At 61.1% G+C, this 56641-nt stretch carries 53 protein-coding genes and 2 pseudogenes (1 of these 55 running past the window's edge); 25 read left to right on the forward strand and 30 right to left on the reverse strand.

Annotated elements, in window-relative coordinates:
- The first annotated feature begins 172 nt into the window (after positions 1-172).
- Positions 173-454, forward strand: a complete 282-nt coding sequence (locus BUA94_RS16015) for a PilZ domain-containing protein (protein ID WP_073014307.1) — start codon at positions 173-175, stop codon at positions 452-454.
- A 177-nt stretch (positions 455-631) separates the two neighbouring features.
- Here the strand turns inward: BUA94_RS16015 and BUA94_RS16020 are convergent, their stop codons facing one another.
- The 6 genes from BUA94_RS16020 to BUA94_RS16045 form a co-directional block, all read right to left on the reverse strand.
- On the reverse strand, positions 632-1765 hold the full coding sequence (locus BUA94_RS16020) for a Gfo/Idh/MocA family protein (RefSeq protein ID WP_073014308.1): 1134 nt from the start codon (positions 1763-1765) through the stop codon (positions 632-634).
- 12 nt (positions 1766-1777) lie between these two features.
- A complete protein-coding gene (locus BUA94_RS16025) occupies positions 1778-2524 on the reverse strand; it encodes a sugar phosphate isomerase/epimerase family protein (RefSeq protein ID WP_073014309.1) in 747 nt (248 codons plus the stop codon).
- A 125-nt stretch (positions 2525-2649) separates the two neighbouring features.
- Entirely contained in the window at positions 2650-3738 is a 1089-nt protein-coding gene (locus tag BUA94_RS16030) for an ABC transporter ATP-binding protein (RefSeq protein ID WP_073014310.1), read from the reverse strand.
- Positions 3739-3742: 4 nt separating this feature from the next.
- A complete protein-coding gene (locus BUA94_RS16035; RefSeq protein WP_073014424.1) occupies positions 3743-4669 on the reverse strand; it encodes a carbohydrate ABC transporter permease in 927 nt (308 codons plus the stop codon).
- 58 nt (positions 4670-4727) lie between these two features.
- Positions 4728-5624 carry a carbohydrate ABC transporter permease gene (locus BUA94_RS16040; protein ID WP_073014311.1) on the reverse strand — a complete coding sequence of 299 codons (897 nt, stop codon included), beginning with the start codon at positions 5622-5624 and terminating at the stop codon, positions 4728-4730.
- 166 nt (positions 5625-5790) lie between these two features.
- Positions 5791-6999: an ABC transporter substrate-binding protein gene (locus tag BUA94_RS16045; RefSeq protein ID WP_408011959.1), complete on the reverse strand. Its 1209-nt coding sequence runs from the start codon at positions 6997-6999 to the stop codon at positions 5791-5793.
- 491 nt (positions 7000-7490) lie between these two features.
- On the opposite strand from BUA94_RS16045, the gene BUA94_RS16050 reads away from it, so the two are divergent.
- From BUA94_RS16050 to BUA94_RS16065, 4 genes are all read left to right on the forward strand, one after another.
- Positions 7491-8624, forward strand: a complete 1134-nt coding sequence (locus tag BUA94_RS16050) for a LacI family transcriptional regulator (protein WP_408011952.1) — start codon at positions 7491-7493, stop codon at positions 8622-8624.
- Positions 8625-8669: 45 nt separating this feature from the next.
- Positions 8670-9725 (forward strand): sugar phosphate isomerase/epimerase family protein, encoded by a 1056-nt coding sequence (locus BUA94_RS16055; RefSeq protein ID WP_073014313.1) that lies wholly within the window; start codon positions 8670-8672, stop codon positions 9723-9725.
- A gap of 50 nt (positions 9726-9775) precedes the next feature.
- Entirely contained in the window at positions 9776-10933 is a 1158-nt protein-coding gene (locus BUA94_RS16060; protein ID WP_073014314.1) for a Gfo/Idh/MocA family protein, read from the forward strand.
- Positions 10934-11097: 164 nt separating this feature from the next.
- Complete coding sequence (locus tag BUA94_RS16065; RefSeq protein WP_073014315.1) at positions 11098-11679, forward strand: glutathione peroxidase; 582 nt, start codon at positions 11098-11100, stop codon at positions 11677-11679.
- Between the two features lie 5 nt (positions 11680-11684).
- Here the strand turns inward: BUA94_RS16065 and BUA94_RS16070 are convergent, their stop codons facing one another.
- The 3 genes from BUA94_RS16070 to znuC are packed head-to-tail and all read right to left on the reverse strand — an operon-like array spanning position 11685 to position 13901.
- Positions 11685-12110 (reverse strand): Fur family transcriptional regulator, encoded by a 426-nt coding sequence (locus tag BUA94_RS16070; protein WP_073014316.1) that lies wholly within the window; start codon positions 12108-12110, stop codon positions 11685-11687.
- Entirely contained in the window at positions 12107-12877 is a 771-nt protein-coding gene (locus BUA94_RS16075; RefSeq protein ID WP_408011954.1) for a metal ABC transporter permease, read from the reverse strand. The genes BUA94_RS16070 and BUA94_RS16075 overlap by 4 nt, the downstream gene beginning before the upstream one ends.
- Positions 12878-12920: 43 nt before the next feature.
- Entirely contained in the window at positions 12921-13901 is a 981-nt protein-coding gene (gene znuC / locus BUA94_RS16080) for a zinc ABC transporter ATP-binding protein ZnuC (protein ID WP_073014426.1), read from the reverse strand.
- 240 nt (positions 13902-14141) lie between these two features.
- Between znuC and BUA94_RS16085 the strand changes: the two genes are divergently transcribed.
- Positions 14142-15527 carry a mannose-1-phosphate guanylyltransferase/mannose-6-phosphate isomerase gene (locus tag BUA94_RS16085; RefSeq protein WP_073014427.1) on the forward strand — a complete coding sequence of 462 codons (1386 nt, stop codon included), beginning with the start codon at positions 14142-14144 and terminating at the stop codon, positions 15525-15527.
- Positions 15528-15790: 263 nt separating this feature from the next.
- Here the strand turns inward: BUA94_RS16085 and cysN are convergent, their stop codons facing one another.
- The 3 genes from cysN to pcaQ all read right to left on the reverse strand — a co-directional run bounded on the left by cysN (position 15791) and on the right by pcaQ (position 19900).
- Positions 15791-17740 carry a sulfate adenylyltransferase subunit CysN gene (cysN, locus tag BUA94_RS16090; RefSeq protein WP_073014318.1) on the reverse strand — a complete coding sequence of 650 codons (1950 nt, stop codon included), beginning with the start codon at positions 17738-17740 and terminating at the stop codon, positions 15791-15793.
- Positions 17740-18663, reverse strand: coding sequence for a sulfate adenylyltransferase subunit CysD (gene cysD / locus BUA94_RS16095; RefSeq protein WP_073014428.1), 924 nt, complete (start codon positions 18661-18663; stop codon positions 17740-17742). Before cysD ends, cysN begins: the two co-directional genes overlap by 1 nt.
- 310 nt (positions 18664-18973) lie before the next feature.
- On the reverse strand, positions 18974-19900 hold the full coding sequence (gene pcaQ / locus BUA94_RS16100; protein ID WP_073014429.1) for a pca operon transcription factor PcaQ: 927 nt from the start codon (positions 19898-19900) through the stop codon (positions 18974-18976).
- 100 nt (positions 19901-20000) lie between these two features.
- Between pcaQ and pcaD the strand changes: the two genes are divergently transcribed.
- The 6 genes from pcaD (at position 20001) to pobA (ending at position 25883) form a co-directional block, all read left to right on the forward strand.
- Complete coding sequence (gene pcaD / locus BUA94_RS16105) at positions 20001-20795, forward strand: 3-oxoadipate enol-lactonase (RefSeq protein WP_073014319.1); 795 nt, start codon at positions 20001-20003, stop codon at positions 20793-20795.
- Entirely contained in the window at positions 20788-21177 is a 390-nt protein-coding gene (gene pcaC / locus BUA94_RS16110) for a 4-carboxymuconolactone decarboxylase (RefSeq protein WP_408011955.1), read from the forward strand. The genes pcaD and pcaC overlap by 8 nt, the downstream gene beginning before the upstream one ends.
- 90 nt (positions 21178-21267) lie before the next feature.
- Positions 21268-22026: a protocatechuate 3,4-dioxygenase subunit beta gene (gene pcaH, locus BUA94_RS16115; protein WP_073014321.1), complete on the forward strand. Its 759-nt coding sequence runs from the start codon at positions 21268-21270 to the stop codon at positions 22024-22026.
- Between the two features lie 3 nt (positions 22027-22029).
- Positions 22030-22656, forward strand: a complete 627-nt coding sequence (gene pcaG, locus BUA94_RS16120; RefSeq protein ID WP_073014322.1) for a protocatechuate 3,4-dioxygenase subunit alpha — start codon at positions 22030-22032, stop codon at positions 22654-22656.
- Positions 22657-23028: 372 nt separating this feature from the next.
- Complete coding sequence (gene pcaB / locus BUA94_RS16125; protein WP_073014323.1) at positions 23029-24363, forward strand: 3-carboxy-cis,cis-muconate cycloisomerase; 1335 nt, start codon at positions 23029-23031, stop codon at positions 24361-24363.
- A gap of 347 nt (positions 24364-24710) precedes the next feature.
- A complete protein-coding gene (gene pobA / locus BUA94_RS16130) occupies positions 24711-25883 on the forward strand; it encodes a 4-hydroxybenzoate 3-monooxygenase (protein ID WP_073014324.1) in 1173 nt (390 codons plus the stop codon).
- 277 nt (positions 25884-26160) lie between these two features.
- On the opposite strand, the gene BUA94_RS16135 is transcribed toward pobA, so the two are convergent.
- The 3 genes and pseudogenes from BUA94_RS16135 to puuE all read right to left on the reverse strand — a co-directional run.
- Complete coding sequence (locus tag BUA94_RS16135) at positions 26161-26448, reverse strand: hypothetical protein (RefSeq protein WP_073014325.1); 288 nt, start codon at positions 26446-26448, stop codon at positions 26161-26163.
- 198 nt (positions 26449-26646) lie between these two features.
- A complete protein-coding gene (locus BUA94_RS16140) occupies positions 26647-27522 on the reverse strand; it encodes a helix-turn-helix domain-containing protein (protein WP_073014326.1) in 876 nt (291 codons plus the stop codon).
- A 44-nt stretch (positions 27523-27566) separates the two neighbouring features.
- Positions 27567-28466: pseudogene (gene puuE / locus BUA94_RS16145) on the reverse strand (allantoinase PuuE); the annotation flags it as partial.
- Between the two features lie 192 nt (positions 28467-28658).
- On the opposite strand from puuE, the gene BUA94_RS23900 reads away from it, so the two are divergent.
- Positions 28659-28787 (forward strand): hypothetical protein, encoded by a 129-nt coding sequence (locus BUA94_RS23900; RefSeq protein WP_268877525.1) that lies wholly within the window; start codon positions 28659-28661, stop codon positions 28785-28787.
- Between the two features lie 19 nt (positions 28788-28806).
- Here BUA94_RS23900 and BUA94_RS16150 read toward each other — a convergent pair whose 3' ends face one another.
- A complete protein-coding gene (locus BUA94_RS16150; RefSeq protein WP_073014328.1) occupies positions 28807-29178 on the reverse strand; it encodes a hypothetical protein in 372 nt (123 codons plus the stop codon).
- Between the two features lie 321 nt (positions 29179-29499).
- Here BUA94_RS16150 and BUA94_RS16155 point away from each other — a divergent pair, with 321 nt between their 5' ends.
- From BUA94_RS16155 to BUA94_RS23850, 3 genes are read left to right on the forward strand one after another with little or no spacing between them, the layout of a single operon-like run.
- The gene (locus tag BUA94_RS16155; protein ID WP_073014329.1) at positions 29500-30090 is read left to right on the forward strand and encodes a PadR family transcriptional regulator; all 591 of its coding nucleotides are present in this window, start codon (positions 29500-29502) and stop codon (positions 30088-30090) included.
- 23 nt (positions 30091-30113) lie between these two features.
- Positions 30114-31217, forward strand: a complete 1104-nt coding sequence (locus BUA94_RS16160; protein ID WP_073014330.1) for an efflux RND transporter periplasmic adaptor subunit — start codon at positions 30114-30116, stop codon at positions 31215-31217.
- The gene (locus BUA94_RS23850) at positions 31214-34741 is read left to right on the forward strand and encodes an efflux RND transporter permease subunit (RefSeq protein ID WP_073014331.1); all 3528 of its coding nucleotides are present in this window, start codon (positions 31214-31216) and stop codon (positions 34739-34741) included. The genes BUA94_RS16160 and BUA94_RS23850 overlap by 4 nt, the downstream gene beginning before the upstream one ends.
- A gap of 326 nt (positions 34742-35067) precedes the next feature.
- Here the strand turns inward: BUA94_RS23850 and BUA94_RS16175 are convergent, their stop codons facing one another.
- From BUA94_RS16175 to BUA94_RS16185, 3 genes are all read right to left on the reverse strand, one after another.
- Positions 35068-35964, reverse strand: a complete 897-nt coding sequence (locus BUA94_RS16175) for a CDP-alcohol phosphatidyltransferase family protein (RefSeq protein WP_084082066.1) — start codon at positions 35962-35964, stop codon at positions 35068-35070.
- 9 nt (positions 35965-35973) lie between these two features.
- The gene (locus tag BUA94_RS16180) at positions 35974-36678 is read right to left on the reverse strand and encodes a phosphatidylserine decarboxylase (RefSeq protein ID WP_073014333.1); all 705 of its coding nucleotides are present in this window, start codon (positions 36676-36678) and stop codon (positions 35974-35976) included.
- 183 nt (positions 36679-36861) lie between these two features.
- Positions 36862-37779, reverse strand: coding sequence for a LysR family transcriptional regulator (locus tag BUA94_RS16185; RefSeq protein ID WP_073014334.1), 918 nt, complete (start codon positions 37777-37779; stop codon positions 36862-36864).
- Between the two features lie 95 nt (positions 37780-37874).
- Between BUA94_RS16185 and BUA94_RS23375 the strand changes: the two genes are divergently transcribed.
- The gene (locus tag BUA94_RS23375) at positions 37875-38072 is read left to right on the forward strand and encodes a hypothetical protein (protein WP_139251168.1); all 198 of its coding nucleotides are present in this window, start codon (positions 37875-37877) and stop codon (positions 38070-38072) included.
- Between the two features lie 126 nt (positions 38073-38198).
- Here BUA94_RS23375 and BUA94_RS16190 read toward each other — a convergent pair whose 3' ends face one another.
- Together BUA94_RS16190 and BUA94_RS16195 are read right to left on the reverse strand one after the other, a co-directional pair.
- A complete protein-coding gene (locus BUA94_RS16190; RefSeq protein WP_073014335.1) occupies positions 38199-40124 on the reverse strand; it encodes an ABCB family ABC transporter ATP-binding protein/permease in 1926 nt (641 codons plus the stop codon).
- Positions 40117-40566: an ArsR/SmtB family transcription factor gene (locus tag BUA94_RS16195; protein WP_073014336.1), complete on the reverse strand. Its 450-nt coding sequence runs from the start codon at positions 40564-40566 to the stop codon at positions 40117-40119. The genes BUA94_RS16190 and BUA94_RS16195 overlap by 8 nt, the downstream gene beginning before the upstream one ends.
- 195 nt (positions 40567-40761) lie before the next feature.
- Here BUA94_RS16195 and BUA94_RS16200 point away from each other — a divergent pair, with 195 nt between their 5' ends.
- Both BUA94_RS16200 and BUA94_RS16205 read left to right on the forward strand, forming a co-directional pair.
- Positions 40762-41037: a type II toxin-antitoxin system ParD family antitoxin gene (locus tag BUA94_RS16200; RefSeq protein WP_073014337.1), complete on the forward strand. Its 276-nt coding sequence runs from the start codon at positions 40762-40764 to the stop codon at positions 41035-41037.
- A complete protein-coding gene (locus BUA94_RS16205) occupies positions 41030-41317 on the forward strand; it encodes a type II toxin-antitoxin system RelE/ParE family toxin (protein ID WP_073014338.1) in 288 nt (95 codons plus the stop codon). The genes BUA94_RS16200 and BUA94_RS16205 overlap by 8 nt, the downstream gene beginning before the upstream one ends.
- A 77-nt stretch (positions 41318-41394) precedes the next feature.
- Here BUA94_RS16205 and BUA94_RS16210 read toward each other — a convergent pair whose 3' ends face one another.
- Positions 41395-43026, reverse strand: a complete 1632-nt coding sequence (locus BUA94_RS16210; protein WP_073014339.1) for a LysM peptidoglycan-binding domain-containing protein — start codon at positions 43024-43026, stop codon at positions 41395-41397.
- 261 nt (positions 43027-43287) lie between these two features.
- On the opposite strand from BUA94_RS16210, the gene BUA94_RS16215 reads away from it, so the two are divergent.
- Entirely contained in the window at positions 43288-43893 is a 606-nt protein-coding gene (locus tag BUA94_RS16215; RefSeq protein ID WP_073014340.1) for an LOG family protein, read from the forward strand.
- 346 nt (positions 43894-44239) lie between these two features.
- Here the strand turns inward: BUA94_RS16215 and rarD are convergent, their stop codons facing one another.
- The 6 genes from rarD to cysS all read right to left on the reverse strand — a co-directional run bounded on the left by rarD (position 44240) and on the right by cysS (position 50252).
- Entirely contained in the window at positions 44240-45166 is a 927-nt protein-coding gene (gene rarD, locus BUA94_RS16220) for an EamA family transporter RarD (RefSeq protein ID WP_073014341.1), read from the reverse strand.
- Positions 45167-45192: 26 nt separating this feature from the next.
- Entirely contained in the window at positions 45193-46788 is a 1596-nt protein-coding gene (gene cimA / locus BUA94_RS16225; protein ID WP_073014342.1) for a citramalate synthase, read from the reverse strand.
- Between the two features lie 67 nt (positions 46789-46855).
- On the reverse strand, positions 46856-47812 hold the full coding sequence (pip, locus tag BUA94_RS16230; RefSeq protein ID WP_073014343.1) for a prolyl aminopeptidase: 957 nt from the start codon (positions 47810-47812) through the stop codon (positions 46856-46858).
- Complete coding sequence (locus BUA94_RS16235; protein WP_073014344.1) at positions 47809-48291, reverse strand: GFA family protein; 483 nt, start codon at positions 48289-48291, stop codon at positions 47809-47811. The genes pip and BUA94_RS16235 overlap by 4 nt, the downstream gene beginning before the upstream one ends.
- The gene (locus tag BUA94_RS16240) at positions 48288-48776 is read right to left on the reverse strand and encodes a GFA family protein (protein WP_073014345.1); all 489 of its coding nucleotides are present in this window, start codon (positions 48774-48776) and stop codon (positions 48288-48290) included. The genes BUA94_RS16235 and BUA94_RS16240 overlap by 4 nt, the downstream gene beginning before the upstream one ends.
- Before the next feature lie 72 nt (positions 48777-48848).
- Positions 48849-50252 carry a cysteine--tRNA ligase gene (gene cysS / locus BUA94_RS16245; RefSeq protein WP_073014346.1) on the reverse strand — a complete coding sequence of 468 codons (1404 nt, stop codon included), beginning with the start codon at positions 50250-50252 and terminating at the stop codon, positions 48849-48851.
- A 320-nt stretch (positions 50253-50572) separates the two neighbouring features.
- On the opposite strand from cysS, the gene BUA94_RS16250 reads away from it, so the two are divergent.
- The 3 genes from BUA94_RS16250 to BUA94_RS16260 all read left to right on the forward strand — a co-directional run bounded on the left by BUA94_RS16250 (position 50573) and on the right by BUA94_RS16260 (position 53114).
- Positions 50573-52339, forward strand: coding sequence for a L,D-transpeptidase family protein (locus BUA94_RS16250; RefSeq protein ID WP_084082068.1), 1767 nt, complete (start codon positions 50573-50575; stop codon positions 52337-52339).
- Between the two features lie 173 nt (positions 52340-52512).
- Positions 52513-52701 carry a hypothetical protein gene (locus BUA94_RS16255; protein WP_073014347.1) on the forward strand — a complete coding sequence of 63 codons (189 nt, stop codon included), beginning with the start codon at positions 52513-52515 and terminating at the stop codon, positions 52699-52701.
- 32 nt (positions 52702-52733) lie between these two features.
- Positions 52734-53114: a metalloregulator ArsR/SmtB family transcription factor gene (locus tag BUA94_RS16260; protein WP_328586302.1), complete on the forward strand. Its 381-nt coding sequence runs from the start codon at positions 52734-52736 to the stop codon at positions 53112-53114.
- A 202-nt stretch (positions 53115-53316) separates the two neighbouring features.
- Here BUA94_RS16260 and BUA94_RS16265 read toward each other — a convergent pair whose 3' ends face one another.
- Both BUA94_RS16265 and BUA94_RS16270 read right to left on the reverse strand, forming a co-directional pair.
- Positions 53317-53850 carry a CreA family protein gene (locus BUA94_RS16265; protein WP_073014348.1) on the reverse strand — a complete coding sequence of 178 codons (534 nt, stop codon included), beginning with the start codon at positions 53848-53850 and terminating at the stop codon, positions 53317-53319.
- A gap of 423 nt (positions 53851-54273) precedes the next feature.
- Positions 54274-55215: pseudogene (locus BUA94_RS16270) on the reverse strand (MBL fold metallo-hydrolase); the annotation flags it as partial.
- A 394-nt stretch (positions 55216-55609) separates the two neighbouring features.
- On the opposite strand from BUA94_RS16270, the gene BUA94_RS16275 reads away from it, so the two are divergent.
- On the forward strand, positions 55610-56131 hold the full coding sequence (locus BUA94_RS16275; protein ID WP_235860616.1) for a MarR family winged helix-turn-helix transcriptional regulator: 522 nt from the start codon (positions 55610-55612) through the stop codon (positions 56129-56131).
- Positions 56132-56243: 112 nt separating this feature from the next.
- On the forward strand, positions 56244-56641 hold the beginning of the coding sequence (locus BUA94_RS16280; protein WP_084082069.1) for a DUF2865 domain-containing protein. It continues 1024 nt past the right edge of the window; 398 of the gene's 1422 nt are visible here — the first part of the coding sequence; the start codon lies at positions 56244-56246; its stop codon lies off the right edge, out of view.

Genomic DNA, 56641 nt, shown 5'->3' on the forward strand with positions numbered 1-56641 from the left:
CTTGGGGGCTGCCCGGGAATAGCGACAGCCATTTGGTCAAGAGTTTGTATTGTCTGACTTTTCTGAGCTATACAGACAACGGCCAGTTGTAGCGGAATAAGGAAGAGTGTGCTGGGCATGCACGCCTCCCCGCCGCCAGAAGGCACATGTGGGCAGAGGAACAGTGGTTACAATGGAAGAAGAACGCAGAGACAGTGAGCGGCGCAGAACCCTGAAGGCCGGGCGGATTGTCTTCGGCGGCCTGTCTCAGGTCTTCAATTGCACGGTCAAGAACACCAGTGATGGCGGCGCTCTTTTGTCCGTGCCCAGCACTGTCGGAGTCCCGGGCGCATTCCTGCTCTATATCGACAACGAATCCACCCGCCGCCCCGTAGAAGTCGTCTGGCGCACGGAAGACAAGCTTGGGATCCGATACATCGGACCGGCCGAAAGCACCCTGCGGCGCAGTTTCTGAGGCAGATTAGGCCCAGCCCTCCACCAGACCTCATGGTCCGGCCTTTCCCAAGATTGGGAGACGTTAAGGCAGAACTCGCCGAAACGCCTTCACACACCCCACAAATTCGTGCGTGCCCCCTCACCTCCCCCGGAGACCGGGAGAGGCCGGCGCAAGGCGCCGGATGAGGGTCGGTTTTTAGCGCAGCATGGCCTGCGCATCTTCCTTGGACAGCGCCGCCGGACGCTCGCAAGGCGTTTCGATCTCGACGAAAGAGCCGGTCTCACCGGACTTCAGGATCGAGCACATCACGTCAACAGCATGAAGCGCCCGGTCGAGCGAGCAGCGGTAGTCGCTGCCGGTCGAGATGGACTGGACCATGTCCGCCAGACCCGCGGCCCGGTAATTGGCAAACTTCCGGCCATTGTGCTCCTGATTGATGATGCCAAAGGGATGGCCATCATCGGCCAGGGTTTCGGCCACACCATCACGGCCCGTCAGGATCACGTCCCCGCCGAAGAAGTTCGGATCCGGCACATAGAGTGAGCCTTCCGTGCCATAGAGCTCCATGTTCTGGTGCTTGTGCGCCCAGACATCCCAACTCGCCGACAGGGTGATGGTCGCGCCGTTCACAAACTCAAGCAGCGCATGAATGTTGGTCGGAGTCTTGACCGGAATTTCCTCGCCCGCTCTCGGCTGGCTGGAAATGGTCCGCGTCGGTGTCGCCATGGAGGTCAGGGCTGCCACCCGCTTCACCGGCCCGACCAGATTGACCAGATTAGCGATGTAATAGGGCCCGAGATCCAGGATCGGACCGCCGCCCGGCAGGAAGAAGAAATCCGGGTTTGGATGCCAATGTTCCATGCCGTGGCTCATGACATGGCAGGTGCCCGCCGTGATCTTGCCGATCCGGCCCTCGTCAATGGCCTTGCGGGCGCGCTGATGCGCCCCGCCCATGAACGTGTCCGGGGCAGACCCGACCTTCAGGCCCTTTTCGGCTGCCAGGGCCTGCATGGCCCTGCCCTCTTCCAGATTGAGGACCAGCGGCTTTTCCGAATAGACGTGCTTGCCAGCAGACAGGATCTCTTTGGAGACCGGCCAATGGGCATCCGGAATGGTCAGGTTGACCACCACATCAATGTCATCGGCCAGAAGAAGGTCGTGGACGGTCATCGCCCGAACACCGAACTCTTCGCCTCTGGCCTGTGCCGCCCCCCGATTGAGATCCGCGCAGCCGCGGATCTCAACGCCCTTGAACAGGGGAGCGAACTTGAAATAGGTCGTCGAGATATTGCCGCATCCGATGATGCCGACGCCAAGTGTTTCACTCATCTTGCTTAAACCTTACCAGGCCTTGGTTGCGCTGATGGAGCGAGCCGCAAAGCGGTCGCAATCATTCGGCTTGTCGTGTTCCATGACAAAGATCGACGCCTTGGTGCCCTTCAGTGCATCCATGATGCCCTTCCAGTCCATGGTGCCGTGACCGACGTCCGCCCAGCCGTCCTCATCCGTATTTTCGCCGCTCGGAGCGATGTCCTTGACGTGGACTGCCGTGATCCGCGAGCCGTAGCGCTTGATCCAGGCGATCGGATCCGCACCGCCGCGCACGACCCAGGCGATATCCGCCTCCCAGCTGATGGAGGGAGCCGTTTCAAGGATGATCTCCATGGGCAGCTTGCCATCGGCCAGAGCGACAAATTCGAAATCGTGGTTGTGCCAGCCGAAGTCGTAGCCATGGGCGCTGTAGCGGGCATGAAGCGCTTCCAGGCGCTTGGCAAAGGCTTCCCAGCCCGCGCTGTCCGACGGACGGTCCGCCGGCATGATATAGGGGCAATAGATCGCCTTCATGCCAAGCGTCTTGGCAATGTCGAGCACCTTCTCCTCGTTGTTTTCCAGAAGGTCGAGCGAGAAATGGCCGGACGGCATGGTGAGACCGGCAGCGTCGATGGCAGCGCGGGTGGCCGCAGCATCTTCATAGACCGGACCATAGCCTTCAACCTGCGCATATCCCGCGTCGGCAACCTTCTTCAAGGTGCCTTCGAGGGGCGGAAACTCACGGGCGCTATAGAGCTGAAAAGAAAAGGCAGTCATGTGTTTTCTCCCAAGGTGACCGGCTCACCGGCCGTCAGTTATCGTGTGAGATCCGTCCGGGACCACCGGACGGACAGATGAGGAAGCCCAGCGCCGCAAAGGGTGGGCATACCGAGGAAAGCGGCTCAGATCCGCTCCTCGGTCGAGGCATCGAAAAGGGATGCGTGGTGGAGGTCGAAGGTGACGTTGACCGCGTCGCCCGGCAGCAGCTTGACGGTGCTTTCCGTCCGCACCGACATGGCGTGGGGGCCAAGGCGCAGCCAGACCAGACTGTCTGCCCCCATGGGTTCGACCAACTCGACCACGGCGGGAAGGCTAGGGCCCGAGGTGGGTTCGCGGGTAACGGTCAGATGTTCCGGACGCACGCCAAAGACAACGTCCAGCCCGTCGCCAACCGGCCCGCCTGCCTCATAACCCGCCAGAGGCACGCTCAGTCCCTGCCCCAGATCCACCCGGGCCTGATCCCCCGTGCCAATGATGCGCCCCGGCAGGAAGTTCATCGACGGCGAGCCGATGAAGCCGGCCACGAACAGATTGACCGGGCGGTTGTAGATGGTCAGCGGCTCGTCGAGTTGCTGAATGATGCCGCCCTTCATGACCGCAATCCGGTCCGCCAGGGTCAAGGCCTCGATCTGATCGTGGGTCACATAGATCATGGTGTTCTTGAGGTTCTGGTGCAGACGCTTGAGTTCCACACGCAGTTCCGCCCGGAGCTTCGCATCCAGGTTCGACAAGGGTTCGTCGAACAGGAACACATCCACGTCCCGCACCAGGGCCCGGCCGATGGCGACACGCTGGCGCTGGCCACCGGACAGCTGCGACGGCTTGCGCTTCAGAAGAGGCTGGATCTGAAGTATCTCTGAGGCCCGGGCAATGCGGCGGGCAATCTCGTCCTTGGGAACACCGGCGATCTGCAGACCGAAGGACAGGTTCTTTTCGACCGTCATCTGCGGATAGAGCGCATAGGACTGGAACACCATGCCGATGCCCCGGTCCTTGGGTTCTTCCCAGGTGACATTCTTGCCCGAGATGAAGATCTGGCCATCGGAAATATCCAGCAGGCCGGCAATGCAATTGAGCAGCGTGGACTTGCCACAGCCGGACGGCCCCAGCAGCACGAGAAACTCGCCTTCGCTGATGTCGAGGTTCAGCGTGCGCAAAACCTCAAGGGAGCCAAACTTCAAGGTGAGGTCGCGGACGGATACGCTTGTCATGGCTTTACCCTTTCACCGCGCCGGCCGCGATGCCGCGCACGAACAGTTTTCCGGAGACGAAATAGACGGAGAGTGGAACCAGGCCGGTCAGGATCGTGGCCGCCATGTTGACGTTGTATTCAATGACGCCCTGGGTCGAGTTGACGATGTTGTTGAGCTGGACCGTCATCGGATAGAGGTCCGGCTTGGTGAAGATCACGCCGAAGAGGAAGTCGTTCCAGATGCCGGTGACCTGCAGGATGATCGCAACCACGAAGATTGGCAGGCTCATGGGCAGCATGATGCGGAAGTAGATCTGCCAGAACCCTGCCCCATCCACCCGGGCCGCCTTGAACAGCTCCTCCGGCATGGAGGCGAAGTAGTTGCGGAACAGCAATGTCAGGATCGGCATGCCGAAGATCGTATGGACGATGACCAGACCAGTCAGGCTGCCATAGAGACCGATCTCGCGCAGCATGATCACGATCGGATAGATCATCACCTGATAGGGAATGAAGGCCCCGACGATCAGGATCGTGAAGAACAGCTCCCCGCCCTTGAACTTCCAGTTGGCCAGCGCATAGCCGTTCACCGAGGCGATGATGATGGACAGGATCACGGAAGGCACGAGGATCTGCACGGAGTTCAGGAACCCGCGGGACAGGCCGTCGCAATTGAGCCCCGTACAGGCTTCGCTCCAGGCCTTCACCCAGGGCTCGAACGTTACCTCCATAGGCGGCGCGAAGATGTTGCCGAGCCGGATTTCCGGCATGCCCTTCATGGAAGTGACCACCATGACGTAGAGCGGCAGCAGGTAATAGAGAGCGACGACGATCAGCGTGCCATAGAGAATGATGTTGCGCCGGGACAGGGTTTTCTCCGGCTTGCTGCCGCTTGGCCCCTCGCTGACGCGGGAGCCTTTCTCTCCGGCAGGCGTTGCTGTGCCGGACATGTCCCGTGCGGCTTGGGCGGCGGAATAGGTCAGCGGCTTTTCCTTGATGATGATGGTGTCAGACACGGCGCGCCTTGCCTCCGAATTCGAGATAGGCCCAGGGCACGACAACGATGATCACCGACAGAAGCATCATGGTGGAGGCGGCAAAGCCCTGACCAAGGTTCTGCGACAGGAACATCGCGTCATAGACGTATTTCGCGGGAACCTCCGAGGAGATGCCGGGCCCGCCGCCGGTCTGGGCGACGATCAGGTCATAGACCTTGATGATGCCCGAGGCGATCAGCACCACGGCGGTCACGAAGATGCCGCGCATCATCGGAATGACGATGAAAAGATAGGTCTTCCAGACAGGAATGCCGTCGACGCGGGCCGCCTTCCAGATGTCCTCATCAATTCCGCGCAGGCCCGCCAGCATGAGACACATGATCAAGCCGGTTTCATGCCAGAGACCGGCAATCAGCACCCCATAGATGACGATATCGGGATTGTAGAGCGGGTCGAAGGTGAAGCTTTCAAACCCCATGCCGCGCACAACAGCCTGTACGCCGAAATCCGGATTGAGGATCCACTGCCAGGCAAGGCCGGTCACGATGAAGCTGAGCGCGAAGGGATAAAGGAAGATCGTGCGGAACGTGTCTTCAAAGCGGATCTTCTGGTCCAGAAGTGCCGCCAGCAGGAAGCCGACCACAAGGGCAAAGACTAGGGAAAAGGCCCCGTAAATTGCCAGGTTCTGGATGGAGATGATCCACTTGGCACTGCCCCAGAGCCGTTCGTACTGGTCCAGTCCGACGAATTTCTGCCGCGGCAGCAGTTTGGAGTTGGTGAAGGAGTAGAGAACCGTCCACGCCGTTCCGCCAACAAAGACCACCAAGGCTGTCGCAATCATCGGGATTGCTGCAATCTTGGCACTGAGATTCCGATGCCACCTTGCGGGGCGCGCCGTCACCGCCATGCTTTTGAGACCCTATTCAATCCGGCCTGCCGCCGGGTCCGCAGACAGGGATCCGAAAGCCCCCTTCCGGGCGGAGCGCAGGACACTCCGGCCAGAAGGGGAACTTCCCGCCGCACCCGGAAACACGAAGGGCGGCGGGAGCTGATCCCGGTTCCTGTGGGGAGGCTTATTCAGCGTCCGCCACAATGGCGGCAAAGCGGGTCTGAACGTCCTTTGCCGTGATCGACGGATCGTTGAAGAACTCAACGAAGAGATCGTTGATCTGCGTGACGCTGTCGGCAGACATCAACTGATCCGGAGTGGCGATGACATTGCCCTTGGCCAGGATGTCGAGCCCCTTGCGCATGCAGTCATTTGCCGCCGTCAGATCGACGTCACCACGCACCGGCAGCGAGCCCTTCTTGAGATTGAAGGCAACCTGGGTATCCGGCGCCATCATCACATTGGCCAGAACGCCCTGCGCTTCGGTGATGGCAGCGTCATCCACCTTCGGGAAATAGAAGGCGTCCCCGCCCGTCTGGATCACTTCGTTCATGCCAAGACCCGGAAGGCACGAATATTCCTTGCCAGCCGTCTGACCGGCCATCTGGAATTCGCCCTGCGCCCAGTCGCCCATGATCTGTCCCGCAGCCTTGCCGGTGATCACCATGTTAGTGGCATCGTTCCAGCTCTGGACGTTGGACTTCTTGGACATGTCGCGGGCACGGGCCGCGGCCTCAAAGACCGGAGCCAGGGCATCACTGCCAGCAAGCTCTGCATCCTTGTCTCCATAGACCTTGTTATAGATGTCGGGACCGGCGACCGCGACCAGAAGCACCTGGAACGCCAGCGACGTCTGCCAGGGCTGCTGCCCCATGGCGAGCGGAACGATGCCTGCCTCCTCCAGCTTGGGAGCGGCTGCCACGAACTCGTTCCAGTCCTTCGGAACCTCGAGACCAGCCTTCTTGAAGACGTCATTGTTCAGCCACAGCCACTGCTGGGAGTGGATGTTGACCGGCACGCAATAGATCTTGCCGTCAAGGGTGCAGCTGTCGAGCAGGCTCGGCGGATTCACCACCTCGCGCCACTTTCCGGCCTCCGCAATGTCGGTCAGGTCACGCATCAGACCAGCCTCAACCAGTTCCTCGGCCTGACGGCCATGGTTGAACTGGGTCGCACCCATCGGGTCACCGCCGGTGATACGGGAAATCATGATCGGACGCGCTGTGCCGCCGGATCCTGCAATGGCACCATCCACCCAGTGGTTGCCGGTTGCGTCGAAAGCCTTGGCGAATTCAGCCACGGCAGCCGCCTCGCCGCCAGAGGTCCACCAGTGGGTAACCTCGAGATCGGTGGCCTGCGCACTCATGCAGAACGGCATCGCCGCTGCGCTCATCAGGACAGTCAGAATGCTCTTGCGTACCATTGCACTTCCTCCCAGTACTGCAACGTTATAGTTGAAGCGTATCGACCCTCAATCAAAATTTCAATGCCCAAAATAAATCTGACTGTGCGCCTGCGAAGACCACCACCCCCACCACCAGTCAAAACAGCCGAATTATCGCTAATATCCGCCAATAAATAGACGTAACTACCTGTAGTTTCTGGCTGTTTCAGTGCTTGGAATATATACTTTTCCGAGTATTTCCATTCTTCGCACGTGCAAAATCAGGACATCGAAACCCGTCTCTCAGACGCATCTTTTCAACAGGGCTTGCGAAATTTCTGTAACGTTTTAGTATTTAGGGATCGGCACCTGCTTTTTCCGCAGCCCGTGCCGTCTCCATCCTGAAACAGCCGCATATTTTGCCGGCATCTTTTCCGCAGCGCAGGGCCGCACTAGAAAGCCGCATTGAACCCATGAAGCATTCCGGCGAGGACAGCCCCGTGAAGGACACGCAAGCAGAAGCCAAGCCCGGCACCGAGCCGGAGGCTGGCCAGCCAGCACAGCCACGCAAAGCGGCAGCCCTGGCGGAGCAGCGCCCGACCCTGAAGACCATCGCCTTCATGACGGGCCTCGGCATCACCACGGTCTCGAAGGCGCTCAAGGATGCACCGGACATCGGCCAGGCGACCAAGCAGCGGGTCAAGCTGGTGGCCAAGCAGATCGGCTACCGGCCCAACCGGGCTGGCGTGCGTCTGCGCACGGGCCGGACCAATGTGATCAGCCTCATTCTGGATACGGAAGAAGAAATCCTCGGCCTGACCAGCCAGATGATCCAGGGCATTTCCGAAACCCTGGCAGGCACGCCCTATCATCTCGTGGTCACGCCCTACACCAAGCATCAGGACCCGATGGACCCGGTGCGCTATGTGGTGGAGACAGGTTCTGCCGACGGGGTGATCCTGTCCAAGACCGAACCGGACGATCCGCGCGTGCGCTATCTGGATGAGCATGGCCTGCCATTCGCTACCCATGGGCGCACGCAGATGGGCATCACCCACGCCTTTCACGACTATGACAATGCGGCCTTCGCACAAGATGCCGTGTCCCTGCTGGCCGGGCTTGGCCGCAAGCGGCTGGCGCTCATCGCGCCGCCCTCCGGTCTGACCTATACGCTGCACATGCAGGAAGGCTTCCTCAACGGCCTCAACGCCCATGACCTTCGGGCCGTGCCATTGACCACGGTCTCGCTGGAAAACAGCATTCAGGAGATCGCGGAAGCCATCCGCAAGCTCATGTCCGGCCCCAATCCGCCGGACGGCATTGTCGCGGGCAGCGCAGGCGCTGGCATCGGTGCATGCTTTGGCGCGGAACAGGCCGGGCTTTGCCTTGGCAAGCAGCTCGACATCGTCTCCAAGCAGTCATCCTTCGACCTGCTTACCTGGTTCCGTCCTGGTCTCAACGCCATCACCGAGAATTTCCGGGATGCCGGCAAGGACCTCGCCGCCAAGGTTGTCGCCCTGATCGAGGGCACACCGGCGAAAGACCTGCAGACCATCATCTACTCCGGCAAGGCCATTGCCGGAACCCAGTCGGACCACCTGCCCCAGCCGGATCAGGTGTCTCAGCCAATCTAGAACCAGCCAGCACAGATCTGGCGGACATTACGGGAGCGAAACCGCATGAAAACCATGAAGGGGCCAGGTCTGTTTCTGGCTCAGTTCGCAGGCGATGCAGCGCCGTTCAACTCTCTGGAAGCCATCGCCGGATGGACGGCGGATCTCGGCTACAAGGGCCTTCAGATCCCGACCTTCGACAGCCGCCTGTTCGATCTGGAAAAGGCCGCCGGTTCAAAAACCTACTGCGACGACCTGAAGGGCATGCTGGCAGACAAGGGACTGGAGGTGACCGAGCTTTCAACCCACCTGCAGGGCCAGCTCGTTGCCGTCCACCCCGCCTTCAACGAGGTATTCGACGGCTTTGCGCCGGAGGCCGTTCACGGCAATCCGGCTGCGCGCACCGAATGGGCCATCGACCAGATGAAGAAGGCCGCCGTTGCCAGCCGCAACCTCGGCCTGAATGTCAGCGTCAGCTTCCCCGGCGCTCTCGCCTGGCCCTATGTCTATCCCTGGCCCCAGCGCCCGGCCGGTCTGGTCGACACGGCCTTTGCGGAACTCGCCAAACGCTGGAAGCCGATCCTGGACGTCTATGACGAACACGGCGTGGACGTTGCCTACGAGATCCATCCGGGCGAGGACGTCTTCGACGGAGCAACCTTCGAGATGTTCCTCGACGCCCTGAACGGGCATTCCCGCTGCTGCATCAATTACGATCCATCCCACTTCGTCCTGCAGCAGCTGGACTATCTCGCCTTCATCGACATCTATCACGACCGGATCAAGGCCTTCCACGTCAAGGATGCGGAGTTCAATCCGGATGGCCGCCAGGGCGTCTATTCGGGCTATCAGCCCTGGGTCAACCGGGCCGGGCGCTTCCGCTCGCTGGGCGATGGACAGGTGGACTTCGCGGGCATCTTTTCCAAGCTTGCCGCCTATGACTATGACAGCTGGGCGGTTCTGGAATGGGAATGCGCCCTCAAGCATCCGGAGGATGGAGCTGCGGAAGGCGCGCCCTTCATCACCGACCACATCATCCGCGTCACGGAGCATGCATTTGACGATTTCGCAGGCGCAGAGAGCGACGACGCGAAGAACCGCCGCATGCTGGGCCTGAACTGAAGGCTTGAGTTACAGCTTGGGGCTGAAGCCCAGATCAGAAGGACTATCTGATGAGTGTTGATTTGAATGGACCCGTCCGCCTCGGCATGGTCGGTGGCGGTCAGGGCGCCTTCATCGGAGCCGTGCACCGCATTGCGGCCCGGATCGATGGCGCCTTCCAGCTTGTGGCGGGCGCCCTCTCTTCCGATCCGGAACGGGCAAAGGCCTCTGGCGCGGATCTGGGCCTGGACCCGGAGCGTTGCTATGCCAGCTTTCAGGAGATGGCCGCCGCTGAGGCAGCGAGAGCGGACGGGATCGAGGCCGTCGCCATCGTCACGCCCAATCACATGCATGCCCCGGTGGCACGCGCCTTTCTGGCAGCCGGCATTCATGTGATCTGCGACAAGCCCCTGACGTCCACGCTGGAAGCGGCAGAAGACCTGGCGAAGCTGGCGGAAGGCTCAGGCAAGCTCTTCGTTCTGACCCACAATTACTCCGGCTATCCGATGATCCGGCAGGCCCGCGAGATGGTGGCGGCAGGCACCCTCGGCACCTTGCGTCTGGTGCAGATGGAATATGCCCAGGACTGGCTGACGGAAGATCTGGAAGACAGCGGCAACAAGCAGGCCGAATGGCGCACGGATCCGACCAGATCCGGTGCGGGCGGCTGCATCGGTGACATCGGCACCCATGCCTATCAGCTTGGCTGTTTCGTCTCCGGCCTGACGGCAGATACGGTTCTGGCGGATCTGACCAGTTTCGTTCCGGGCCGAAGGGTGGATGACAATGTCTCCGTGCTCCTGCGCTTTGACAGCGGGGCGAAGGGCATGCTCTGGGCGTCCCAGGTGGCTCCCGGCAATGAAAACGCCCTCACCTTGCGCGTCTATGGCGACAAGGGCGGGTTGGAATGGCATCAGGAAAACCCGAACCAGCTCTGGTACACGCCTTTTGGCGAGCCGAAGCGCCTGCTGACGCGGGGCGGTGCCGGCAGCACACCGGCAGCCGAAAGGGTGACCCGCGTTCCGGCCGGGCATCCGGAAGGCTATCTGGAAGGCTTTGCCACCATCTACCGGGAGGCCGCCGACGCCATCCGCGCCAAGCGCGCAGGCAAGGACATTCCGGACGGCGTCACCTTCCCGGGAATTGCGGATGGTCTTTCCGGCATGCGCTTCATCTCGGCCTGCATCCGTTCATCCTCGGATGGCGGCGTGTGGACACGGGTGCGGTAGAACCCATTTCAAACCAGGCCTCGCTGCACCTTCTGTCTTCCTGACGGAAGGTGCAGTAAACTCTCTCGTGCCGGATCTGAACCGGAGTGCCCTTTTGTGCGTACCCAGTTCAAGCAACGCTTCCTTGCGTCCCGCAGATCCTCCGGCAAGACAGGACCGACACCATGCGCCTGAATGTCTCTTATCTCCTCGCCTGCCTCTCCTGGCTGATCATCCCGCTGCTTCCGGCCTCGGCCGCTGAAAGCACGGGAAAATCCGCCTATGACTTTTCCTTCGAGACCGCCCATGGCGAGGACATGCCCCTGTCGGCCTACAAGGGCAAGCTGCTGATGGTGGTGAACACGGCGACGGAATGCGGCTTCAAGGAACAGATCGGCGATCTGCAGACCCTTTGGGAGCAATACAAGGACCGGGGGCTGGTGGTGCTCGGCGTTCCCTCCAATGACTTCGGAGGCCAGGAGCCCCGATCCAACGAGGAGCTAGCAGGCTTCTGCGAGGTGCGGTTCGGCGCGAAATTTCCGATGACTGCCAAGGTCCACGTCAAAGGAGACGAGGCCCATCCGTTCTATCAATGGGCCGCCAGCGAGATGGGCATCGCCGCCCGCCCCTACTGGAACTTCCACAAGTACCTGATCGGCCCGGATGGCCGGATCATCGCCTGGTTCGCAACGCCGACAAGGCCGACGTCGAGCACGGTCACCTCGGAAATCGACACCGCCCTCGCAACTCTGCCGGTCACGCAGTAGCGCCTTCAGGCCGCTGCGCAGTCCTTGCAGCGGCCGCGCAACTCGACGGTGGTCTTGCTGGCAGTGAAGCCCTTGGCATCGGCCCAGGCCTTCAGCACGCGCATGGCTTCTTCCGGCGAGAACTCCTGGACGCTGCCGCAATCCTCGCAGATGGCGAAGGCCGCACTCTCATGGGAGACGCAGCCTGGATGCCGGCAGGCAACAAAAGCGTTGAGGCTTTCCAGCCGGTGAACCATGCCGAATTCGACCAGCTTGTCGAGAGCCCGGTAGACCTGAAGCGGCGCACGGAAACCGTCTTCGCGCAGCTGATCCAGGATCGCATAGGCCGTCAACGGCCCTTCTGCGCCGTCCAGCGCACCGAACACCAGAGCCTGGTTCTTGGTCAGGTTGGGCTGGTCGTGATCGTGATGGGTATGCTCGTGGGCCGTCATGGATTGGTGCTCCGCTTGAGGCCCCGTTTTGCCAGAAGCCGCTCCCATGGCGCAAGGCTGACGATGAAAATGCACATCGCTGCTACCACGATCGAGGGTCCTGAGGGCGTGTCCCACTCCAGAGATCCGAACAGACCGGCCACGACCGCGCCGCAGCCGAGAAGCGAAGCGATGACCGCCATGACTTCCGGTCCGGAGGACAGGCGCCGGGCGCTGGCTGCCGGAATGATCAAGAGCGCGGTGATCAGAAGCACCCCGACAACCTTCATGGCAATGGCGATGACCCCGGCCAGAAGCAGCGTAAAGATCAGATTGACCCGCTCCGGCTTGATGCCCTCTGCAGCTGCCAGATCCGGATTGACCGTCGCGGCAAACAAGGGGCGCCAGATCCAGGCCAGAACCAAGAGCACCAATGCACCGCCACCGTAGATCAGCAGGAGATCCTGACGGTTGACGGCCAGGATATCGCCGAAGAGCAGCCCCAGAAGATCCATCCGCACCCAGGTCATGAAGGCGAGGCAGACAAGGCCGATGGCCAGTGCCGAATGGGAGAGAAGCCCGAGCAGCGCATCCGAGGAGAGCGTCCCCTGACGGCGCAAGAGCAGGAGCAAAACCGCCAGCGCGGAGCTGACGACAAAGACGGTCAGGGTCGTGTTCACTTGCAGCAGCAGGGACAGCGCCACGCCCAGCAGCGCGCCGTGGGACAGGGTGTCGCCGAAATAGGCCATCCGCCGCCAGACGATGAAACAGCCCAGCGGCCCGGCCACCAGTGCAACGCCGATGCCGGCAAGCACAGCGCGGGTGAAGAAATCATCGAGCATCCGTCGTCTCCTTCACCGCTTCGCCTGAATGTGTATGAGAGTGGTCGTGAGCATGGCCATGGTTGTGGTCATGCACGTGATCGTGACCGCAGCCCTCCCCATGCGCATGGGCGTGGTGGGAGGCGTGGTCATGGGAATGGTCCTCGTGCCCATGCGGCGCTTCGCAATGCTCGCCGGCGCAGTCTTCGCTGACGGTCCCGTCCGCGTGGCGCACCCGTCCATCTGGCAGATGCACATGATCGTGGTGATGCTGATAGACCGCGATCCCTGCCCCGGCCCTGTGCCCAAAAAGCTGAAGGAAGGCAGGGCTTTGAGAGACCGCCGAAGGCGTGCCCCGGCAGCAGACATGGCCATTGAGGCAGATCACCTGATCGGTGGCGGCCATGACCACGTGAAGATCGTGGGAGATCATCAGAACCCCGCAGCCGAGTTCCGTGCGCAGACGGGAAATCAGCTCGTAGATGGCAATCTCACCGGAGTAATCAACGCCCTGCACCGGCTCATCCAGAACCAGAAGATCGGGAGACACGGCAATGGCACGGGCAAGCAGGACCCGCTGCAACTCGCCACCGGAGAGATGCCGCACCTCAGCCCGCATCAGATGGGCTGCTCCCGTGCGCTCCAGCGCAGCGTGAATCTGGGCATCGGACAGCTTTACCGTCAGCGCCATGAAGCGCCGCACGGTCAAAGGCAGGGTCCAGTCGACCAGAAGTTTCTGCGGCACATAGCCGACCTTCAGGCCGCGCTTGCGCTCCGCCTTGCCTTCGCTCGGCGTCAAGATGCCGAGCGCCATCTTGGCGGAAGTCGACTTGCCCGAGCCGTTCGGCCCGATCAGCGTGACAATCTCGCCGGGCGAAACGGACAGATCCACCCCGCGCACCAGCCAGCGCCCGCCGCTGGAAACCCCGGCACGCTCCAGCCGCACCAGTGGCGCTTGCCGGTCCTGCCCGCTCAAGGCAGGCTTTTCCATCGCATTCATGACAGCTACCTGTTCTCCGCCGTGCCTCCTGCCGCGCCGTGACACCTGGCGGCAGGCCAGCGGCCTGTTGGAGACATGTTATAGCGTTACATCTCTTTTGAAAACCGGCGAAGCTTTTGTCCACCGATGCTGGCCCTGCCGATTTCTGCCTATGGCCAGAACGGCGCTCTTTCGCTACCTATGCAGGAGATTTCAATAGCCCTCTGGTCAATCTCAAGGACCGCCCGTCTCATGATCGTTCCCTGCATTCTATCCGGTGGCATCGGCTCCAGGCTCTGGCCTCTTTCGCGCAAGGACCGGCCGAAGCAGTTCCTGCCGATCTTTGACGGGGAAAGCCTGTTCCAGAAGACCTTGCTGCGGGTGGCGGGTGACGCCTTCGCCGATCCGATCGTCATCGGCAATCACGATCACCGGTTCCTCATCGGCGAACAGCTCGCGGAAGCGGGCCGCAGCGCCAGCGCCATCCTGCTGGAACCCATCGGCCGCAACACCGCGGCCCCTGCTGCCATGGCCGCGCTTCTGGCGGCCGAGCAGAACCCGGATGCCTTGGTGCTTCTTCTGCCCTCCGATCACATGATCGAGCGGGAAGATCAGTTCCTGGAGGCCGTGACCAATGCCGTTCCGGCCGCCGAAGCTGGCCGGATCGTCACCTTCGGCATCACCCCGCAAGAGCCGAACACCGGCTACGGCTATATCCGCCTGGAACAGGGCACCGACCCGGTCCGCGATGTGGCCGCGTTCGTCGAGAAGCCGGACGCGGAGCGGGCAAAAGCCTTCCTGGCCGACGGCAATTATGTCTGGAACGCCGGCATCTTCCTTTATTCCGCCAAGGCGATGATCGCCGCCTTCGAGACCCATCAGCCGGAGCTGATGGCGGATATCCGCGCGGCCCTGGAGACACGCTCCGCCGATCTCGACTTCATCCGCATGGATCCGGAGGCCTTTGCCCGCATTGGCAACATTTCCATCGACTATGCCATCATGGAACGGGCCACCGGCATCGCCTGTGTCCCCATGGCGCCGGGTTGGGACGATCTGGGGTCCTGGTCCGCCATCTGGGGCGTGTTGAAGAAGGATGCGGATGGCAACAGCGGCCTTGGCGACACCCGTTTCCTCAATTCGGAAAACTGCCTTGCCTATGCGGACGAGGGCTTGGTTTCCGTAATCGGCCTCTCCGACGTGCTGGTGATTTCGACCCGCGACAGTGTTCTGGTCGCTCACAAGGACAAGGCGCAGGACGTCAAGAAGATCGTCGAAGCCCTTGAAAAGGAAGGCCGCCGAGAGGCTGACGCCCATCCGCGCAGCTACCGCCCCTGGGGCTGGACCGAACGGATCAATGCGGGCGAGCGCTTTTCCGTTCAATCCATGATGATCAAGCCCGGCAAGGGGCTGACCCTGCAAAGCCACCTGCACCGGGCCGAGCATTGGGTGGTCGTCTCAGGGACTGTGGAAGTCACAATCGATGGCAAGGCGGAGTATCTGACGGAAAACCAGTCCGCCTATGTGCCGCTGGGCGCAAGGCACAAGCTGTTCAACCCGGGCAAGATCCCCGTCAGGATGATCGAAGTCCAGTCCGGCACCTATCTGGACGAGGACGACATCCAGCGGCACGGGTGAATTGCTGCGGCGTTTTCCGGAAACTGTTCCTCAAACGGCAAGCGTCATAAAAAGACCGGGCAATTGCCCGGCCTCAAACTGCTGACAAAGTTTCTACCTCTCCACCGTCATCCTCGGCCTTGAGCCGAGGACCTAAACAAGTCAATGACTTGCAGATGGTCGGGACAAGCCCGACCATGACGAATGGGGAAAGCACCCCCTTTGTCATCAACCTCAGGCCGGGCGATTGCCCGGCCTTTTCGCTTTTCTCGATCTTGTCCGGATCAGATGCCGCCGCCGCCGGAAACGATGGACGGGGACAGCAGATAGTTGTTGTCGCGCAGGTAGCGGATGACGTCTTCGGCGACGTCTTCCGGATCACGGCCAAAGTTCTTCAGCACCAGTTCCGGGTTCTCAGGAACCTCATAGGGACTGTCGATGCCGGTGAAGTTCTTGATCTGACCGGCTTCCGCCTTGGCATAGAGCCCCTTCGGGTCGCGCTTCTTGCACTCTTCGATCGGGGTGTCGACGAAGATCTCGATGAACTCGCCATCCTGCAGCAGATCCCGGGCCATCTGACGCTCGGCGCGGAACGGCGAGATGAACGAGACCAGCGTGATCAGGCCGCTGTCCACGAAGAGACGGGAGACTTCCCCCACACGGCGGATATTCTCCACCCGGTCCGCATCGGTGAAGCCGAGGTCCTTGTTGAGGCCATGACGCACATTGTCGCCATCCAGCGTGTAGGTGTGCCGGCCTTCCAGATGCAGCTTCTTTTCCACGATCGAGGCAATGGTCGACTTGCCCGAGCCGGAGAGACCCGTGAACCACAGAACCGCCGGGCGCTGGCCGAGGCTTTCCGCACGGGCGGCCTTGTCCACGTCCAGGGCCTGCCAATGGATGTTGGTTGCCCGGCGCAGGGCAAACCAGACCATGCCCGCGCCAACGGTGGCATTGGTCACCCGGTCGATCAGGATGAAGGAGCCGGTCGAGCGGTTCGCCTCGTAAGGGTCAAAGGCAACAGGGGCAGACATGGCGAGATTGCAGAAGGCGATCTCGTTCAGCTCCAGCTGCTTGCCGGCCACATGCTCGAAGGTGTTGACGTTGATCTTGTGCTTGATCTCCGTGACGGTCGCCGTCACGGACCGGGTGCCGATCTTCATGAGATAGGACCGGCCCGGCAGCAGGGCATCTTCCGCCATCCAGATCAGGTGAGCCGCCATCTGGTCCGCCACATCCGGACGGGCCGTGGCATCGGCCAGAAGATCGCCGCGGGAGATATCGATCTCGTCTTCCAGCGTGATGGTCACCGCTTCGCCTGCGCGTGCGGCATCCGCCTCGCCCACCGGGGTCAGGATCGAGGCGACCTTGGAGGTCTTGCCGGAGCCGGCAACAACCAGTTCGTCGCCCTTCTTCACCACGCCGCCGGCGATCGTGCCGGAATAGCCGCGGAAGTCGAGGTTCGGACGGTTCACCCACTGGACCGGGAAGCGGAACGGCTGGTTCAGCTCGTGCTCGCCGATCTGCACCGTTTCCAGATGCTCCAGCAGAGTCTGCCCCTGATACCAGCCCATGTTCTCGCTGCGGCCGGTAACATTGTCACCGTAGCGGGCGGACATGGGGATGGCGACCAGGGTCTCGAAGTCGAAGCCGGAGGCAAACTGCTCAAAAGTCTCACGGATTTCGTTGAACCGCTCTTCGGAGAAGTCCACCAGGTCGATCTTGTTCACCGCCAGAACCACATGGCGGATGCCGAGCAGCGAGGCAATGAAGGCATGGCGGCGGGTCTGCACCATCAGGCCATGACGGGCATCGACCAGGAGCACGGCAAGATCCGCTGTGGAGGCACCAGTCGCCATGTTGCGGGTGTATTGCTCGTGGCCGGGGGTGTCGGCAACGATGAACTTGCGCTTGTCTGTGGCAAAGAAGCGGTAGGCCACATCGATGGTGATGCCCTGCTCGCGCTCGGCCTCAAGGCCGTCCACCAGCAAGGCCAGGTCGATGTCCTCGCCCACGGTGCCGTGGCGGCGCGAATCCTTTTCAAGAGCCGCCAGCTGGTCTTCGAAGATCAGCTTGGTGTCATAAAGCAGACGGCCAATCAGGGTCGACTTGCCATCATCCACGGAGCCACAGGTCAGGAAGCGGAGCTGATCCTTTTCTTCCTGGGCCAGAATGTAGTCGGTCACGGCCTCTTCGGTGGCCGAGGCAAGGGCGTTGGTTTCCAGGGAAGACATCAGAAATACCCCTCGCGCTTCTTCTTTTCCATGGAGGCGCTGTCATCGTGGTCAATCAGGCGGCCGGAGCGCTCGGAAGTCCGGGCAATCAGCATCTCGCGGACAATCGCCGGCAGCGTGTCGGCATCCGACTCGATCGCCCCCGTCAGCGGGTAGCAGCCAAGGGTGCGGAACCGCACCATCTTCTCTTCGATCTGTTCACCCGGCTGGATCGGCATACGCTCGTCATCCACCATGATCAGCATGCCGTCCCGGTCGACAACTGGCCGCTTGGCAGCAAAATACAGCGGCACCATCGGGATGTTTTCCGTCAGGATGTACTGCCAGATGTCCAGCTCGGTCCAGTTGGACAGCGGGAAGGCGCGGATGCTTTCGCCCTTGGCCACCCGGGCATTGTAAAGGTTCCACAGTTCCGGACGCTGGTTCTTCGGGTCCCAGCCATGGCTGGAATTGCGGAAGGAGAAGACGCGCTCCTTGGCTCGGGACTTTTCTTCATCGCGGCGCGCGCCGCCGAAGGCAGCATCGAAGCCATACTTGTTCAGCGCCTGCTTCAGCGCCTCGGTCTTCATGATGTGCGTGTGCACGGAAGAGCCATGGGAGAACGGGCCGATGCCCTGCTCGATCCCGTCCGGGTTGGTGTAGACGAGGAGATCCAGGCCGAGCCGCTTGGCGGTCGCATCGCGGAACTCGATCATCTCCCGGAACTTCCAGGTCGTATCCACATGGAGCAAAGGGAACGGCGGCTTCGACGGCGCAAAGGCCTTCATCGCCAGATGCAGCATCACGCTGGAATCCTTGCCGATCGAATAGAGCATCACCGGATTGCGGAACTCGGCCGCAACTTCCCGGATAATATGGATGCTCTCCGCCTCAAGACGCCGCAAATTGCTCAATCGCTCTGCCGAAAGACCCGGCACACTCATATCCATAGGGGGTAAACCTCACGTCTTCCCTGCACCGGCAACAACCGGCGATCCCGCACTAGCCGGGCCCGGCTCCTGCTTGAGAGGGCGCACCTGGCTGGCGAAGGACAATCTCTGATCTTGCCGTGCACCCTATCCTGATTGGGACAGGCCTGAAACAAACGGCTTTTTCCTGCAGCGGGAAAGACGGGTTTTTTTGTCTCTTTTTTGGCGATGAGGCGAAAGCGGCGTTCGGAGGGAGATGTTGTCCCCGGCTGAAACCTGCAGAAACAGTGCTTTGAGAGAAAAGGATTCCGGAAATCCGCCCCACTCAAGGCCTCAAAGCCTGCACCTCGGCGGCAGCGCGAAGGGCGTTCTGCAGCATGAGGAGCGCGGGTGTCGGGGCCGTGTCTGCCCGTGTCGTCAAGCCGACAGGGCCTGTGGTCTCGGAGGTCTCCAGAGGCAGCTCGACCAGCGCGCCCTCGGCCACATCGCGGGCCACAACCCCGCTGGAGATGATCCAGACCGCGTCCGTATCCAGCGTATAGCTGCGGCCGAACGTGTTGGAAATGGTCTCGACCCGGTTGGGCACTCGGGTCACCCCATGGGCGATCAGAAGCCGCTCCACATAGGGCCGGATGATCGCTTCGCGGGTGGGATAGAGCACCGGATATTCGACAATGCGGCTGAGGTCGTGGCTTTGCTCGGCCAGCAGCGGATGGCCCTTGCGCACGACGAAAGATACGCTTTCGGAATAAAGATGGGCAAAGGACAAGCCCGCCATCTGTTCCGGGTCCGCCAGACGGCCAACCACGAGATCCAGGTCGCCTTGCCGCAGGCGGGAGAGGAGAAAGGTGTTCGGGCCGGTTTCCAGGATCAGGGTAGTTTCCATCTCCTGGGCCTGAAACCGCTGCACCGCATCGGGAAAAATCCGCGCGGCGACGGAGGGCAAAACGCCGACGCTCAGATAGGAATCGCCGGACATGCGGGCCTGGGCGACACTGTCGAGCCCCTGCTTCAAGGCCGCAAGGCTCGCGCCTGCATAATGCAGAAAGACGTCGCCATACTGGGTCAGCGCTACGCCCTTGCGGCTGCGGTCAAAAAGCCGGACCTCCAGAATGTCTTCCAGTTCCTTCAGCGTCTTGGAAACTGCGGGCTGGGTGATGGCCAGGGCATCGGCTGCCTTGACCAGACTGCGCCGCCGGGCGACTTCCAGAAAGCACTGGATGTGGCGGTATTTCACCCGGGCATCGATCATATGCATTCCATTCAGTTATATTTCAGGCTCATTTTCTCATTTTACATAACCGTACAAACAGGCAACACTCAACTTCAATCAATGAGGGAGGAAAGTGCCGATGCACATGATCGAGGCGAATGGCGTCACGCTGCATTATGCGGACACGGGCGAAACCGGTCTGCCGGTACTCGTCTTTTCCAATTCGCTCGGCACGGATTTCCGCTCCTGGGACCGGGTGGCAAAGCGCCTCGCCGGACGCTTCCGGATGATCCGCTATGACAAGCGCGGCCACGGCCTCAGCTCCGCCCCGGATGCGCCTTACAAGATGGCCGATCATGTGGGCGATCTTGCTGCGCTGCTGGACCAGTTGAACACCGGCCCGGTGATCCTTGTCGGACTGTCCGTCGGCGGGCAGATCGCGCAAGGGCTTGCCATTTCCCGCCCCGATCTCGTGCGGGCTCTGGTCCTGTGCGACACGGCTGCCAAGATCGGCACGGCCGAGATGTGGCAGACCCGCATGACCACCATCGAGACCGGCGGTATCGCCGCGCTGGCAGACCCCATTCTGGAACGCTGGTTCTCGGCGGAGTTCCGCACCAGCCGCCCAGCGGAACTGGCCGGCTGGCGCGCCATGCTGACCCGCACCCCGGTTCAGGGGTATCTCGGCACTTGTGCCGCCATCCGCGACACGGACTTCACCGAAGAAACCTCCAGGCTGTCCCTGCCCGTGCTGGCCCTGTGCGGCACGGAAGATGGCGCAACACCGCCGGAGCTCGTGGAAGCAACAGCAAAGCTCATCAAGGGCGCCCGCTATGTGCCAATCCAGGGCGCGGGACACCTTCCCTGCATCGAGGTCCCGGACACGCTCGTCCAGGCCCTGACCGATTTCCTCAAGGAGAATGCTCTTGTCTAAACGCGCTCCAGGGTCCCGTTACGAAGACGGCATGGCGACCCGCCGCCAGGTTCTGGGCAATGCCCATGTGGACCGGGCCAACGCCAACATGACCCCGTTCGACTCCGACTTCCAGACCATGATCGTGGAAAGCGCCTGGGGCACCGTATGGGCCGACGATGCGCTCACCCGCCGGGAACGCTCCATGGTCACCATCGCGCTTCTGGCGGCCCTCGGCCATCACGACGAGCTGGCGATGCATATCCGCGCCACCGCCAACACAGGTGCCAGCGCAGAAGACATCAAGGAAGTCCTGATGCATGTCGCCATCTATGGCGGCGTTCCTGCCGCCAACACGGCGTTCAAGATCGCCAAGGAAACCCTGGCGGGCATGGAGAAATAAGCGTTATCTGAACGCAAAACTGCTCTTGGAGGGGCATGGAAAGGGTGCCGGAGACGGTGAACGGCATCCAGATACCGGGAGAGAACCCAAATGACGATCGAACGACCCAACCGGCCCGCCATGGTCCGCAAGCCGGGTGAGTATTTCCAGCGCGACCGCGACATTCATCCGCCCGCATTTACCCCGGGCTACAAGACCTCCGTCACCCGCTCGCCGCAGAAGGCCCTGCTCTCGCTGGAGCAATCCCTGTCGGAGATGACCGGCCCGGTCTTCAACCACAATGCCCTCGGTGAGCTGGATCACGACATGATCCTGAACTACGCCAAGGACGGTGAGCCGATCGGCCAGCGCATCATCGTGCATGGCCGCGTCATGGACGAAAGCGGCAAGGGCATTCCACACACGCTGGTGGAAGCCTGGCAGGCCAATGCAGGCGGCCGTTACCGGCACAAGAAGGACACCTATCTGGCGCCGATCGACCCGAACTTCGGTGGCTGCGGCCGCTGCCTGACGGATGAAGACGGCTATTACTTCTTCCGCACCATCAAGCCCGGCCCCTATCCCTGGCGCAACTACATCAACAGCTGGCGTCCGGCGCATATTCACCTGTCGATCTTCGGTCCGTCCTTCAGCCAGCGCCTGATCACCCAGATGTATTTCGAGGGCGATCCCCTGATCGACATCTGCCCGATCGTGAAGACCATTCCGGATGAAGACGCCATCAAGCGCCTGATCGCCCCGATGGATCTCAACGCCAGCGTGCCGCTCGACTGCCGCGCCTACAAGTTCGACATCGTCCTGCGCGGCCGCCGCTCGACCCTGTTTGAAAACCGCCTGGAAGGAAACTGAGCCATGGTGCAGCCGCTGAACTATTTCAAGGAAACGCCCAGCCAGACCGCAGGCCCCTATGTCCACATTGGCCTTGCCCCGGCCTATGCAGGATTCGACATTTTCGAGAACAATTTCTCCAACGTCGTTGCTGGCCCGAACACCAAGGGCGAACGCATCAAGGTGAAGGGCCGCGTCATCGATGGCACCGGCGCCCCGGTCCGCGATGTCATGCTGGAAAGCTGGCAGGCCAACTCGGAAGGCAAGTACAACCACCCGGAAGACAGCCAGGACAAGGCTGTCGAGGATGATTTCCTTGGCTGGGGCCGGATCTGTTCGGATTTCGAGTCCGGTGTCTACACCATCGACACGATCAAGCCGGGCTCTGTTCCGGGCCGGAACGGCGCCATCCAGGCTCCTCACATCAGCCTCTGGATCGTCGCCCGCGGCATCAACATCGGTCTTCAGACCCGCGTCTATTTCTCCGATGAAGCAAGCGCCAATGCCAAGGACCCGGTGCTGAACTTCGTCGAGCAGGCAGACCGCCGCAAGACCCTGATCGCCGAGCGCTCGGAAGAGAATGGCGAGGTGATCTACACCTTCGACATCCATCTCCAGGGCGAACAGGAAACCGTCTTCTTCGACGTTTGAGTGGTCTCCACTCTTTTCGACCCGCGCCACCGGTGCGGGTCTTCCTCTTCGGGAGAAGCGAACTCCGGAGTATCGCATCTCCTCTCCTCCTTCCTGCCATGGCCTTTCTGGAACAGCACCACTTCGGCATGAGGAGACGGAACGGCATGGGTCCTCGGGTCAAGCCCGAGGATGACGACCGTGGGTGGGGCGAGGTCCTTCCATTTGCCTAGAAGACCTGCGTCTGCCGAACTGCTTTCCATGAGAAACAAACCCAAGGCAAAACCTGCTGTTTCTTGCGGCAAGGCAAACCTGTAGCGCTGCGCTCGTGCTAAAAAGCTTCAACTCGAACATCTCCTTCTGCTGCCTGCGCAAAACCAAAAGAGGTCCCAAATGAGCCTGACGGCCATCGACAGCCAGATTTCAGCTCCGCTTCTGACGGATCCGGCAACCGCTTCCCTGTTTCAGGACGCTGCGGTGATCCATGCCATGCTGGAGGTGGAAGGGGCGCTGGCACTGGCGGAAGCCGATTGCGGTCTCATTCCGGAAGACGCCGGAACCGCGATCTGGGCAGCCGCTGCAAAGACCACCATCGACCCTGCGGCCCTGGCAACCGGGACGGCAAAGGACGGGGTTCCGGTTCCAGCGCTCGTGGCAGCGCTGCGCAAGGCAGTTGGGGATCCTCATGGGCAATATGTCCACTGGGGCGCCACCAGCCAGGACATTGCCGACACGGGACTGGTGCTGCGTCTGCGCAAGGCTCTGGATCTTCATGAGGCCAGCCTCAAAAAGCTGGCAAGCAGTCTCGCGGGTCTTGCGGAAAGCCACCGCCAGACGCCGCTTGCTGCCCGCACCCGCATGCAGCAGGCAACCCCGACCAGTTTTGGCCTGAAGGCCGCGGTCTGGCTCTCGGCGGTTCTGCGTCATCTCGACCGGGTGCCCGCGATCCGCGAGCGCCTTCTGGTGCTGTCCTTTGGTGGTGCTTCCGGCAACCTGGCGGCGCTTGGTGACAAGGCGATGGAGGTCGAGGCAGCCCTTGCCCGCCGCCTGAAACTCGCCAGCGCGGAAGCTCCCTGGCACACGGTGCGGGACAGCCTGATCGACTACACCAACTGGCTCACCCTGGTGACGGGTACCCTCGGCAAGATCGGCACGGACGTGATCCTGCTCGCCCAGAACGAAGTCGCGGAACTGCGCCCGGGAAGCGGCGGCGGCTCGTCCACCATGCCCAACAAGGTCAACCCGGTGGCCGCCGAACTTCTGGTCGCCCTTGCCCGCCAGAATGCCACGCTGATCTCCAGCATGCATCAGGCAGCCCTTCAGGATCATGAGCGCAGCGGTGCGGCCTGGACGCTGGAATGGCTGACCCTGCCGCAGATGGTGATCGGCACTGGCGCGGCGCTGGCCCATGGCGGCGCGATGATTTCCGAGTTGACGGTGAATGCAGACCGGATGCGCGCCAATATTGACGCCTCCAACGGACTGCTGCTGGCGGAAGCGGCCAGCTTCGCCCTGGCCGAGCACATGCCCCGGCCGGAAGCCCAGGCCCTGGTGAAGGAGGCCTGCAAGGCCGCGGCCTCGGAAGAGCGGCATCTGTTTGATGTTCTGTCGGAGACAACCGGCACGAGCGTGGACTGGGAAGCTCTGAAAGATCCCGCCCGCCACATGGGCGCAAGCCATGCGATGATCGACCGGGTTCTTGAATCCTATCAGAGGTTTAAGGGCTGATGTTCAAAGGTTGAGTCCGTGGGTTCATGGGTTGAGTCAGGTGCTTGAAGCTCTGATTCAATCCCTTGCCGGTTTGATTCAATCAGCCCTCCCCCTTTGCCCTCGTGGTGTGGATTCGCTCAAGTGCCGCCTCGAACCATGGACGGCAGACGCAATGGGGGCCGCACCCGGCTCATCCTTCGAGACAGGCCTCCGGCCTTCCTCAGAATGAGGCTTAAAAATTGGACGCATTCGGCCTCCCCCTTCAGTCGTCCAAAAAGTCCAACAGAACCAGCAGTTCATCCATTCAGGCCAGTTCGCCCCTCTTCTAAACTCCGTTGCAACAATGGAATGAGGAGGAGCCATTCATGCGAACTCAGGTCGCAATCATCGGCGCAGGCCCGTCAGGCCTGCTGCTGTCCCAGCTTTTGCATCTCAAGGGCATCGACTGTGTCGTGCTGGAGCAGCGCTCGCCCGACTATGTCTTGTCCCGCATCCGCGCCGGGGTTCTGGAACAGGGCATGGTCCACATGCTGGAACAGGCGGGGGTGTCCGGCCGGATGCACAAGGAAGGCCTGCCCCATGACGGTTTCACCATCAGCGTCGGCGACACCCGTCTGCGCATTGACCTCAAGGGCCTGACCGGCGGCAGCAATGTCATGGTCTATGGCCAGACGGAGGTGACCCGAGACCTGATGGACGCCCATACGGCACGCGGCGCAAAGGTCATCTATGAAGCCGCCAATGTTCAGCCGCATGACTTCGACACCGCCTCACCGCGCGTGACCTATCAGAAGGACGGCGTAACCCACGAGATCGCCTGTGACTTCATCTGCGGCTGCGACGGCTATCACGGGGTCTCCCGCGCCTCCGTGCCGCAAGGGGCCATCACCGAATATGAGAAGGTCTATCCCTTCGGCTGGCTGGGAATTCTGTCCTATGTGAAGCCGGTGGATCATGAACTGATCTATTCCAATCATGCCAGAGGCTTCGCGCTCGCCTCCATGCGCTCCCACACGCTCAGCCGCTACTACATTCAGGTCCCCCTGAGCGACAAGGCGGAGGCCTGGTCCGATCAGGCAATCTGGGATGAGCTGAAAATCCGCCTTGGCGAGGAAGCTGCGGCGAAGATGGAAACCGGCCCATCAATCGAAAAGTCCATCGCCCCGCTCCGAAGCTTCGTGGCCGAGCCGCTTCGTTTCGGCCGGATGATGCTGGCCGGCGATGCGGGCCATATCGTGCCGCCGACCGGTGCCAAGGGGCTAAATCTCGCAGCCTCCGACATTCACTATCTGTCGGAAGCCTTGATCGAATTCTATGGTGAGAAGTCAGAAGCCGGGATCGATGACTATTCCCGCAAGGCCCTTGCCCGCATCTGGAAGGCCGAACGCTTCTCCTGGTGGATGACGTCCCTGCTGCACCAGTTCCCGGAGCTCGGCCCCTTCAATGCCCGCATGCAGCTGGCTGACATGGACTATCTCGCCCATTCCCACGCTGCGCAGGTCAGTCTGGCCGAGAACTACGTCGGCCTGCCGTTCTGACCCCGCTGCGAGGCGGAGATTTCCAACGCAAAGCTAGATGGACTGGAAACTGCGCGGCATACACCCCGTCTCCCCCCTTGCGGGGGAGATGTCAGCGACAGCTGACAGAGGGGGAAAGGCTTCGGCATACTCGGAAAACTGCAGAATTCAGAAGGGCTCATACCCCCCTCTACCCCCATTCGGGGGCATCTCCCCCTCAAGGGGGGAGAATGGAGCCTGCCGAACCGTTTGTCCGCACATTCTAGGCAACTTAAAACCGGACTCCTGCGACCAAGGCTCAGCCCCGCCGGGAAACCTCTTCGAGTTGCTCGTTGATCTTCTCGAACATCATGGTCGGCATCGTCACCGTGTTGACGAACAGCCGGACCACCGCCTTGGGCGAGTGGTTGAACTCCCGGCTGACTTTTCGCGAAACCCGCTTTGCATCGGCAACGATGATCTGCCCGTCGCGCACGAAGCGCTCGACGCCGCGGGTCGCAGCATCCGTATGCAGTCCAACCATCAGCGCAAATCCGATTGTGAACGCGGCAAAGACATAGACGCAAAAATATCTTGAACTCAACATTACTGGCCCCACCAGAATTTCTTAACAAATCCTTAATCTATCAGAGGTAGTAACCGGAGAAACAACGAGACACAAGTCCTGCAACCCTGAAGTTGCAAATCGATTACAATTTTAGTTAATTTCCAGAGGTCTTGCCCGATCCGGAGGGCGTCACGGCGTGACCTGCAGTGCCAAGGCCGGAAAGTGGTCAGCCAGAGGTCACCCAAGATCCTGTCTGGACCTGAAATCCGCAGGAGATTCGCCAGTTTCCTTGCGGAAGAACCTTGAAAAATAAGCAGGATCCTCATAGCCGAGATCATAGGCGATCTGGCTGATGCCTAGCCCGGAAAAGGCCAGAAGCCGCTTGGCTTCCACCACCACCCGGTCCCGGATCGACTGTGCGGCAGTCCGGTCGGTGAACAACCGGCAATAGCGGTTAAGACGGGAAACACTCAACCCCATCTCACCGGCATAAAACTCCGGGCTGCGCTCGGTCCGGAAATGATCCTCAACCAAGGCGCGAAACCGGAACAACGAAAAGCCCGGGGTCCGGTCAGTCGTGCCCCCGTCACCGCTGCGTGAGAAGAGCACCACCAGCACAAGAGCGAGCAAAGGACGGAACACATCCCGGCGGCGCTCGCCGCTGTCGAACTCGCCGGCCATTTCCGCCAGATAAAACCCGAGGCGGCGGTGATCTTCCGGCGCCGTTTCGAAGACACAGGTCGCCTCCGCCTTGAGCGCCCGGCGCTCTGCATGGCTCCTGCTTGCATCATCGGACCCGAGATAATCGCCGGTGAAGGACAGGACATAGCCTTCCGTTTCCGGCGTGAAGGTCCAGCCATGGACGCTTCCGGCCGGATTGAACACGGCCGTGCCCGGCGGAACCTCCCGCTCTCCCGCATCATCGATCAGGCGGCCCAGTCCCTTCGTGATCATCAGCACCTGATGCAGGTGCATGTGGGAATGAGGCTCCAGTGACCAGCCGAGCGGCTTGGAGCGCGCACGGATGGTCTCGATGTGGAAGAAGTCGAAATCCTCGACCTCTCCCCCATCTCCATAAAGGTGATAGCGCGGGATCGGCGTGCCGCTGGTCATGACCGCTTTCCCATTTTCACCGGATCGCCGTCTTATCCCCGGGCGTGATGGGCATGCCAATGCCAGGCGATATCAATGCGGCGGGGCATCCAGACCTTCTCGTGGGAAGCCACATAGTCCAGGAACCGGGCAAGGGCTGCGGCACGGCCGGGACGGCCGACAAGACGGCAGTGAAGGCCGACATTCAGCATCTTGGGGCTGCCAGCTTCTCCTTCTGCATAAAGAACGTCGAAAGCGTCCTTCAGATAGGCGAAGAACTGGTCACCGGAGTTGAAGCCCTGCGTGGCGGCAAAGCGCATGTCATTGCTGTCCAGCGTGTAGGGAATGACCAGATGATCGCCTCGGGGGCCGTCGATCCAATATGGCAGGTCATCCGCATAGCTGTCTGAGGAATAGAGGAAGTCCCCCTCTTCCATCACCAGCCGCTGGGTGTTCATGGAGCAGCGGCCGGTGTACCAGCCGAGGGGACGCGAGCCCGTCACTTCCTCATGCAACCGGATCGCCTCGCGGATCTGCGCGCGCTCTTCCTCCTCGGGCATGTCCGCGTGCTCGACCCATTTGAGGCCGTGGGACGCGATCTCCCAGTCGGCTTCCTTCATGGCGGCAACCACATCCGGATTGCGGGCCATCGCGGAGGCCACGCCATAGACGGTAACGGGAATGTTGCGGCCGGTGAACATGCGCCACAGGCGCCAGAAACCGGCACGGGAGCCGTATTCGTAGATCGATTCCATGTTCCAGTGCCGCTTGCCCGGCCAGGGCTGCGCACCGACGATCTCGGACAGGAAGGCTTCGGACGCCGGATCGCCATGGAGGATGTTGTTTTCGCCGCCTTCCTCGTAATTGATCACGAATTGCACGGCGACATTGGCTCCGCCCGGCCACTGCGGGTCGGGAGCGTTGCGGCCATAGCCGATCATGTCGCGGGGGTAGGAAGCGGTCATCTCACTCAGATCCTTGTGAAAATCGATTCAGATGAGAAAAGCCGATGCCTGCGGCAGTTGCAAGGCTACTTTCAAGGCAGCCGAAACCAGCCCTAGTAGAAATGCCGATTGCATCAAATTTTAGGGGCGCAGTTACCCGGAGTTTAGGGCCGCTACAGTAGTTTGACCGATGTCAGAGGACAGGAGAGCAGGATGAATTTGTCATCAGCCGGACTGATCTGCATGCTTACGGCGGCTGCCATGACCCTGTTCATGGACGCCCATGGCAAGCGGCCGCAAGAAGGCACTCCTGCGTCCTTTCCCTATTTCGTTCACAGGTAAGCTTCGAGGGCGGGCTGGCTCAGTCCCAGTGCCGCGGATGAGACCGTCTTGCAGAGGACCGTGCTTCAACCCTGATGGGAATCAGCTCTCCGGTGTGAACATGGCGGCCACCGCGTCCGTCCGTTTCCGAACCGAGCATCATGATGGCAGAGCCAATGACCACGGAGGTCAGGGTGACGATCATGCCGAAGGCCAGAAGCATCACCGGAAGGATGGGATCCTGGGCCGAGGCGACAAGCTCGCGAAGATGACCGATATCTGCGGCAAAGATGCCCGCAACCACGAGGCCGGACACGCCGACACCAATGGCCCCATTCGTGACCAGAAGGCGGAAGAACGGATGTTGCGGGAGGAGCCTGTCCGCCAGGCTGGAGCGGTTTGAACGGGTCATCACGTGCACTCCTTTTACGCTGCAGAGCCCGCCGTGACTTGTTGATCCGTCACCTGAAACGGGTAGCATCTGGACATTAATTTAGGACCCAAAACCGGGAAACCGCAAGATGTTGAAATGTGACATTCGAGTCACCATTTCTTGAAAAATTTTCACTCCGGCCGCCGCAGATCGAAACAATCAGCAATATATATTGAACTGATATATGCCACTCAGATATAGTGCCCCTGATTTTCCGCTGGTGAGCTTTTGCAAGTGCCGCCCGGGAATCCTTGGCTTTTAGCAGACGAACTGAATAATCACTGGTGTGGGAGCCACTTGATGAGTGTCCGGAGCCTCTGTCTGGCTATCCTGAATTTTGGCGATGCCACCGGTTATGAAATCCGCAAGGAGACAACCAGCGGCAGTTTCAGCTATTTTGGCGACGCCAGCTTCGGCGCAATCTACCCCGCCCTTTCCCGCCTTGAAGCGGAAGGACGGGTGACGGTGCGTGAGGAAAGCCAGCACGGCAAGCCCACCCGCAAGGTCTATTCCATCACCGAATCCGGCCGCCTGGAGCTGCTGGACGCGTTGATGGAGCCACCGGCTGCAGACACCTACAAGTCCCCCTTCCTGCTGCTCGCCCTCCATGCCGAATATGTCGGACCGGACGTGCTCAGGAAGGCAATCAGCGCCCGGCGCAAGCATCTTCAGGAAGAGCTGGCCCTGCTGCGCTCGATCCCCCACGAGGATGAGCCCGGCGCCGTGAACTGGGTCAGGGACTACGGCATCCAGTGCAAGACCTTTGCCCTCGGTTACCTGGATGCGAATGCGCAGGAACTGATCGAGGCTGCCACCCGTAAGCATGACAAGACATCTCGCCCGGTTTCGCTGCCTGGGCAGAACACCCTTTTTCCGAACGCTGCCGAATAGGCGCGAGACTGCCGGAGTGATCAATGGCTTTGAAGTTTTCCTATCTGCTCTCCTTCGGACTTGCCGCCGGAATTGGTGTGTGGATGTACACCGGCACGGTGGTTGAAGGTGGCCAGGGCGATTCTGCTGACGCAACGCCGCCGCCGGCAGAGCGGGCGGTTGCCGCCAACGACCATCTGTTCCGGGTACAGGTTGCCCATCTCCAGGCCCAGGATCGCGAAGCGGTTCTGGATCTGCGCGGACGCACCCAGGCCAATGCCCGGGTGGAAGTGCGCTCAGAAACGGCCGCGCGGGTGATCAGCCGCCCGGCACGGGAAGGCACACGCATCACCAAGGGCGACATTCTGTGCGAACTGGACAAGGGAACCCGGCCATCCGGAGTTCTGGAAGCCAGGGCCAATCTTGCTCAAGCGGAAGCGGATTTCAACGCGGCGGAAAAGCTGTCCAGCAAGGGCTTCACAGCCCAGAACCAGCTTGCCGCTTCCCAGGCGACACTTGACGCCGCCAAGGCGCGCCTGGAAGAAGCCGAGCTTGAACTGGACCGCACCACCATCCGCGCACCGATCCATGGCATCATCGAAAGCCCGATGGCCGAAGTCGGCTCACGCCTCAACACGGGCGACATCTGCGCCACCGTTGTCGACACGGATCCGATGAAAGCTATCGGCCAGGTGTCTGAGCTTAATGTCGGCTCCATCTCGCCGGGCATGGCCGCAAAGGTTGAGCTGGTGACCGGGCAGAGCTTTGACGGCACCGTGCGCTATGTGGCGCCGGCTGCCGACAGCGATACGCGGACCTTCCGCGTCGAAGTCGAGATTCCCAACGAGGACGGCGCTGCGCGGGACGGTATCACCGCCCTCACCCGCATTCCCCTGCGCACCACCCGCGCCCACAAGATCTCACCCGCCATCCTGACCCTGAATGACGAAGGCCAGGTTGGTCTTCGGGCCGTGAATTCGGACAATGTCACCGAGTTCTATCCGGTCAAGGTTCTAGGCGGGGTTGAGGACGGTGTCTGGGTCGCAGGCCTGCCCGAGACCGTTACCGCCATTATTGTCGGACAGGATTATGTTGCCGACGGCCAGAAGGTCGAACCGGTTCTGGAAACCGCGGAGGCTCCGAAATGATCGGCATGCTCGAAGATATTCTGCGGCGGCCCAAAACCGTTTTCGTGCTGATGCTCGCGCTGATCATCGCTGGCACGGCGACCTATCTCGCGATCCCCAAGGAAGACGCGCCGGACATTGACGTGCCGGTCTTCTATGTCTCCGTGACCCAGCAGGGCATTTCTCCGGAAGATGCGGAACGATTGCTCGTCCGCCCCATGGAAACGGAGCTGCGCGGCCTGGATGGCCTGAAGGAGCTGACGGCGATTGCCTCTGAAGGCCACGCCGGTTTCGTGCTGGAATTCGACGTCTCGTTCAACAAGGACGAGGCAATGGCGGATGTGCGCGACAAGGTGGACCTGGCAAAATCCAAGCTGCCTTCGGAAGCCGATGAACCGACAATCACCGAAACCAACTTCGCGCTGATCCCGACCATCACAATCGCTCTCTCCGGCGATGTACCGGAACGCACGCTCTACAATCACGCGCGGCGCCTGAAGGATCAGATAGAAGCCATCGACACGGTTCGTTCCGCCGATCTGTCCGGGCACCGGGAAGAGCTTCTGGAAATCCTGATCGACACCCAGAAGCTCGAGACCTATTCGATCAGCCAGCAGGAGCTGCTGAACACGCTGACGCTCAACAACCGGCTTGTGCCTGCGGGCTTCATCGACAGCGGCAAGGGACGTTTCAACGTCAAGGTTCCAGGCCTCGTCCAGAACCCGGAAGACGTCTACTCCCTGCCGGTCAAGCAGAGCGGCGAAGGTCTCATCACCCTTGGCGATCTGGCCGAAATACGCCGGACCTTCAAGGATGCCAGCAGCTATACGCTGGTCAACGGCCGCCCGGCCATTGCCCTCAAGATCACCAAGCGGATCGGCACCAACCTGATCGAGAACAATGCCGCCGTCCGTGCGGTCGTTGCCGAAGCCTCCAAGGACTGGCCGGAGACGATCAAGGTCGACGTGCTGCTCGATCAGTCCTCCAAGACCTTCGAGGTTCTGGGCTCGCTTGAATCCTCGATCATGACCGCGATCTTCCTGGTGATGATCCTGGTCGTGGCCTCTCTCGGCTTGCGGTCCGCACTTCTCGTCGGCCTCGCAATTCCCGCCTCCTTCATGATCGGCTTCCTGATCCTCGGCGGCCTCGGCTTCACAGTCTCAAACATGGTGATGTTCGGCCTTGTGCTGACCGTCGGCATGCTGGTGGATGGCGCCATCGTCATGACCGAATATGCCGACCGCAAGATCTCTGAAGGCATGGAGGACACGGAAGCCTATATCCGTGCCGCCAAGCTGATGTTCTGGCCGATCGTCTCGTCCACGGCAACGACCCTCGCCGCCTTCCTGCCCATGCTGATGTGGCCGGGTGTGGCGGGCGAGTTCATGAGCTATCTGCCGATCATGGTGATCATCGTCCTCAGCGCCTCGCTGCTGACGGCCATGGTCTTCATTCCGGTGACAGGCGGTATCTTTGCCAGGATCTCGCACTGGGCAGGACGCTACGCGACCCTGCTTCTGGCGCTGTTCCTAGGTGGAGTCGCTGGAGCCGGCATTCTGGTCAACGGCCCGCTTCTGGCGGCAGGTCTTGCTTCGATCGCAGCTCCCCTCGCGGTTGTTGCCGCTTTTGGCGTTGGTATCATCTCCTTCTTTGTCCTTCGCCCCTTCGTTGCTTGGTCGAAGGCGCGGGCAGCGCGTAATGCAGCGCGTGAGCGGGAAGAAGCCGCCGCCCTGTCGGCGACCGACACATTCGACATATCCAAGGTGAAGGGGATCACCGGTCTCTATGTCCGGTTCCTGAACCTTCTGGTCGGCAACCCGGTCGGGAACATTGTCGCCATCGTCGCGGTGGTCGGCGGCTGCGCAATGATTTTCCTCGCCTTTGCCGCCAATCCGACCGGTGTCGAATTCTTCATCGACGAAGAACCAGACCAGGCCGTCGTGCTTGTGTCCGGGCGCGGCAACATGTCGACGGCGGAGTCCCTTGCCCTTGTGAAGAAGGTCGAGGATCAGATCCTGTCGATCCATGGCGTCAAGAATATCGTGACGACTGCAGTCGCGCCTGGCGGAAGCACGGGCGGCGGCGGCATGGGCGGGGTTCAGGACAAGCCGGACGATGTGATCGGCGAACTCATGCTCGAGCTCTCCAATTTCTGCTGCCGTCCAAGGGCTGCCCAGATCTTTGCGGAGATCCGCGAGCGGACGGGCCAGTTGCCGGGCATCAAGGTGGAGACCCGCAAGATTGAAGGCGGCCCGCCCACCGGCAAGGACATCCAACTCGAGGTCAAGTCTTCCGACTATGACAGCATGGTCGCCGCCGTTGCCCGCGTGCGTGAGCATCTGAACGGCACCGCCGGTCTGCTTGATCAGGAGGACAGCCGCCCCCTGCCCGGCATCGAATGGCAGATCGACATCGACCGTGAACAGGCTGGCCGCTACAAGGCCGACATTGCGGCGGTCGGGTCCATGGTCCAGCTCGTCACCAACGGCGTTCTGATCGGCACCTATCGCCCAGGAGACAGCGAAGACGAGGTGGACATCCGCGTCCGTCTTCCGGCCAGCGAACGGACCCTGGACCGGTTCGACCAGCTGCGCCTGCAGACACCGCTCGGGCTCGTGCCGCTGGCAAATTTCATCACCCGCACACCGGCACCGAAAGTGTCGGAGATCGTCCGCCGCGACGGCCTCTATTCCATGATGGTCAAGGCCACGGTCGACAAGACCAGCGGCCTGACAGTGGACGAAAAGGTGAAGGAGCTGGATGGCTGGCTGAAGAGCGAGACCTGGCCTGCCAATGTCTTCCTCAAGTTCCGTGGATCGGATGAAGACCAGAAGGAGTCCGGCGAGTTCCTGATGAAGGCGATGATCGGGTCCCTGTTCCTGATGTTCATCATCCTGCTGACCCAGTTCAACTCGTTCTACCAGACCTTCCTGACCCTCTCGACGGTGGTCATGTCGGTCATGGGCGTGTTGCTGGGCATGGTGATCACCGGGCAGAAGTTCTCCATCATCATGAGCGGCACGGGTGTGGTGGCCCTTGCCGGGATCGTGGTGAACAACGCCATCGTGCTGCTGGACACCTATAACCGGTTCCGGGAAGACGGCATGCCGCCGGTGGACGCGATCCTGAAGACTTCGGCCCAGCGTATCCGCCCGATCATGCTGACCACCATCACCACGATCGCAGGCCTCGTGCCGATGGCGACCCAGATGAACCTCGACTTCGTCAACCGGGTCACGTCCATCGGCTCGATCACCTCGGCCTGGTGGGTGCAGCTGTCGACAGCGGTGATTGCAGGCCTCGCCTTCTCCACCCTGCTGACCCTGATCATGATCCCGGTCATGGTCGCCGTGCCAAGCGTCTGGATGAGATTGTTCCGGCGCCTTTGGAGCGGCCAGCGGACAGACGCGCAAGCAGAAGGCAGCACCACCAACCTGCCAGCAGCCCCTGCGCCGACGGAAGTCGCCCCTCTGAAGCTCGTGCCAAAGACCTCCGCCAAGGCAGAAGGCCCAACGCCTGACAGCCTGCCGCACGCGGCGGAATAACAAGCGCCACGCCAACAAAAAAGCCGCTGGGAAAACCCGGCGGCTTGAGCGTGATGACAGAGCAGCCTTTGTTTTCTTTCGTCATGGTCGGGCTTGTCCCGACCATCTGCAAGCCATTGACTTGGATAGATCCTCGGCACAAGGCCGAGGATGACGAAGGAGAAACAGGCACTCTCGGCGGCGCCTTCCCGGACGAAGCAAAGCGGAGATCCGGGATCTTATACCAACATTAAGAAATAGCGGGTCCCGGCTCAAGGCCGGGACGGCGCGGTGGAGATGGGGATGACCTCGAGAACTCCATGACCCTTGTCCGCCACTGCCCCCGTTCAAACGCTGTCGTGCTTGTCCCGGTCGCTGAGGTGATCGAGGTCTGTGTCGGCGCAATCGCCGTCGTCGTCCATGGTCACCGTTGCATCCGTGCGCAGGTACTGGCGGTGGCTGCGCCAGGCGAAGGGAATGGACACGAGGTAGAGGGCCGAGCCGACGGTCAGCATCTGGAACGGATAGCTGACAGTCAGTGCGACCAGCAGGACCGCGACCAGAAACAGCGGCAGCACCAGATCGCGGCGGATGCGGGTGCCGAACTTTTTACCCGAATAGGTCGGAAGGCGGCTGATCATCAGAAACGCGATGGCAATCGTATAGATCGCGACGCCTGGAGCAAATTCCGGCCAGTGCGGCAGGAAGCCGAGAAACTCCCAATAGATCGGCATCAGCACGGTCAGGGCGCCTGCAGGGGCAGGAACGCCGGTGAAGAAATGCGCCGCCCATTCCGGCTTGTTCGGATCGTCCAGCGCCACGTTGAAGCGGGCAAGACGCAAGGCGCCAGAGATCGCGAAGATCAGTGCCGCGATCCAGCCGAACGACCCGGCATCCTTCAGGATCCAGACGTAGAGCATCAAGGCCGGGGTGACGCCGAAATTGACGAAATCCGCCAGCGAATCCAGTTCAGCGCCGAAGCGGGACGTACCTTTCAGGAGACGCGCCACGCGGCCGTCCAGCGCATCCAGAACGGCAGCCACCAGCACGGCCCCGATGGCAAACTCCCACCGTCCCTCGAAGGCCATGCGGATGGCCGTCAGCCCGGAGCACAAGGCCAGCAGCGTGACCATGTTCGGCAGGATCAGGCGCATCGGCACCCGGCGGAAGCGGGGTGTCCTGCGCTCGCTGTCCGCGCCCTCTTCGGCGGAAGGATCCGGAGTGTGCTGGTGTTCGTTCTGCATGGTGCTTCCTCAGCCCACGCGGGTGACGAGCTGGGACTTGCCCGGTGCGTCTGCCAGATCGGCAAGCACCGTTTCACCGGCGATCATGGTCTGGCCATGGGCAACGCGGATGGTCGTGCCGAGCGGGAAATAGACATCGAGACGCGAGCCAAACCGGATCAGGCCGAAACGCTCACCCGTGCTCAGGGTCTCGCCTTCGCGGACGAAGCAGACAATGCGGCGGGCAACCAGGCCAGCGATCTGGACAACACCAATGCGGATGCCGTCCTTTTCGATCACCAGACCGTTGCGCTCGTTCTCTTCGCTGGCCTTGTCGAGCTCGGCGTTGAGGAAGCGGCCGGCACGATAGGCAAGGCGCACGATCCGGCCGCCAAAGGGGGCTCGGTTCACGTGGCAATTGAACACGTTCATGAAGATCGACACGCGCAGCATCGGCTCATCGCCAAGCTCCAGCTCTGCCGGAGGACGCACCGGGCCGACGTGGCTGACGACGCCATCGGCCGGAGAAATCACCAGGCTTTCGCCAATCGGCGTCACACGCTTGGGATCCCGGAAGAAGTAGCAGACCCATGCGGTCAGGATCAGGCCGATCCAGAACAGCGGATCCACGAACCAGCCGATGACAAGCGTGGCCACAAAGGCAATGGCAATGAAGGGCCAGCCTTCACGGTGGATCGGAACAAACGCCTTGGTGACGGAATCGACGAGGGACATGACAAATCCTTTTGGCAGGCTGCCTGCACGAGACACCGGAGACCTGCTCCGGATCAGGGGGCGCGCCGCGCGTGGGTGTGCGGGGCGCATAAGCTTACGCTCCCGTCAGTTCAATCCCTGTTTCTAGTGGCATTTCCTGAGAGTTTGAACCGGGAACATCGCCGCAAGGCACTTTTTCCCGGATCACCTGCGCTCCAACACCGGATAATCGGCCTCCCAATAGGCCGGACGGCCGAATTTGCTGACCAGGAAATCGACAAAGACGGAGATTTTCGGCGGGGTGTGCCTGCCCGGCGGATAGACGGCCCAGATCGCACCTGTCCGTGAGATGGGATAATCCGGCAGGAGTTCGACCAGCCGCCCTTCCTTCAGGTCCCGCCAGACATGGGCGATGGACTTGACGATCAGGCCCAGCCCGCACAGTGCTGCATCATAGGCATAGTCGCCATTGTCACCGGTGATGAAGGGCTGCACCTGATGGGTCAGCTCCCCATCCGGACCATTGAAGTACCACACGGGCATGGCCTCCATGCCGATACAGTCGTGGTTGACGAGGTCAGCCGGGGAACAGGGCTTGCCCTTGCGGGCAATATAATCTGGAGACGCGCAAAGGACGCGCTGATTGCCGCCGAGCCGCCGGGCCTTCAGGGTGGAATCCGGCAAGGGCGCAGCGCGGATCGCCATGTCGAAATTCTCGCTCATCAGATCGACAATGCGGTCGGAGAAATCCATGGAGATGCGGATGTCCGGATAAAGGTCCCGGAACTCCAGCAGATAGGGCAGCACATGGTGCCGGCCGAAGAAGACATTGGAGGAGATGCGCAAAAGTCCCTTCGGCGCATCGGTCACCTCCTCAAGCTCTTCAAGGGCTGTGTCCATTTCGCGCAAGGCCGCAGAAGAATGCTGGAGCAACACCTGCCCGGCCTCGGTCAAAACCACACGGCGGGTGGTGCGATTGAAGAGCTGCGCATTCACTTCCCGCTCCAGCCCGGTCAGCCGGGCACTGGCAGCAGAGGCGGAAAGCCCGAACTCCCGGCCGGCGGCAGACACATTTCCAAGAGCGGCGACACGCGCGAAGAAGCGGAGATCATCGAGGCGCATTATCCTATTCCTCCGCATAGTCATTCAAATCCGAGCCTGATTATACCAAGATCAGAAAAATGAGAAAGTCTCCCCATCAGCAAAGGAGACTGACCATGTTACACACTGGAGATATCTTCGAGACCCGCGCCCGGCAGCACCGCGCCGAGGAACTGCGCGCCCTCACCCGCAGCTTGACGGGCTTTCTGTTCCGCACCAGCCGGCAGAAGCCTCTGTCTCGGACCGAACGCTGCAGCCGCCTTGTTCACGCAGCCCCTCTCCCGGCCACCCGGCAGACTGGTTGCTGCGCGTGAAGGGCGTCAGGGCCCGTCCATGCTCCGTCGGGCAAATTCGCCTGACCTTGAACCAAGCTCCTGAAACTACACCGCCGCCAGAAGTCCTGAAGACTTCGGCGGCGGATTTTTTTAAGATCAAAGGCCTCAGCCGGGAATGTAATCCGCCGTCGGGCCGCGGGTGACAAAGCCGAGATCGTCGGATTCCTTGGCTGCCCGCAGACGTTCTTCCGCCTCGTCGGCTTCGCGCTGGCGATCCCACATGGAGGCATAGAGACCCTTCTTCGCCAGCAACTCGGTATGAGTTCCACGCTCGGCGATTTCACCGGCCTGCAGCACGATGATCTGGTCCGCATTGACGACGGTGGACAGCCGGTGGGCGATGACAAGGGTCGTTCGGTTGCGGGAGACCTGATCAAGAGCCGTCTGGATTTCCCGTTCCGTATGGGTGTCCAGTGCGGAGGTCGCCTCATCCAGGATCAGGATCGGCGGGGCCTTCAGGATCGTGCGGGCAATGGCAACGCGCTGCTTCTCGCCGCCGGAGAGCTTCAGGCCGCGTTCGCCCACTTCCGCTGAATAGCCTTCCGGCAGCCGTTCGATGAAATCATGGATCTGGGCCATGCGGGCGGCGTCCTTCACCTCTGCCTCACTCGCCTCTGGACGGCCGTAGCGGATGTTATAGGCAATGGTGTCATTGAACAGCACCGTGTCCTGGGGAACCATGCCGATGGCTCCGCGCACGCTTTCCTGCGTGACCGAGCGCACATCCTGTCCATCGATGGACACAGCCCCGCCGGTCACGTCATAGAAACGGAACAGAAGCCGCGAGATCGTGGATTTGCCCGCGCCGGACGGGCCGACAATGGCAACGGTTTTGCCGGCGGGTACCTCGAAGCTGATGCCCTTCAGGATCGGACGGGCAACGTCGTAGTGGAACTTCACATCGTCAAAGCGGATCGTGCCTTCCACGGCCTTGAGGTCCTGCGCGTCAGAGGCGTCCTGAACTTCCGCCGGAACGTCCAGCAGGGAAAACATGGATTCGATATCCGCCAGGCCCTGGCGGATTTCCCGGTAGATGAAGCCGATGAAGTTGAGCGGAATGGCAATCTGCATCAGCAGCGCATTGATCAGGACGAAGTCGCCGATGGTCTGCTCGCCGCGCTGAACAGCGAGGGCAGAAAGGATCATGCAAGCCGCCGTGCCGACGCCGAGAATGAATGTCTGGCCAAAGTTCAGCCAGGCGAGCGACGTCCAGGTCCGGGTCGCAGCTTTCTCGTATCGGGCCATGGAAACATCGAAACGGGCGGCTTCCATCTTCTCGTTGCCGAAATACTTCACGGTCTCGAAGTTCAGCAGGCTGTCGATGGCCTTGGAATTGGCATCCGTGTCGCTGTCGTTCATCTCGCGGCGGATGGCAATGCGCCAGTTGGACGCCTTGATGGTGTACCAGACATAGGCGACGATCATGACTGCGATGATTGCCAGATAGCTGAAGCCGAACTGGTACCAGATCACGATGGCCATGATGCCGAATTCCAGCAGGGTCGGAATTCCGTTCAGGATCGTGAAGCGGACGATGGCTTCAATCCCCTTCACCCCGCGTTCGATCACGCGGCTGAGACCGCCAGTGCGCCGCGCCAAATGAAAGCGCAGGGACAGCTGGTGCAGGTGATGGAAGGTGATGTTGGCAAGCTGGCGGACCGCATGCTGGCCGACTTGCGCAAACAACGCGTCGCGCAACTGGTTGAAGGCCACCGCAAGCACCCTTGCCGCATTATAGGCAAGAACCAGCATGACAGGCGCGACCAAGAAGGCAGGCAGATTGTTGCTCTCCCCGGTCAGTGCATCGGAGGCCCAGGCAAAGAAATAGGGTGAGAAAACCGTCACCACCTTGGCGACGATCAGGGCGGCAACCGCCAGGAGAACCCGGTTCTTGAGATCTGGACGGTCAGCGGGCCAGATATAGGGCCACAGGTTGACCAGCGTGTTCAGGGTCTTGCCTTCTTCGGCACTGACACCCTTGCGGCCAGCCGCCTGCGCGTCGGCGGTCTTTGTCTTGGACGGATCAGTCAATAGAGGTCTCCATGGGAGCATCGGCGTCTTTGCCGCAGGAGTTAGTCGTGCTGTCAGTGCAGCAGGACAGCTGTTCCTGAGCTTCCACTCCGGCCAGAACGGCCTGAAGAAAAGCGGAGGATGCGGCAATGGTCTTTTCGAGAATGTCCTTGCGGACCTGATAATGGCAGCAGCGGCCGCGGATTTCGCAGGTCACCAGCCTTGCATCCTTCAGCACCTGCAGGTGCTGGGACACGGTGGATTGAGCCAGGGGCAACCGTCCGACGATATCGCCGCAGCAGGCACCGGGGTTTTCGGAAAGGGAGCGCAGAATGGCAAGGCGCGCAGGATGGCCGAGTGCCCTGTAGAGACCGGCCAGCTTGTCCTGAACTTCAAAAGCCTGCGAGGCACCACAGACATGCCCTTCGCCCGCACAGCTCTCGCCGGCAGCGTCTTCATCCATCAATTTCTCTCCCTCACAGGCCTGCAGACATGAAGCCCGCCCGCCATTCATCGTAGATATACGATGGAACTCTGAAATCTCAAGGGTGCGGATGAAAGCAATTGCGGCAATCACAGATAACAATAGGACGCTTGCCAACCCGGTCCAGTTTCCTAATAATTCTTGTTAGTTCCTATTAGTCGATGGACCCATCTCATGAAGCCGTCCCCCATGAAGACCCTGACAGTCTCTCTCTCGGAGCATCAGGTGGAGCAGTTGCAAAGCGCTGTTCAGTCCGGCCTATATGCCTCCAACAGCGAAGTGGTCCGTGACGCCCTGCGTCTTTGGGAGCAGCGCGAGGAACTCAGAAAGCTTGAACTTGCCCGGCTGAAACGCGCCTATGAAGAGGGGTTGGCAAGTGGAGAAGGCCGGTCTGTTGACGCCGATACACTGCTGTCAGAACTGAAGGCTGAAGCCCGCTCGCGTGGCTAGGGTTATCCTCAGCCGGCGCGCAGAACAGGATATTAGAGCGATCTGGATGGAGATCGCCCGGGACAACGAGCCCGCAGCCGATAACCTGGTGAGAAGATTTCTGGAAAGGGCAGACCTTGCGGCCACTCAGCCCAACATGGGGACACCCAGGCCCGAACTCAGCCCGACGGCCCGCCTTTTGATCGAAGGAAACTATGTGCTGATTTATGAGCCGATGGATTATGGCATCCTGCTCATTGCCATAGTCCACGGCGGCCGAAACCCTGACAACTGGCTGTGACCTTCAGAACCCTTCGATTGTAAACGCTGGTGTCCCAAGCCCAGCCGGACAAGTGTCCGGCCAGGTCTCAAGGCATCTTATTGGGCGGGCTTCCAGTTCAGGTCACCTTCAGGCGTCAGGAACACCTGACCGGGATAGATCAGATCCGGGTTGCGGATCTGGCCCTTGTTGGCCTGATAGATCGTGGTGTAGCGGAAACCGTCGCCATAGAGGCGGCGGGAGATGTTCCAGAGATTGTCGCCCTTGCGGATGATGACATTGGGCAGGGTCTTGCCGGCATTGGAGGCATTCGCGCCTTCTGCACCGCCTTCACCAGCCGCTTCCACACGGGTGAGAACAATGGCCTGCTCCTGCGCCCGCTCAAAGGTGACGGCCGCACGGGCAACAACCGTGTTGCCATCTGCGCCGATCATGTCGGCACGCACTTCAACCGGGCCAGACGCCAGATCCATGCCGCCCTCGACCAGCCAGCGGCCATTGTCGCCGACCTTGCCGGAACCAAGCAGGGTATCGCCCACATAGATGCGGACATCGTGACCGGCTTCGCCGGTGCCTGCCGTGTAGACCTTGCCGCTTTCCGCTTCGACCGCATCGACGGTGACAACGAGATCGGCCTTAGCTGCAGCGGGTGCGGCTGCCGTCTCGGACGGCTGGGAAGCCAGAGCGGGTGCTGCCGGAGCTCCGGCAGGCGTCTGAGTCTGGTCTTGGGTCTGGTCCTGGGTCTGGCCTTGCGGCTGAACCGGAGCGTCTGACGTGGCGGTTGCAGTTGGAGCCGTGGTAGTTGCCTCGGAAGACGCAACAGCAGCAGGCGCCTGCGCGTCGGAACTCCCGGCCTCTGCGGCCTTCTGGCCGTTACCAGTTTCGATGCCAGAGCCAGAACCTGTGTCCGAAGCAGCGGCTGACGGGGAAGCCGTTGCAGTTGCATCCGGAGATGCCGCGTCAGCCGGGCCAGACGCAGAAGCAGAGGCCTCAGGCTTGGGATCTGTCACAGGCGCAGAAGCCTCAGGCGCGGCTGCCACCTGCGTTCCGGTGGAAGCATTGGCATTGACATCGGCTGCGGGGGCTTCAGAGGTGGCGGGCGCGTCCGCTGCGGCGGTCTCCGTTTCCTTTGCGGCGCCGGGAACCTGCAGCACGCTGGACGGCGCATCCGGCGAATTCAGAACGACCAGAGGCTGCTGCTTGCCGTCTTCGGGAACCGAGACAGCAAGACGCTGGCCGGAAGCATCTCCAACCGCATTGTCATTCTCGTCGAGCGCCTGAAGATTGACGTCGTAGTCACCCGGGCTCAACGGCTTGTCCAGAATGATCGACCACTCGCCGTCCTGATTGGCAATGGCCTTGCCGACAAGCTTGCCATTGGCCATCAGGCCAACGATTGCGCCCGGATCAGAACGTCCTGCGACCACCGTTTCACCGGTCGGCTCGACACTGACCACATCGAAGCTCAGGTCACCCTTCTTCGCAGCAGCCGGAACTTCCGTCACGCCCGCATCCTTGTCGGACTTGGCACCCGAACGGGCAATCGAGGTTTCGCCTGAAGAAGAAGCCGCATCGCCAGTCCCGCCGGACTTTGCCGCATCAGGCGTGGACGCCACCTGCGGCGCGGAAGGCGCATTGCCCTTGTCCCGATATAAATAGGCCGTCACAAGCGCTGCGACGCCCACAAGGGCAGCCACCACCAATGTCCGGGTAAGTGCAAGCTTCGTCATCCGTCTTCCCATCCGCCAGGGGTAAGGCGCTCGTTTCTTGCGCGAGCTGAAGACCTTTACCCGGCCATCCCATCTGAACCGTGAGCGCTCCAGGGCCCTTGCCCGCGCCCTTCGGGTACGCATTGCCTAAGACGATGAATATACGCCTTTTTAAGCTGCGGCAAGGAAACGGGCCCGTGTGGTCAAGGCCGATGTGGAACCGGCCCGGAAAGCACTTGCCGCCAGCTTGACCGCAGCCGTCTGAGGTGCCACAGATTTGGCATGGCAAAACTTGAAAGCGTCTGTGTTTACTGCGGCTCCAGCTTTGGAACCGATGCGGCTTATGAAGCTGCGGCAACCCGTCTTGGCCAGCTGATTGCTGGCGAAGACTTGCGTCTTGTCTATGGCGGCGGCGCGGTCGGCCTGATGGGCACGGTTGCGGGAGCAGCCAAGGAAGCCGGTGGCAAAGTCACCGGAATCATTCCGCATTTCCTGGAAGAACGGGAAAAGATGCTCGAAGGGATCGACGAGCTGATCGTCACCCAGGACATGCACGAGCGCAAGCAGCTCATGTTCCAGAAGGCTGACGCCTTCATCGCCCTCCCCGGCGGCATCGGCACCTTGGAAGAGGCTGTCGAGATGATGACCTGGGCCCAGCTCGGCCAGCATCGCAAGCCCGTGGTGCTGGCGGATGTGAACGGCTTCTGGTCGCCCTTGCTCGAACTTCTCGACCACATGCGCAGCCAGGGCTTCATCCGCCCGGAAACGGAAGTGCCCTATCTCGTCGCCAAGCGAATCGAAGAAGTGATTCCCCTGCTCTGCAAGACGCTGGATTGCGAGGGAACGCCCTGCTCGGAAGACGTTCTGGAAACCGTCCGCCGCTTCTGAACCGATGCAGGAAGAGCGAAATGACTGAGGACGGACAGCTTCCGTCCTCATATCCAGATTAAGTTGTTCCGAAGCTGATTCCGGAATGCTGCCTAAAATATTGAAGCAGCGAAACTTTTCTCACTCGACGCATATCTGCCGACGCAAGCGGCCATGCTTCGAGACGGACCTCCGGTCCTCCTCAGCATGAGGGGAGCATGGGCAGCCTTCCTTGCGCCAATGGCGCAAACGCGTTCGAAAAGTTTCCCTTCCCGTGCGCCGTCAACACGCCCTCCCTCATCCTGAGGAACCGCGAAGCGGTGTCTCGAAGGATGGGCGGCAAGCAAGCCTCCCACCCCGGCCGGCCTCAGGCCGCAGCCCGCTTGGGAGACCGCTTCCAGCGGAGGAGACTATCGCCCGTGAAGATGGCGAGCGCGATCCAGACGATCACGAAAGTCATCAGCGTCGTCGGCATCAAGGGCTCGTTCCAGACGAACACCGCCATGATGAAGTGAAGCGAAGGTGCGATATATTGCATCAGGCCAAGCATCACCATGGGCAGACGGCGGGCCCCGGCCGAGAAGAGGATCAGCGGCACGGAGGTGACAACGCCTGTTCCGACCAACGCGGCCAGCACGGCGGGCTGCCCGAGGGAAAGAGCATCCACACCCCAGGACAGATTGAGCAGGACATAGCCAATCGACAGGGGCAGCAGGAGAACCGTTTCCACCAGAAGGCCCGGCGTCGGGCGCACAGGCGTGACCTTGCGCACATAGCCATAGCCCGCAAAGGAGAAGGCAAGGACCAGGGAAACCCAGGGCAGGCCACCGGCCAGCACCGCCTGAACGCCAACGCCCAGGACCGCAAGCCCTACAGCCACGCTCTGGGCACGTGTCAGCTTCTCGCGCAGCACCACCAGCCCGACCACGACATTGACGAGCGGATTGCAGAAGTAGCCGAGGGCCACATCCAGCACCTTGCCCTGCTCGATCGCCCAGATGAAGATCAGCCAGTTGAAGGCGATAAGGCAGGCGGACACGGCCAGAAGACCGACCAGCTTCGGCTCTTTCAGGATCGCTATGAACTCGTCAAAGCGCCTGCGCACCACCAGAATGATCGTCAGCAGCAGCACGGACCAGATGATCCGGTGCGCCACCACCAGATCCGCCGGAACACTTTCCGTCAGCTTGTAGTAGGCAGGCAGAAAGCCCCACATGCCATAGGCGCCAAGGGCGCACAGAAGGCCCGTGCGGAATTCGGATCCGTCAGCACCCGTTTGGCTCTTGTCAGCCATCTGAACCGTCTTTCAAGGCAGATGCCTCAGGCAGGATTTGCCTTCAGCAAGGTGTAATTGATGGAATCCACCAGGGCCTGGAACGAGGCGTCGACAATGTTGCTCGACACGCCGATCGTGAACCAGCGCCGGTGGGTTCTGGTATCCTGGCTTTCGATCAGAACCCGCGTCACGGCTCCGGTACCACCATTGAGGATACGCACCTTGTAGTCGATCAGCTCCAGACCGTCGATAGCTGTCTGGTATTTGCCGAGATCCTTGCGCAGGGCCATGTCCAGAGCGTTGACCGGACCATTACCCTCAGCCACGGACATGCGGGTCTCGCCGTCGATCTCCACCTTCACCACGGCTTCCGAGATGGTGATGAGATCCCCGACCGCATTGAACCGCCGCTCGACCATCACCCGGAAGGACGAAACGTCGAAGAAGCGCGGAACCTCGCCCAGCGTCCGGCGAGCCAGAAGTTCGAAGGAAGCGTCCGCGGCTTCATAGGCATAGCCATCGGCTTCCTTCTGCTTAACCTCGGCCAGAAGCCGGTCGAGGCGCGGATCGCTCTTTTCCACCGTGATGCCGAGACGGGCGAGTTCGCCCAGAAGGTTGCTCTTGCCCGCCTGGTCAGACACCAGCACCCGGCGTCGGTTGCCAACGCTTTCCGGCGGCACATGCTCATAGGTCTGCGGTTCCTTCAGGATCGCTGAGGCATGGATCCCGGCCTTGGTGGCAAAGGCGCTGGCGCCGACATAGGGCGCGTGGCGGTTCGGAGATCGATTCAAGATCTCGTCGAAAGCATTGGAAATCTGAGTGATTTCCGCCAGCTGCGCCGGAGCGATGGAAAGCTCCAGCTGATCCGCATAGGGCTGTTTCAGCATCAGGGTCGGGATCAGGGTGATCAGGTTGGCATTGCCGCAGCGCTCACCGATCCCGTTCAGCGTGCCCTGGATCTGGCGCACACCGGCATCAACAGCGGCCAGTGCATTGGCCACCGCATGGCCCGTATCATCATGGGTGTGAATCCCTAAATGATCGCCCGGCACCACTTCCCGGACCTTCGCGACAATGGCTTTCACTTCATCCGGCAGCGTGCCGCCATTGGTATCGCACAGAACCACCCAGCGGGCACCGGCCTGATAGGCGGTGCGGGCGCAGGCCAGCGCATAGTCCGGGTTGGCCTTGAACCCGTCGAAGAAATGCTCGCAATCGATCATCGCTTCCTTGCCGGCAGCGACGGCGGACTTCACCGTGTCCTCGATGCTTTCCAGATTTTCCTCGTTGGTGCAGCCCAGCGCTACATCCACGTGGTAGTCCCAGGCCTTGGCAACGAAACAGCAGGCGTCTGAGGAAGCTGCCAGAACCTGCTGCAGCCCCGGATCATTGGAGGCGGAGCGCCCTGCCCGTTTGGTCATGCCGAAGGCCGTGAAGGTTGCCTTCTGGGTCCGCTTCTCGCTGAAGAACTCCGTATCCGTCGGGTTTGCCCCCGGATAGCCACCCTCCACATAGTCCACGCCCAGGCGGTCGAGCAGCTCGGCAATGACCACCTTTTCCGTCACGGAGAAGTCGATGCCGCTCGTCTGAGCCCCATCGCGAAGGGTCGTGTCGAAGAGGTAGAGCCGTTCCTTGGTCATGGTCTAATGCCTGCGTGTTTCCGCCCGAAGGCTTATCGTTATCTGTTCTGGATCGTCTGAAGAAAGATCAGCCGGGAAGCCCGGCATAGCGGTCCGTCGCCCGGATCAGCCGGTCGAGAATGCCCGGTTCGTTGAAGGCATGGCCCGCGCCCTCGATCACGTGGAGTTCCGACCCCGGCCAGCCCTTGTGCAGCTCATAAGCTGTGCGCAGCGGACAAGGCATGTCGTAGCGGCCATGAATGATGACGCCCGGAATGCCGGCGAGCTTGCCCGCATCGCGCAGCAGCTGGCCTTCTTCCAGCCAGCCAGCATGAACGAAGAAATGGTTCTCGATCCGCGCGAAAGCATGGGCAAACTCGTCCTCACCGAAGTGATCGGAGTTCTCAGCGCTCGGCAGAAGGGTGATCGTCTCGCCCTCCCACAGGCTCCAGGACCGGGCGGCGGCCACACGGACGGACTTGTCAGAATGAGTCAGGAGCTTGCGGTAAGCCCCCATCATGTCATGTCTTTCCGCTTCCGGCACCGGAGCCTGGAACCGCTCCCACTTCTCCGGGAACATCTCGGACACGCCGAACTGATAGTACCAGTCGAGCTCGGCCTTGGTGAGCGTGTAGATGCCGCGCAGAACCAGTTCGCTCACCCGCTCCGGATGTGTCTGAGCATAGGCCAGCGCCAGGGTGGAGCCCCAGGAGCCGCCAAAGACCTGCCACTGATCAAAACCGGCCATCTCGCGCAGACGCTCGATGTCGGCGACCAGATGCCAGGTGGTGTTGGCCTCCAGCTCCGCATGGGGCGTGGAGCGGCCGCAGCCGCGCTGATCGAACAGCAACACGTCATAATGATCCGGATGGAACAGGCGCCGGTGGTCCGGCGAGATCCCGCCGCCCGGGCCGCCATGGAGGAACACGGCCGGCTTCTTGCCAGGCGTGCCGGAGCGTTCCCAATAAATCTGGTGGCCATCGCCCACATCCAGCATGCCGGAGGCAAAGGGCTCAAGTTCGGGATAGAGCGTCCGGAGCGTCATTCGGAAGGGTCCTGTTGCGGCCAAGAAGCCGTGTCATGATCGGGATGCTGATAGGATTTGATGGCGGCATAATGCGCGGCAGCCTTCGCCGTTTCCTCCGCGCTGATGCCGGGCATGTCGATCACCCGCTCGCACCAGGGCAGGCGCATGTCTGTTGCCAGCTGGATCACCGGCGGCATACGGTCCGGCTCGTCCATGGTGGTGACCGTGATATCCGGCGCCCAGCCCTCGAACTCGAAGGTCAGCGGCGTGCCGCAGTCACTGCAAAAGCCGCGCTTCACCTTGTTGGAACTCTGGAAATGCTTCGGCTTGCCGCGGGTGTATTCAAGATCTTTTGCCGTCACCAGCGCCGCAAACGGACCGCCAAGCGCCTTCTGGCACATGCGGCAATGGCACAGGGACGAGCGGCCGAAATCGGACGCCCGGTAGCGGATGGCACCGCACTGGCAGCCACCACTGAGATAGGTCTTTTCGCTCACGCGCTTTCCTCCGGCGGCCAGGTTTCCGTGTCGTGGTCGGGATGCTGGTAGGTCTTGAGGTTCGCCAGGAACTCCAGTGCGACAGCATCCTCATCCGTGCGGCTGCCGGGAAGCTGGGTCAGCGTGTCGACACAGGCAAGCTTGCCTTCCAGACCATATTGCACGGTCAGGGTGAGCCTTTCGGGATGATCGAAGGCCCCGACAGCCAGCGCCATGCCATCCGGTGCCTCATAGGTCAGCGGGGTGCCGCAATCCCGGCAGAAGCCGCGCTGAACGTGGCTTGAAGACCGGAACAGCGCCCGCTCGCCCCGGGTCCAGGTGAGTGTCGCTTTGCGTACGGAAGTCAGGGGCGCGAACAGATTGCCGAAGGCCTTCTGGCACATGCGGCAATGACAGACCGACGCCTCATCCAGCGTACCCTCGACCCTGAACCGCACCGCCCCGCACTGACACCCACCCGTATGCACGTTCTGCTGATCACTCATGCCCAGGTCCTCCCCACTAGATGGCCGCCGCGTCCCTTCAACCTCAGAAAAATGAGCGCGGCGGAGGGCATTTTAGCGTTTCACTTCCCAGGTGGTGACGCGCTTGCCGGTGGTCTTGTCCTTTGAATCCATGAGCTGAATTCCTTCAGAGACAAGTTCATCGCGGATGCGGTCGGCTTCCGCCCAGTTCTTGGCTTCAAAAAACGCGAGACGTTCTGCGATACGGGCGTCGATGGAGGCAACATCAAGATCACCGGTATCGACGATCACTGGTGCCACACCCAGAAGGGCAGCGGTCGCGCAATAGACCGCCAGCTTGCCCTCATCGCGCGCGGCCTCGCCAGCCAGCGCGTGGAGCGCCTGAATGGCGGCAGGCGTATTGAGGTCGTCGCCCAGTGCGGCCAGAACCTCGGCGGATGGCTCCGCATCGGACGCCTCGACTGCGGGCCACTTCGCCAGAAGCCGCTCAGCCTCCTCCAGCCGCTTGACCGAGAAGTCGATCGGCTCGCGGTAGTGGGTCATCAGCATGGCAAGGCGCAGGATCTCTCCCGGCCATTTGCGGCCGCCGAAATTCACCGTTGCCAGCAGATCGTGGATGGTGACGAAGTTGCCCTCGGACTTGGACATCTTCCGGCCTTCCACCTGGACGAAGCCGTTGTGGAGCCAGACGTTGGCCATCTTGTCCGTGCCATGGGCGCAGCAGGACTGGGCGATCTCGTTCTCATGGTGCGGGAAGATCAGGTCCAGCCCGCCGCCGTGAATGTCGAAGACCTTGCCCAGGTGATGCTCGGACATGACCGAGCACTCGATGTGCCAGCCCGGACGGCCACGGCCCCAGGGGCTGTCCCAGCCCGGCTCTTCTGCCGACGACAGCTTCCACAGAACGAAGTCGCCCGGGTTCTTCTTATGGGCATCCACGGCGATACGCGCGCCAGCCTTCTGGTCGTCGAGATTGCGCTTGGAGAGCCCACCATATCCCGGCATGGAGGCCGTGTCGAACAGGACTTCTCCTTGCGTTTCATAGGCATGGCCGCGCGAGATGAGAGTTTGAATCATCGCGATCATGCCGCCGATATGCTGGGTTGCACGCGGCTCGAAGCCCGGCTCCAGGCAGCCCAGCGCCTTCACGTCGGCGTGGAACTGGTTGGCGGTCTTTTCCGTCACCTTGGCGATGGCATCGTTCAGCGGCAGATCGGGATAATCGCGAAGGGCGCGCGCGTTGATCTTGTCATCCACGTCCGTGATGTTGCGCACGTAGGTGACATGGCTTTCGCCATAGAGATGGCGCAGCAGACGGTAGAGAACGTCGAAGACGATCACCGGGCGGGCATTGCCGATATGGGCGAAGTCATAGACCGTCGGGCCGCAGACATACATGCGCACATTGTCCGCATCGATCGGGATGAAATCATCCTTCGAACGGGTCAGCGTATTGGTGAGCTTCAGCCCCTTGCTGTCGGGCGTTGTTGCGCTCATGTCAAACGGTCTCCTGGCCTGCTGGCCGGGACGGTCCGTCTATCGTGCGATGTGCAAAGAGGGATCGGCCACAGCCAGCGATGTCGCTAGCTGCAAATAATGGTGATCGAAATGATGTTCCGTGTGGCCGTCATCATGGGGATGTTATTGACCGGTTTCGCAGCCCCGGTCAAGCCTTCTGCCGCCTGGAAGCGTTCGCGGAAAGATGCAGGGCCCCGGCGCTGGACAGCATCCGGGACTAGGGTACCCTAGCGATATTTTTCAGGACGGATTCGGAAGCGGCGCGATTGCGACGGGGTCTTCCGGATGGGAGGGTTTTTATGTTTTTCGTTCGAACTTGCAGAGATGGCCGCAAAACTGCAGCAAGCTGGACAACAGCTGCCCTGTTGCTGGCAGGCGCAAGCCTGCTTGCTGCTCCCTTAGGGGTGGATGCGCTGGCGCAAGGGGCCCTTCCTGTCAGCAAGCCACAGGCTGCCGCCCGGACCGCACCCTCAACCTCTGCCGCGGCAAGTCCCGCACCGGCGAATGCGCTCCCCGCGGCACAGCCTGCCGCACCCGCCTTTGATCCGGCAACCCTGCCGCCCTTGAGCGCAGCCGTCTATTCCGCGCTTCAGGCGCGCACCGTTCCCGAGAAAATCGCCCTCGCCTATCAGGCACGGCAGTACAAGCCCCTCTGGCTGGATGACGACGGGGTGTTTGAAACCGCCCATCTTGCCATCAATGCCTTCGCCTCCGCCAATGACCATGCGCTGAACCCGGAGAACTATGACCCGATCGGCCTTGCCGCCCGTGTCGAAAGCGCTGCAACGGAAGCGGACAAGGCGCAGCTCGACGTGGACCTGTCGCTGCAGTTCGTCCGCTATGCGACCCATCTGTCTTCCGGCCGGGTTCAACCCAACGAGGTCAACAAGGCGCTGAACATCTTCCCCCATGTGCCTGACCCTCTGGCGCTTTTGCAGGAAGTTGGCAACAGGGGAAGCTTCGCCGATGTTCTGGACAATCTGGCGCCGATCTCGCCCAGCTATGCCCGGCTGAAGCTGCGCCTTGCCCAATACCGGGAAAAGGCAGCCAATGGCGGTTTCACGGTCGTCCCCGATGGCGAAGTGCTGAAACCGGGCATGACGGACGTCCGCGTGCCGGTTCTCGCCCAGCGCATGGAGCAGGAAGACTATCTGGAGCCGGGCGCTCACAGCGGCGAGATCTATGACGGCACGCTGGTTCAGGCGGTCAAGGACTTCCAGTCCTATCACGGCCTCTCCGTCGATGCAGTGATCGGCAAGGAAACCCTAGCTCAGATCAATGTTCCGATCCGTCAGCGGCTGATCCAGATGGAACTCAACATGGAGCGCCGCCGCTGGATGCCGGACGATCTGGGCGACACTTACATCTTCGTCAATCTGGCGGACCAGAACCTGAAGGTGGTCAAGCAGGGCCACACGATGCATACGGCCCGTGTTGTGGTGGGCAAGCCGTTTCATGCGACACCGGTCTTCTCCCACAACATGACCTATGTGGAGATCAACCCCTACTGGACCGTCCCGTCCTCGATCGCCACGAACGAGTATCTGCCGAAACTGCGCAAGGACCCGACGGCGCTTAGCGCCCAGAACATCCGCATCTTCAAGGGCGATACGGAAGTGGCGCCGACACAGGTCGCCTGGAACAGCTATTCGGCGGGCAACTTCCCTTTCCGGCTGCGCCAGGACCCGGGCAAGAGCAATGCGCTTGGCCGGATCAAGTTCATGTTCCCGAACAAGTTCAACATCTACATCCACGACACGCCGTCGAAATCGCTGTTCAGCCAGTCGGAGCGGTTCTTCTCCCACGGCTGCATCCGCGTCTCCGATCCCTTTGGACTGGCGGAAGTGCTGCTGGGAGACCAGGGCTACAGCCTGCCTCAGCTTGATGCCCTGAGGGACAGCGGCGAGCGCAAGGTGATCACGCTCAAGACGCCCATTCCCGTTCATCTGACCTATCTGACGGCCTGGATGAACAAGGACGGCTCGACCCATTTCCGCAAGGACATCTATGGCCGTGACGAAACACTGCTGAAGGCCCTGGCCAAGGCCATGACGGACAATCTCTAGCAAGGGGTGCGGTCAAGGCGGAAAAACGTGAGTTTCCGGGCGTTCAGATCCGTTTAACGCATCTGAACGCCAGCTGAATGCGCCCCTCAGACTGGGTTCAAGGCCGGTTTGGCATTCTCTCCTCATCAGCCCGGGACAACAGTGATCCCCGGGCAAGCTGGGGAGCTACCAAAATGTTCAACCGTCTTATCGCCCTCGCCTTTCTCGCCCTCGTACTCGGCGGCCCGGTTGCCGGTATCATGAGCCTCGTTACCTTCCCGAAGGCTCATGCAGCCTCCAGCCAGAACAAGGCAATTTGCCTGGCTGCTGGTGTCAGCTGTGGTCAGGGCTATGTTCTGCTTCCGGCGATGGGCCGTTTCTGATAGCGGAAAGTAACCGTCAAAAAGACTGTAACTTGCTGTTGCCGCATTTCTTTGTCATTGTCCGCCACATGAACCACGAAGCTCTTGAAGACAAGGCAGAAGATGCCGCCCGTTTCCTGAAGATGCTGGCATCAGGCCCGCGCCTTCTGCTGATGTGCCAGATGTTCGACCGCGAGTGCAGTGTTGGAGAACTGGCAGAGAAGACCGGGATGCGCATGCCGACTGTCTCACAGCAGCTTTCTCTTCTGCGCAACGAAGGCCTTGTTGAAACGCGCCGCGAAGGCACGACGATCTACTACCGTCTTGTCAGCAATGCCGCGCAGGAAATCATGGCTGTTCTCTACAAGCACTTCTGCGCCACCGAAGCCAATCCGGACCTTGCATCCGCGCTTCTGGAACCCGCCGGCGAGTAGAGCTCTCGGTCTGGTCAAGCGCCCACAGCCCATGTTTTGAGACAGCGCTACCGCGCTTCCTCAGCATGAGGACCGATTGTGGTATCATCGGCGCTCAATACACCCACTCCCTCATGCTGAGGAGCAGCACCGCTGCGTCTCGAAGCATGGGCAACACACTCCGCCGCCTTCACGGCTGAGCCAGACTTGAGCGCGCCCCGGATCAGTCCTTCAGATAGTCACCGCATTTGACGGGAGCCTGATCCCCCCAGGGCATGATCGGCACGGTCGAGGTGGAGTTCTTCGGGCTGCCTTCCACCAGCTTGTCCGAATAGACCAGATAAACCAGCACATTGCGCTTGGCATCACAGCCGCGGACGATCTGCATCTTCTTGAAAAACAGCGAGCGGCGCTGACGGAACATTTCCTCGCCCTGCTCGAACTTGGACCTGATCGTCACCGGACCAACCTGCCGGCAGGACAGGGACACGTCGGACACTTCCTCGGCCACGCCGATCCAGCCGGAGATGCCGCCCTTCTCGGGAACGGTGAAGTGGCAGGACACGCCCTCCACCACCGGGTCATCGATGGCGTAGGTTGCCAGCTTGTGATCCGGTGTCAGGAACTTCCAGACCGTCGACTTCTTGAAGATGAGGTCAGGCTCTTCTGCGGCGGATGCCGCAAGAGGGGCAAGGACAACAGCTGCCGTCAGGGCAGCAGCGGTGAGCTTGCGGAACGAGTGAGCCATCTGGAACATGAATCCTGCCTTTCAAACAAAACGGACAGGAGACCATGTGGGTCACCTGTCCGTGATTGTCCATAGGCAGAACTGCTTGGCCCGCCCGAAAGCGGTTTCCGGTCAGGCCCCGGCAGAAGACCCTTCGCTCTTGCGCGGATCCTCTTCGGACTGAGCATTGCTTTCAGCCTCTTCCGAAGCCTCCACCGCATCTGCCGCCGCTTCCCCGCCTTCAACCTCTGCTTCAGCCTCGACCTCCAGATTGGGTGCCGTCTCCGCTTCAAGCTCTGCCGCTGCGGTGACTTCCTCTTCGGTCAGCTCAAGATCATCGTCTTCCGAAACTGCACCAAGGGCCTCTTCCAGCAGCAGCTCGTCGATCTGGATGGCGGCAATGGCCTGAGCCTCGTCATCATCCGCCAGAGGCAGCTCACCTGCAGCATCGCCAAGGGCATCCCAGAGGTCCCGGTCGCGCTCGGACGTCCAGAGCTGCGGCATGTCCAGCCCCTGCGCCTCATCATAGGCCCGGGCCACATTGAACGGCATGCAATGATCGTAGATCGCGTAATCCCCATAGATGGGATCCATGGCGGCACGGACGGCCAGATAGGTGCCCTTCAACCCCTTGCCGGCATGGACAGCTTCGGCTGCCGTATCGCGCAGGGTCTCGATGAACCGGCGGCAGTCGTTGACCGCTTCCGATACCCGCTCTTCGCCGATCAGGGCACCGCCGCGCCCGGGCATCACGGCCTTGGGACGGAAGGCGGCAATTCTGTCCAGGGCGCGGGGCCAGTCGGACAGATGGGCATCCCCGCAATAGCAAGCCGCCTTGCTGCACACGAGATCGCCGGTGAACATCACCATGGCATCGGGCACCCAGACGACCGCGTCGCCCATGGTGTGGCCCCGGCCAAGATGCATCAACCGCACTTCCTTGTTGCCCAGATCGATGGACATGGAAGAGGCGAAGGAAAGGCTCGGACGGGTAAGGCCCGGAATGGAGGCCGCGTCCTTGAAGAGGCGCGGGAACCTGTCGCGCTGAACGCGCCAGTCCGCTTCACCCCGTTCCTCGATCAGACGGCGGGTCAGATCGGACGCGATGATGTCGCTTGCGCCATAGGCACTCGCCCCAAGCGAGCGCACCGCATGATAATGGGTCAGCACGACATGCTTGATCGGCTTGTCCGTGACCTTGCGGATTTCCTCGATGACGCGGTTCGCCATGACAGGGGTCGGCTGGGCATCGACAACGAGGACAAAGTCCTTGCCGATCACCACGCCGGTGTTGGGATCACCCTCTGCAGTGAAGGCATAGCACCCCCGGCCGATTTCCCGGAAGGAGGTCCGTTTTTCCTCTGTGTCGGAAACGGATGCAAAATGCTTGTTCATGAGCGCCTCTCACGATCGAGGACGGAGGGCTTCTGCACGGTCCGTCTTCTAAGCGGGCCGATAATCTCAGCCTCTGTTCACAAATGCCCTGCATCCACCTTCGGGTTTCGCCACCTGGGCACCGTCAAGACATCAGGCTGTCAGGTTCCAGGGTCGATTCGCAAATATTGCAGGACTTCAGCCAAGTCCGATTGTTGCTTATCAACAGAAATCGTGACTTTCGGCGGGATTTCGCGGTTGTCTATCTGTCACTTCTGCAAATAGAGGCCGAATTCAACATTCCAGACCATATGCAATCATGTTTCCTCATTGTCATCTGATCGAGGGCTTCTCGAAGCGCATCTAAGACCGTAGTCTTTACTTCATCATTGGATCTGCAAGCACAGACAGGGTCATGACTGACCAGAAAAGTGGCATGGACAAGGCAATGGCAGAAGACACCAGACCTGAAAACCGGGAGACTGCTCCCCTGCTGGCGCTGGAAAGCTTTCTCCCCTACCGCCTGAACCTTGTGTCGGAGACGGTAAGCCAGGCTTTTGCCAGTCTCTATGAGACCCAATTCGGCATCGCGCGGCCCGAGTGGCGGGTCATCGCGCTTCTGGGCCAGTATGGCCAACTGACCGCCAAGACCATTGGCGAGCGCAGCGCCATGCACAAGACCAAGGTCAGCCGGGCAGTTGCCTCGCTGGAAAAGCGCAAGCTTGTGGTCAGGACCCCCAACCCGGATGACATGCGCGAGAGTTTCGTGGAACTGGCACATGAGGGCCAGGCCATCTATGAGGCCATCGTTCCCCAGGCCCTTGCCTTCACCAAGGCCCTGCACGAGAGCCTCAGCGCGGCTCAACGTGACGTGCTGGATGACATGCTGGAACGGATCATGGAACGGGTGAAGACGCTGCGTCAGCAAGGGCTCTGAACGCTGGGTCTGCATATTAACTGCGTTTCGTAGCTTTTATTGCTATTTTTAATCATCCTGCCATTTATGAGGCTCGACAGACACCTAACCACATCTGGTGGACAGGATTTTCATGAGCGACAGGCACTCCAGATCGGACCGGCGTAAAGGCATGCGCCTGGTCCTGGCCATGCTGGCCGTATGCGCAGGCAGCGCTACGGCCCTGGCTGCGCCTGACTGCTCGGGCCTGAAAGCGGAGCTCAGCCGTCTTGAAGGGGCATCCGGCTCCGGCGGCAAATGGGAAACCGCCCGTCAACAGCAGCAACGCTCCCTGACCGCAGCAGAACGGGACGCCGGATATTTCCAGTGCGGCACACCTGCCGCCTCGCCGAAATGCGGGCCGCTGGTCAAGACCATCTCCAAGATGCAGGCGAACCTGCGCGCCATCGACCGCCAGATCAAGAAGTCCGGCGGCAGCACACGCGACACCCGCAGGATCCAGAAGATCCGCGCCACTCTGGCCTCGAGCGA

It is taken from the genome of Roseibium suaedae, from assembly GCF_900142725.1.
Classification (GTDB): domain Bacteria; phylum Pseudomonadota; class Alphaproteobacteria; order Rhizobiales; family Stappiaceae; genus Roseibium; species Roseibium suaedae.

What these genes read in the sequence shown, in the direction of transcription:
- BUA94_RS16015 (WP_073014307.1), top strand. Translation starts at nt 173, where the DNA reads ATGGAAGAAGAACGCAGAGACAGTGAGCGGCGCAGAACCCTGAAGGCC.
- BUA94_RS16020 (WP_073014308.1), bottom strand. Translation starts at nt 1,765, where the DNA reads ATGAGTGAAACACTTGGCGTCGGCATCATCGGATGCGGCAATATCTCG.
- BUA94_RS16025 (WP_073014309.1), bottom strand. Translation starts at nt 2,524, where the DNA reads ATGACTGCCTTTTCTTTTCAGCTCTATAGCGCCCGTGAGTTTCCGCCC.
- BUA94_RS16030 (WP_073014310.1), bottom strand. Translation starts at nt 3,738, where the DNA reads ATGACAAGCGTATCCGTCCGCGACCTCACCTTGAAGTTTGGCTCCCTT.
- BUA94_RS16035 (WP_073014424.1), bottom strand. Translation starts at nt 4,669, where the DNA reads ATGTCCGGCACAGCAACGCCTGCCGGAGAGAAAGGCTCCCGCGTCAGC.
- BUA94_RS16040 (WP_073014311.1), bottom strand. Translation starts at nt 5,624, where the DNA reads ATGGCGGTGACGGCGCGCCCCGCAAGGTGGCATCGGAATCTCAGTGCC.
- BUA94_RS16045 (WP_408011959.1), bottom strand. Translation starts at nt 6,999, where the DNA reads ATGAGCGCAGCGGCGATGCCGTTCTGCATGAGTGCGCAGGCCACCGAT.
- BUA94_RS16055 (WP_073014313.1), top strand. Translation starts at nt 8,670, where the DNA reads ATGAAAACCATGAAGGGGCCAGGTCTGTTTCTGGCTCAGTTCGCAGGC.
- BUA94_RS16060 (WP_073014314.1), top strand. Translation starts at nt 9,776, where the DNA reads ATGAGTGTTGATTTGAATGGACCCGTCCGCCTCGGCATGGTCGGTGGC.
- BUA94_RS16065 (WP_073014315.1), top strand. Translation starts at nt 11,098, where the DNA reads ATGCGCCTGAATGTCTCTTATCTCCTCGCCTGCCTCTCCTGGCTGATC.
- BUA94_RS16070 (WP_073014316.1), bottom strand. Translation starts at nt 12,110, where the DNA reads ATGACGGCCCACGAGCATACCCATCACGATCACGACCAGCCCAACCTG.
- znuC (WP_073014426.1), bottom strand. Translation starts at nt 13,901, where the DNA reads ATGGAAAAGCCTGCCTTGAGCGGGCAGGACCGGCAAGCGCCACTGGTG.
- BUA94_RS16085 (WP_073014427.1), top strand. Translation starts at nt 14,142, where the DNA reads ATGATCGTTCCCTGCATTCTATCCGGTGGCATCGGCTCCAGGCTCTGG.
- cysN (WP_073014318.1), bottom strand. Translation starts at nt 17,740, where the DNA reads ATGTCTTCCCTGGAAACCAACGCCCTTGCCTCGGCCACCGAAGAGGCC.
- cysD (WP_073014428.1), bottom strand. Translation starts at nt 18,663, where the DNA reads ATGAGTGTGCCGGGTCTTTCGGCAGAGCGATTGAGCAATTTGCGGCGT.
- pcaQ (WP_073014429.1), bottom strand. Translation starts at nt 19,900, where the DNA reads ATGATCGATGCCCGGGTGAAATACCGCCACATCCAGTGCTTTCTGGAA.
- pcaD (WP_073014319.1), top strand. Translation starts at nt 20,001, where the DNA reads ATGCACATGATCGAGGCGAATGGCGTCACGCTGCATTATGCGGACACG.
- pcaH (WP_073014321.1), top strand. Translation starts at nt 21,268, where the DNA reads ATGACGATCGAACGACCCAACCGGCCCGCCATGGTCCGCAAGCCGGGT.
- pcaG (WP_073014322.1), top strand. Translation starts at nt 22,030, where the DNA reads ATGGTGCAGCCGCTGAACTATTTCAAGGAAACGCCCAGCCAGACCGCA.
- pcaB (WP_073014323.1), top strand. Translation starts at nt 23,029, where the DNA reads ATGAGCCTGACGGCCATCGACAGCCAGATTTCAGCTCCGCTTCTGACG.
- pobA (WP_073014324.1), top strand. Translation starts at nt 24,711, where the DNA reads ATGCGAACTCAGGTCGCAATCATCGGCGCAGGCCCGTCAGGCCTGCTG.
- BUA94_RS16135 (WP_073014325.1), bottom strand. Translation starts at nt 26,448, where the DNA reads ATGTTGAGTTCAAGATATTTTTGCGTCTATGTCTTTGCCGCGTTCACA.
- BUA94_RS16140 (WP_073014326.1), bottom strand. Translation starts at nt 27,522, where the DNA reads ATGACCAGCGGCACGCCGATCCCGCGCTATCACCTTTATGGAGATGGG.
- BUA94_RS23900 (WP_268877525.1), top strand. Translation starts at nt 28,659, where the DNA reads ATGAATTTGTCATCAGCCGGACTGATCTGCATGCTTACGGCGGCTGCC.
- BUA94_RS16150 (WP_073014328.1), bottom strand. Translation starts at nt 29,178, where the DNA reads ATGACCCGTTCAAACCGCTCCAGCCTGGCGGACAGGCTCCTCCCGCAA.
- BUA94_RS16155 (WP_073014329.1), top strand. Translation starts at nt 29,500, where the DNA reads ATGAGTGTCCGGAGCCTCTGTCTGGCTATCCTGAATTTTGGCGATGCC.
- BUA94_RS16160 (WP_073014330.1), top strand. Translation starts at nt 30,114, where the DNA reads ATGGCTTTGAAGTTTTCCTATCTGCTCTCCTTCGGACTTGCCGCCGGA.
- BUA94_RS23850 (WP_073014331.1), top strand. Translation starts at nt 31,214, where the DNA reads ATGATCGGCATGCTCGAAGATATTCTGCGGCGGCCCAAAACCGTTTTC.
- BUA94_RS16175 (WP_084082066.1), bottom strand. Translation starts at nt 35,964, where the DNA reads ATGCAGAACGAACACCAGCACACTCCGGATCCTTCCGCCGAAGAGGGC.
- BUA94_RS16180 (WP_073014333.1), bottom strand. Translation starts at nt 36,678, where the DNA reads ATGTCCCTCGTCGATTCCGTCACCAAGGCGTTTGTTCCGATCCACCGT.
- BUA94_RS16185 (WP_073014334.1), bottom strand. Translation starts at nt 37,779, where the DNA reads ATGCGCCTCGATGATCTCCGCTTCTTCGCGCGTGTCGCCGCTCTTGGA.
- BUA94_RS23375 (WP_139251168.1), top strand. Translation starts at nt 37,875, where the DNA reads ATGTTACACACTGGAGATATCTTCGAGACCCGCGCCCGGCAGCACCGC.
- BUA94_RS16195 (WP_073014336.1), bottom strand. Translation starts at nt 40,566, where the DNA reads ATGGATGAAGACGCTGCCGGCGAGAGCTGTGCGGGCGAAGGGCATGTC.
- BUA94_RS16200 (WP_073014337.1), top strand. Translation starts at nt 40,762, where the DNA reads ATGAAGCCGTCCCCCATGAAGACCCTGACAGTCTCTCTCTCGGAGCAT.
- BUA94_RS16210 (WP_073014339.1), bottom strand. Translation starts at nt 43,026, where the DNA reads ATGACGAAGCTTGCACTTACCCGGACATTGGTGGTGGCTGCCCTTGTG.
- BUA94_RS16215 (WP_073014340.1), top strand. Translation starts at nt 43,288, where the DNA reads ATGGCAAAACTTGAAAGCGTCTGTGTTTACTGCGGCTCCAGCTTTGGA.
- rarD (WP_073014341.1), bottom strand. Translation starts at nt 45,166, where the DNA reads ATGGCTGACAAGAGCCAAACGGGTGCTGACGGATCCGAATTCCGCACG.
- cimA (WP_073014342.1), bottom strand. Translation starts at nt 46,788, where the DNA reads ATGACCAAGGAACGGCTCTACCTCTTCGACACGACCCTTCGCGATGGG.
- pip (WP_073014343.1), bottom strand. Translation starts at nt 47,812, where the DNA reads ATGACGCTCCGGACGCTCTATCCCGAACTTGAGCCCTTTGCCTCCGGC.
- BUA94_RS16240 (WP_073014345.1), bottom strand. Translation starts at nt 48,776, where the DNA reads ATGAGTGATCAGCAGAACGTGCATACGGGTGGGTGTCAGTGCGGGGCG.
- cysS (WP_073014346.1), bottom strand. Translation starts at nt 50,252, where the DNA reads ATGAGCGCAACAACGCCCGACAGCAAGGGGCTGAAGCTCACCAATACG.
- BUA94_RS16250 (WP_084082068.1), top strand. Translation starts at nt 50,573, where the DNA reads ATGTTTTTCGTTCGAACTTGCAGAGATGGCCGCAAAACTGCAGCAAGC.
- BUA94_RS16255 (WP_073014347.1), top strand. Translation starts at nt 52,513, where the DNA reads ATGTTCAACCGTCTTATCGCCCTCGCCTTTCTCGCCCTCGTACTCGGC.
- BUA94_RS16265 (WP_073014348.1), bottom strand. Translation starts at nt 53,850, where the DNA reads ATGTTCCAGATGGCTCACTCGTTCCGCAAGCTCACCGCTGCTGCCCTG.
- BUA94_RS16275 (WP_235860616.1), top strand. Translation starts at nt 55,610, where the DNA reads ATGACTGACCAGAAAAGTGGCATGGACAAGGCAATGGCAGAAGACACC.